This window comes from Pseudomonas sp. MF6396 (assembly GCF_002018915.1).
Taxonomy (GTDB): Bacteria; Pseudomonadota; Gammaproteobacteria; order Pseudomonadales; family Pseudomonadaceae; genus Aquipseudomonas; species Aquipseudomonas palmensis.
Genome location: NZ_MVOK01000014.1, coordinates 114059 through 160256 on the forward strand (window position 1 = coordinate 114059; position 46198 = coordinate 160256).

Annotated in this window: 47 protein-coding genes (1 of these 47 only partly in view); 23 read left to right on the forward strand and 24 right to left on the reverse strand. The window is 63.1% G+C overall.

What is annotated here, in order from left to right; genetic code table 11:
• Positions 1-106: the 3' portion of a tRNA (adenosine(37)-N6)-threonylcarbamoyltransferase complex transferase subunit TsaD gene (gene tsaD / locus MF6396_RS16045; protein WP_054915962.1), read on the forward strand. Its footprint begins 920 nt before the window's first position; the window shows 106 of its 1026 coding nt (coding positions 921-1026); the start codon falls outside the window, past its left edge; it ends in the stop codon at positions 104-106.
• Positions 107-132: 26 nt separating this feature from the next.
• Here tsaD and plsY read toward each other — a convergent pair whose 3' ends face one another.
• Positions 133-702 (reverse strand): glycerol-3-phosphate 1-O-acyltransferase PlsY, encoded by a 570-nt coding sequence (plsY, locus tag MF6396_RS16050; protein ID WP_043863745.1) that lies wholly within the window; start codon positions 700-702, stop codon positions 133-135.
• A 74-nt stretch (positions 703-776) separates the two neighbouring features.
• On the opposite strand from plsY, the gene folB reads away from it, so the two are divergent.
• Together folB and folK are read left to right on the forward strand one after the other, a co-directional pair.
• Complete coding sequence (folB, locus tag MF6396_RS16055) at positions 777-1130, forward strand: dihydroneopterin aldolase (protein ID WP_043863746.1); 354 nt, start codon at positions 777-779, stop codon at positions 1128-1130.
• Positions 1121-1630 carry a 2-amino-4-hydroxy-6-hydroxymethyldihydropteridine diphosphokinase gene (gene folK / locus MF6396_RS16060; protein WP_043863747.1) on the forward strand — a complete coding sequence of 170 codons (510 nt, stop codon included), beginning with the start codon at positions 1121-1123 and terminating at the stop codon, positions 1628-1630. The genes folB and folK overlap by 10 nt, the downstream gene beginning before the upstream one ends.
• A 47-nt stretch (positions 1631-1677) precedes the next feature.
• Here the strand turns inward: folK and MF6396_RS16065 are convergent, their stop codons facing one another.
• The 11 genes from MF6396_RS16065 to MF6396_RS16115 form a co-directional block, all read right to left on the reverse strand.
• The gene (locus MF6396_RS16065) at positions 1678-2907 is read right to left on the reverse strand and encodes a multifunctional CCA addition/repair protein (protein ID WP_078480888.1); all 1230 of its coding nucleotides are present in this window, start codon (positions 2905-2907) and stop codon (positions 1678-1680) included.
• 64 nt (positions 2908-2971) lie between these two features.
• Positions 2972-4534 (reverse strand): SpoVR family protein, encoded by a 1563-nt coding sequence (locus MF6396_RS16070; protein WP_043863749.1) that lies wholly within the window; start codon positions 4532-4534, stop codon positions 2972-2974.
• Positions 4531-5802: a YeaH/YhbH family protein gene (locus MF6396_RS16075; RefSeq protein ID WP_043863750.1), complete on the reverse strand. Its 1272-nt coding sequence runs from the start codon at positions 5800-5802 to the stop codon at positions 4531-4533. The genes MF6396_RS16070 and MF6396_RS16075 overlap by 4 nt, the downstream gene beginning before the upstream one ends.
• Before the next feature lie 123 nt (positions 5803-5925).
• Positions 5926-7848: a PrkA family serine protein kinase gene (locus MF6396_RS16080; protein WP_043863751.1), complete on the reverse strand. Its 1923-nt coding sequence runs from the start codon at positions 7846-7848 to the stop codon at positions 5926-5928.
• 281 nt (positions 7849-8129) lie between these two features.
• Positions 8130-8459 (reverse strand): thiosulfate sulfurtransferase GlpE, encoded by a 330-nt coding sequence (gene glpE / locus MF6396_RS16085; RefSeq protein ID WP_078480890.1) that lies wholly within the window; start codon positions 8457-8459, stop codon positions 8130-8132.
• An 11-nt stretch (positions 8460-8470) separates the two neighbouring features.
• On the reverse strand, positions 8471-9346 hold the full coding sequence (locus tag MF6396_RS16090) for a symmetrical bis(5'-nucleosyl)-tetraphosphatase (protein WP_054915960.1): 876 nt from the start codon (positions 9344-9346) through the stop codon (positions 8471-8473).
• Complete coding sequence (gene apaG, locus MF6396_RS16095) at positions 9346-9726, reverse strand: Co2+/Mg2+ efflux protein ApaG (RefSeq protein ID WP_043863754.1); 381 nt, start codon at positions 9724-9726, stop codon at positions 9346-9348. The genes MF6396_RS16090 and apaG overlap by 1 nt, the downstream gene beginning before the upstream one ends.
• Before the next feature lie 105 nt (positions 9727-9831).
• Positions 9832-10632, reverse strand: a complete 801-nt coding sequence (gene rsmA, locus MF6396_RS16100) for a 16S rRNA (adenine(1518)-N(6)/adenine(1519)-N(6))-dimethyltransferase RsmA (protein ID WP_043863755.1) — start codon at positions 10630-10632, stop codon at positions 9832-9834.
• Positions 10629-11618 carry a 4-hydroxythreonine-4-phosphate dehydrogenase PdxA gene (gene pdxA, locus MF6396_RS16105; protein WP_078480892.1) on the reverse strand — a complete coding sequence of 330 codons (990 nt, stop codon included), beginning with the start codon at positions 11616-11618 and terminating at the stop codon, positions 10629-10631. The genes rsmA and pdxA overlap by 4 nt, the downstream gene beginning before the upstream one ends.
• On the reverse strand, positions 11615-12931 hold the full coding sequence (locus MF6396_RS16110) for a peptidylprolyl isomerase (protein ID WP_043863757.1): 1317 nt from the start codon (positions 12929-12931) through the stop codon (positions 11615-11617). Before MF6396_RS16110 ends, pdxA begins: the two co-directional genes overlap by 4 nt.
• Positions 12912-15716 carry an LPS-assembly protein LptD gene (locus tag MF6396_RS16115; protein WP_078480893.1) on the reverse strand — a complete coding sequence of 935 codons (2805 nt, stop codon included), beginning with the start codon at positions 15714-15716 and terminating at the stop codon, positions 12912-12914. Before MF6396_RS16115 ends, MF6396_RS16110 begins: the two co-directional genes overlap by 20 nt.
• Before the next feature lie 130 nt (positions 15717-15846).
• On the opposite strand from MF6396_RS16115, the gene MF6396_RS16120 reads away from it, so the two are divergent.
• The 3 genes from MF6396_RS16120 to MF6396_RS16130 are packed head-to-tail and all read left to right on the forward strand — an operon-like array spanning position 15847 to position 18306.
• A complete protein-coding gene (locus tag MF6396_RS16120) occupies positions 15847-16872 on the forward strand; it encodes an aminoglycoside phosphotransferase family protein (protein WP_078480895.1) in 1026 nt (341 codons plus the stop codon).
• On the forward strand, positions 16869-17540 hold the full coding sequence (gene murU, locus MF6396_RS16125) for an N-acetylmuramate alpha-1-phosphate uridylyltransferase MurU (RefSeq protein ID WP_078480896.1): 672 nt from the start codon (positions 16869-16871) through the stop codon (positions 17538-17540). The genes MF6396_RS16120 and murU overlap by 4 nt, the downstream gene beginning before the upstream one ends.
• Position 17541: 1 nt before the next feature.
• Positions 17542-18306, forward strand: coding sequence for a TerB family tellurite resistance protein (locus MF6396_RS16130; protein WP_078480898.1), 765 nt, complete (start codon positions 17542-17544; stop codon positions 18304-18306).
• Here the strand turns inward: MF6396_RS16130 and MF6396_RS16135 are convergent.
• Positions 18303-19307, reverse strand: coding sequence for an alpha/beta hydrolase family protein (locus MF6396_RS16135; protein WP_058541837.1), 1005 nt, complete (start codon positions 19305-19307; stop codon positions 18303-18305). The genes MF6396_RS16130 and MF6396_RS16135 overlap by 4 nt on opposite strands.
• Before the next feature lie 94 nt (positions 19308-19401).
• Between MF6396_RS16135 and MF6396_RS16140 the strand changes: the two genes are divergently transcribed.
• The 13 genes from MF6396_RS16140 to MF6396_RS16200 all read left to right on the forward strand — a co-directional run bounded on the left by MF6396_RS16140 (position 19402) and on the right by MF6396_RS16200 (position 33561).
• The gene (locus MF6396_RS16140; protein WP_078480899.1) at positions 19402-21804 is read left to right on the forward strand and encodes a PAS domain-containing sensor histidine kinase; all 2403 of its coding nucleotides are present in this window, start codon (positions 19402-19404) and stop codon (positions 21802-21804) included.
• Between the two features lie 2 nt (positions 21805-21806).
• Positions 21807-22436 (forward strand): response regulator, encoded by a 630-nt coding sequence (locus MF6396_RS16145; protein ID WP_078480901.1) that lies wholly within the window; start codon positions 21807-21809, stop codon positions 22434-22436.
• A 269-nt stretch (positions 22437-22705) separates the two neighbouring features.
• Positions 22706-23830, forward strand: coding sequence for an ABC transporter ATP-binding protein (locus tag MF6396_RS16150; protein ID WP_043863765.1), 1125 nt, complete (start codon positions 22706-22708; stop codon positions 23828-23830).
• A 40-nt stretch (positions 23831-23870) separates the two neighbouring features.
• Positions 23871-24902 (forward strand): ABC transporter substrate-binding protein, encoded by a 1032-nt coding sequence (locus MF6396_RS16155; protein ID WP_054915954.1) that lies wholly within the window; start codon positions 23871-23873, stop codon positions 24900-24902.
• Between the two features lie 65 nt (positions 24903-24967).
• Positions 24968-26215: an ABC transporter permease gene (locus MF6396_RS16160; protein ID WP_043863767.1), complete on the forward strand. Its 1248-nt coding sequence runs from the start codon at positions 24968-24970 to the stop codon at positions 26213-26215.
• 11 nt (positions 26216-26226) lie between these two features.
• Complete coding sequence (locus MF6396_RS16165; protein ID WP_043863768.1) at positions 26227-27054, forward strand: ABC transporter permease; 828 nt, start codon at positions 26227-26229, stop codon at positions 27052-27054.
• A 160-nt stretch (positions 27055-27214) separates the two neighbouring features.
• A complete protein-coding gene (rpe, locus tag MF6396_RS16170) occupies positions 27215-27889 on the forward strand; it encodes a ribulose-phosphate 3-epimerase (protein WP_043863783.1) in 675 nt (224 codons plus the stop codon).
• The gene (locus tag MF6396_RS16175) at positions 27886-28701 is read left to right on the forward strand and encodes a phosphoglycolate phosphatase (RefSeq protein ID WP_043863769.1); all 816 of its coding nucleotides are present in this window, start codon (positions 27886-27888) and stop codon (positions 28699-28701) included. Before rpe ends, MF6396_RS16175 begins: the two co-directional genes overlap by 4 nt.
• 70 nt (positions 28702-28771) lie before the next feature.
• Positions 28772-30253 (forward strand): anthranilate synthase component I, encoded by a 1482-nt coding sequence (gene trpE / locus MF6396_RS16180; protein ID WP_078480903.1) that lies wholly within the window; start codon positions 28772-28774, stop codon positions 30251-30253.
• Positions 30254-30315: 62 nt separating this feature from the next.
• The gene (locus MF6396_RS16185) at positions 30316-30909 is read left to right on the forward strand and encodes an aminodeoxychorismate/anthranilate synthase component II (RefSeq protein ID WP_078480904.1); all 594 of its coding nucleotides are present in this window, start codon (positions 30316-30318) and stop codon (positions 30907-30909) included.
• A 12-nt stretch (positions 30910-30921) separates the two neighbouring features.
• Positions 30922-31971, forward strand: coding sequence for an anthranilate phosphoribosyltransferase (gene trpD, locus MF6396_RS16190; RefSeq protein WP_078480906.1), 1050 nt, complete (start codon positions 30922-30924; stop codon positions 31969-31971).
• A complete protein-coding gene (gene trpC, locus MF6396_RS16195) occupies positions 31968-32804 on the forward strand; it encodes an indole-3-glycerol phosphate synthase TrpC (RefSeq protein ID WP_078480907.1) in 837 nt (278 codons plus the stop codon). The genes trpD and trpC overlap by 4 nt, the downstream gene beginning before the upstream one ends.
• Positions 32805-32856: 52 nt before the next feature.
• The gene (locus MF6396_RS16200) at positions 32857-33561 is read left to right on the forward strand and encodes a lipoate--protein ligase family protein (RefSeq protein ID WP_054915952.1); all 705 of its coding nucleotides are present in this window, start codon (positions 32857-32859) and stop codon (positions 33559-33561) included.
• Here the strand turns inward: MF6396_RS16200 and crp are convergent.
• Positions 33558-34202, reverse strand: coding sequence for a cAMP-activated global transcriptional regulator CRP (crp, locus tag MF6396_RS16205; protein ID WP_043859825.1), 645 nt, complete (start codon positions 34200-34202; stop codon positions 33558-33560). The genes MF6396_RS16200 and crp overlap by 4 nt on opposite strands.
• A gap of 190 nt (positions 34203-34392) precedes the next feature.
• Here crp and MF6396_RS16210 point away from each other — a divergent pair, with 190 nt between their 5' ends.
• Positions 34393-34815, forward strand: coding sequence for an OsmC family protein (locus tag MF6396_RS16210; protein WP_043859826.1), 423 nt, complete (start codon positions 34393-34395; stop codon positions 34813-34815).
• On the opposite strand, the gene MF6396_RS16215 is transcribed toward MF6396_RS16210, so the two are convergent.
• The 8 genes from MF6396_RS16215 to hemJ all read right to left on the reverse strand — a co-directional run bounded on the left by MF6396_RS16215 (position 34781) and on the right by hemJ (position 40203).
• The gene (locus MF6396_RS16215; protein ID WP_177346329.1) at positions 34781-35305 is read right to left on the reverse strand and encodes a hypothetical protein; all 525 of its coding nucleotides are present in this window, start codon (positions 35303-35305) and stop codon (positions 34781-34783) included. The genes MF6396_RS16210 and MF6396_RS16215 overlap by 35 nt on opposite strands.
• Positions 35302-36342 carry a DUF2157 domain-containing protein gene (locus tag MF6396_RS16220; protein WP_078480909.1) on the reverse strand — a complete coding sequence of 347 codons (1041 nt, stop codon included), beginning with the start codon at positions 36340-36342 and terminating at the stop codon, positions 35302-35304. Before MF6396_RS16220 ends, MF6396_RS16215 begins: the two co-directional genes overlap by 4 nt.
• The gene (gene coq7 / locus MF6396_RS16225; protein ID WP_054915949.1) at positions 36339-36986 is read right to left on the reverse strand and encodes a 2-polyprenyl-3-methyl-6-methoxy-1,4-benzoquinone monooxygenase; all 648 of its coding nucleotides are present in this window, start codon (positions 36984-36986) and stop codon (positions 36339-36341) included. Before coq7 ends, MF6396_RS16220 begins: the two co-directional genes overlap by 4 nt.
• 65 nt (positions 36987-37051) lie before the next feature.
• Positions 37052-37390, reverse strand: coding sequence for a histidine triad nucleotide-binding protein (locus tag MF6396_RS16230; RefSeq protein WP_043859829.1), 339 nt, complete (start codon positions 37388-37390; stop codon positions 37052-37054).
• Between the two features lie 73 nt (positions 37391-37463).
• On the reverse strand, positions 37464-38237 hold the full coding sequence (locus tag MF6396_RS16235) for an SDR family NAD(P)-dependent oxidoreductase (RefSeq protein ID WP_043859830.1): 774 nt from the start codon (positions 38235-38237) through the stop codon (positions 37464-37466).
• 72 nt (positions 38238-38309) lie between these two features.
• The gene (locus MF6396_RS16240) at positions 38310-38771 is read right to left on the reverse strand and encodes a DUF805 domain-containing protein (protein WP_052504188.1); all 462 of its coding nucleotides are present in this window, start codon (positions 38769-38771) and stop codon (positions 38310-38312) included.
• A 27-nt stretch (positions 38772-38798) separates the two neighbouring features.
• Positions 38799-39755 carry an NAD(P)H-dependent flavin oxidoreductase gene (locus MF6396_RS16245; RefSeq protein WP_078480910.1) on the reverse strand — a complete coding sequence of 319 codons (957 nt, stop codon included), beginning with the start codon at positions 39753-39755 and terminating at the stop codon, positions 38799-38801.
• A 22-nt stretch (positions 39756-39777) separates the two neighbouring features.
• Positions 39778-40203, reverse strand: a complete 426-nt coding sequence (gene hemJ / locus MF6396_RS16250) for a protoporphyrinogen oxidase HemJ (protein WP_043859832.1) — start codon at positions 40201-40203, stop codon at positions 39778-39780.
• A gap of 139 nt (positions 40204-40342) precedes the next feature.
• On the opposite strand from hemJ, the gene argC reads away from it, so the two are divergent.
• Together argC and erpA are read left to right on the forward strand one after the other, a co-directional pair.
• A complete protein-coding gene (gene argC / locus MF6396_RS16255; RefSeq protein WP_043859833.1) occupies positions 40343-41377 on the forward strand; it encodes an N-acetyl-gamma-glutamyl-phosphate reductase in 1035 nt (344 codons plus the stop codon).
• A gap of 156 nt (positions 41378-41533) precedes the next feature.
• Complete coding sequence (gene erpA, locus MF6396_RS16260; RefSeq protein WP_043859834.1) at positions 41534-41884, forward strand: iron-sulfur cluster insertion protein ErpA; 351 nt, start codon at positions 41534-41536, stop codon at positions 41882-41884.
• 55 nt (positions 41885-41939) lie between these two features.
• Here the strand turns inward: erpA and MF6396_RS16265 are convergent, their stop codons facing one another.
• Positions 41940-43031 (reverse strand): anhydro-N-acetylmuramic acid kinase, encoded by a 1092-nt coding sequence (locus MF6396_RS16265; protein ID WP_078480911.1) that lies wholly within the window; start codon positions 43029-43031, stop codon positions 41940-41942.
• A gap of 3 nt (positions 43032-43034) precedes the next feature.
• Positions 43035-44447 (reverse strand): peptidoglycan DD-metalloendopeptidase family protein, encoded by a 1413-nt coding sequence (locus MF6396_RS16270; protein ID WP_078480912.1) that lies wholly within the window; start codon positions 44445-44447, stop codon positions 43035-43037.
• A 210-nt stretch (positions 44448-44657) separates the two neighbouring features.
• Here MF6396_RS16270 and tyrS point away from each other — a divergent pair, with 210 nt between their 5' ends.
• Positions 44658-45857: a tyrosine--tRNA ligase gene (tyrS, locus tag MF6396_RS16275; protein ID WP_078480913.1), complete on the forward strand. Its 1200-nt coding sequence runs from the start codon at positions 44658-44660 to the stop codon at positions 45855-45857.
• Positions 45858-46198: the final 341 nt, after the last annotated feature.

The following is a 46198-nucleotide window of genomic DNA, read 5'->3' on the forward strand; positions in this document are numbered from 1 at the left end:
GATGATCGCCTATGCCGGGTGCCAGCGTCTGGCGGCCGGGCAGCGGGAAACCCTGGCGATCAGCGTGCAGGCACGCTGGCCGATGGAGCAGTTGCAGGGGCTGTGAGCATGAGCGCCGCTCATGTGAACGCCTCAGAAATGCCGTTCGCGCCCGGCAAAAAGGTCGCGTAGATTGCCGCGATGGCGCCATACGATGAGCACGGTCAGCACGCTCATCGGCAGCAGCGCCTCGGGCTCGCGCCAGGCCAGCAGGGGCAGGGCCAGGGGCGTTGCGATCAAGGCGGCCAGCGAGCTGGTGCGGGTCAGGTAGAAGGTCAGCAGCCATGCGCTGATGGCCAGCAGGGCGGCCGGGGGGTAGAGCCCCAGCAGCACGCCGGCGGCAGTGGCCACGCCCTTGCCGCCGCGAAAGCGGAAGTACAGCGGAAACAGGTGGCCGACCACCGCGCACAGGCCTATCCAGGCCTGCTGCTGCTCGTTGAGGCCGACCAGGCTGGCGATGAGCACGGGCAACAGGCCCTTGCACAGGTCGCCAAGCAGGGTCAGGATCGCCAGCTTGCGGCCTGCCAGACGCAGCATGTTGGTGGCGCCGGCATTGCCTGAGCCGCAGGCACGCGGGTCGGGGCTGCCGCTCAGGCGGCTGAGAACGATGGCGAAGGACAGCGAGCCGAGCAGGTAGGCGAGCGACGCCAGTAACCAAAACATGCTAACTATTCCGGGCGAGGACGCCCTGATTCTAGCGGCGCAAGGCGCCCTTGTCGTGCTGTGGAGAGAAGTGCTTGGACAGAGTGTTCATCGAAGGGCTGGAAGTCGACACCGTGATCGGCGCCTATGACTGGGAACGCGGTATTCGCCAGTGCCTGCGCCTGGACCTGCGGTTCGCCTGGGACAATCGCCCGGCAGCGGCCGGCGACGACCTGAGCCTGGCCCTGGACTATGCCAGCGTCACGGCACGTATCCAGGCATTTGCCGAACAGGCCAGCTATGAGCTGGTCGAGACGTTCGCCGAACGCCTGGCCAAGGTGCTGATGGACGAGTTCCAGATTCCCTGGCTGCAACTGAAGCTGACCAAGCCTGGCGCCATCGCGGCGGCAAGCGGGGTGGGCGTGGAGATCGAGCGCGGATGTCTCTGACCCCGGTATACCTAGGCCTTGGCAGCAACATCGAGCGCGAGCGGCACCTCGGCGCCGGGCTCGATGCGCTGGCTGCGATGCTCAGGGACATGCGCTGCTCGACGGTGTTCGAAAGCCAGGCGGTGGGCATCAAGAGCGGGCCGTTTTTCAATCTGGTGGTCACCGGCCTGACCGACCTGCCATTGCTTGAACTGGACCGTCGCCTGAAGTTCATCGAGGCCGACAACGGCCGTTATGCTCCGGATCGCAAGGGGCTGCCGCTGGATATCGACGTGCTGATGTATGGTGACCTGCACGGCAGTTTCGACGGCCTGGTGTTGCCAAGGGCCGAAATTCTCAAGAATGCGTTCGTCTTGTGGCCATTGTCGCTGATCGCGCCGGAACTGGTGCACCCTGGAGCAGGCAAGAGCATGGCCCAGCTGTGGCAGCAGGCGCAGATCGACCAGGTACTCGAACCGGTGCCATTCACCTGGAATGGCAAGGCGCTGCCGCTGGACTGACGGTCAGGGGCGGCATCAGGAATCGCTGCCCTTGCCGGCCTATCGATTCAGGGTTTGGCGCTTTCCTTGTAGGCCTTGAGCGCATTCAGCCGCTCGCGCTTGATCGCCTCGCCCAGGCCCTGGCCGGTGAAGCCCTTCTCTACCAGTGGCTGCACCGCCACTGCCCGCGCGGCGTCTGCTGCGCCACGCAGGTAGGCGGCCTGTGGATAATCACGCTCCTCCAACCCCAGTCGCCCGCGCGCGTCCATTTCGCACGCGGCGATGAACTCTTCAAAGCGTTGCGGGCGCCGGTACACGTCGAAGCGCTGCAGCAACTCCAGCAAGGTCGATGCCTTCAGCTCCAGGGCCCGGTGGCCATGGGTATGGTACTCGCCCACCAGCAAGGCCAATTCCTGGCAGTCGCGCGGTGCCTTGAAGCGCTGGTTGACCGCCTTGATCGCCTTCAGCCCGCGGTGCTCATGGGCGATATGCCGCGGCCACTCCTCTTCGGGGGTCAGGCCTTTGCCCAGGTCATGCAGCAGGCAGGCCCAGCGTACCGTCAGCGGCTGGTTGTGACGGGCCGCCTGCTCCAGCACCGACAGGGTATGCACGCCGGTGTCGATTTCAGGATGATGCGCCGCAGGTTGCGGAACGCCGAACAGCACGTCGAGTTCGGGCATCAACTGCTTCAGCGCCCCGCAATCACGCAGCACCTGAATGAACACCTGGGGTTGCTCTTCCATCAGGGCGCGGGCGATTTCCTTCCAGCTGCGCTCGGCGGTAAGGGCTTGCAGTTCACCCGACTCGCTCAGCTCGCGCATCAGTGCGAGGGTTTCGGGGGCTACCTGGAAACCCAGCCCGGCATAGCGCGCAGCGAAACGCGCTACGCGCAGCACACGCAAGGGATCTTCGGCGAACGCGGGGGAAACGTGGCGTAAAATCCGGTCTTGGAGATCCTGCTGGCCCTTGTACGGGTCGGTGATCCGGCCCTGTTCGTCCTCGGCCATTGCATTGATGGTCAGGTCGCGCCGCACCAGGTCTTCTTCCAGTGTGACCTCGGGGCTGGCATGGAAGGTGAAGCCGCCATAGCCGCGCCCGCTTTTGCGCTCCGTACGCGCCAGTGCATATTCTTCACCGCTGTGAGGGTGAAGGAAGACGGGGAAGTCGGCCCCCACCGGACGATAGCCCTGGGCCTGCATCTGCTCGACCGTCGCACCCACCACCACCCAGTCGATATCGGTGACCGGCCTGCCCAGCAGGCGGTCGCGCACGGCACCACCGACTTTATAGATCTGCATGAAAAAACCTCCGTTGAGGCCACAGGATACCCTGTCTGGCCACAACGGAGGTTGGCGCGGGCGGCTACAGGTGGACGACAGCCAGGTCCAGCCGTCCGTAGTCACCTTCGCCGTGTTCGCCCTTTGGGGGGACGTGGTGGGTCTTCATCACCTGGTCGCCTTGCAGGGTCTCCAGATGGATGTCGAAGCCCCACAGGCGGTGCAGGTGCTTGAGCACCTCGTCGGTGGAGTCGCCCAGCGGTTTGCGGTCATGTTGCTGGTGACGCAGCGTCAGCGAGCGGTCGCCACGCCGGTCTATGCTCCAGATCTGCACGTTGGGTTCGCGGTTGCCCAGGTTGTATTGCGCGGCCAGGATCTCGCGGATGGTGCGGTAGCCTGCTTCGTCGTGGATGGCCGGTACCAGCAGGTCGTCCTTCTGGTCGTCGTCCAGGATGCTGAACAGCTTGAGGTCGCGAATCACCGTGGGCGACAGGTACTGCAGGATGAAGCTCTCGTCCTTGAAGCTGCTCATGGCGAACTTGATGGTCGACAGCCAGTCGCTGCCGGCAATCTCGGGGAACCACCGGCGGTCTTCCTCAGTGGGGTGCTCGCACATGCGCCGGATGTCGCGGTACATGGCAAAACCCAGGGCATAGGGGTTGATGCCGCTGTAATAGGGGCTGTCGAAGCCTGGCTGGAACACCACGCTGGTGTGCGACTGCAGAAACTCCATCATGAAGCCCTCGGTCACGAGGCCCTCGTCGTACAGGTCGTTCATCAGGGTGTAGTGCCAGAAGGTCGCCCAGCCTTCGTTCATCACCTGGGTCTGGCGTTGCGGGTAGAAGTACTGTGCGATCTTGCGCACGATGCGCACGATCTCGCGTTGCCAGGGTTCGAGCAGCGGGGCGTGCTTCTCGATGAAGTACAGGATGTTTTCCTGCGGTTCGGCCGGGAAGCGCGCGTTGTCTTTCTCGTTGTACTTGTCGGTGCCCTTGGGAATGGTGCGCCACAGGTCGTTGATCTGCTTTTGCAGGTGTTCTTCGCGGTCCTTCTGGCGGCGACGCTCTTCTTCGGCGGAGATCGGGTAGGGCCGCTTGTAGCGGTCGACGCCGTAGTTCATCAGGGCATGGCAGGAGTCCAGCAGGTCTTCCACCGCGTCGATGCCGTGGCGCTCCTCGCACTGGGTGATGTACTGCTTGGCGAACACCAGGTAGTCGATGATCGAGCTGGCGTCGGTCCAGGTGCGGAACAGGTAGTTGCCCTTGAAGAAGCTGTTGTGCCCGTAGCACGCGTGCGCTACCACCAGCGCCTGCATGCAGATGGTGTTCTCCTCCATCAGGTAGGCGATGCAGGGGTCGGAATTGATCACGATTTCGTAGGCCAGGCCCATCTGGCCGCGACTGTACGATTTTTCTGTGCTCAGGAAATGCTTGCCGTAGGACCAGTGGTGATAGCCCAGCGGCATGCCGACCGACGCATAGGCGTCCATCATCTGCTCGGCGGTAATCACCTCGATCTGGTTGGGGTAGGTGTCCAGGGCGTAGCGCTCGGCCAGGCGACTGATTTCGCGGTCGTATGCCTGGATCAGCTCGAACGTCCACTCGGACCCGGTGGAAAGGGGTTGGCGCTTCTGCTCTCTGGCGGTCATGTGGCTAACCTGCGCTGGAAGAGTTCACGGAAGACCGGGTAGATATCGCCGGCCGACACCAGCTGCTGCTGGGCGAAGGTATCGGCGAAGGCTTCGCCGATGCGTTCGTATTCGAACCACAAGGCCTGGTGCTCGCGAGGGGTGATCTCGACGTAAGTGTAGTACTGCACGAACGGCATGATCTGCTTGGTGAGGATCTCGCGGCAGATGGGCGAGTCGTCGTTCCAGTTGTCACCGTCCGAAGCCTGGGCCGCGTAGATGTTCCATTCGCTGGCCTGATAGCGCTCGGCCATGATTTCCTGCATCAGTTTCAGGGCGCTGGAGACGATGGTGCCGCCCGTCTCGCGGGAATAGAAGAACTCTTCCTCATCCACTTCGCGCGCGCTGGTGTGATGGCGGATGAACACCACCTCGATCTTGTCGTAGTTTCGCTTCAGGAACAGGTACAGCAGGATGAAGAAGCGCTTGGCGATGTCCTTCGTGGCCTGGGTCATGGAGCCGGACACGTCCATCAGACAGAACATCACGGCCTTGGAACTGGGGTTGGGCTGCTTGACCAGCAGGTTGTACTTGAGGTCGAAGGTGTCGAGAAAGGGTACGCGGTGGATACGTGCACTCAGACGTTCTATTTCCCCTTCGATTTCCTGGATATCGCCGAAGTTGTCCGGCTCTTCGCGCTTCAGACGTGCAAGTTCTTCCTGGGCGGCGCGCAGTTTGGCGCGGCTGCTGCCCGACAGCGCAATGCGCCGCGCATGGGCTGAGCGCAGGGTGCGGATGATATTGATGCGCGAGGGGTTGCCTTCATTGCTGATGCCCGCGCGCACGGTCTTGAAGGTGTCGGTGCCGGTCAGGTGACGCTTGACCAGGTTGGGCAGCTCGAGGTCTTCGAACATGAACTCGAGGAATTCTTCCTGGGTGATCTGGAAGACGAACTCGTCCATGCCTTCGCCGGAATTGCCGGCCTTGCCCTTGCCGCCGCCTCCACCGCCGCCCTGCGGACGCGCGATATGCTCGCCGGCGGTGAACTCCTTGTTGCCCGGGTGTACGACGGTCTGCTTGCCGCCGCGTCCATGGTGCAGTACCGGTTCGTCGATATCCCGGCCAGGAATGCTGATCTGCTCGCCATGCTCCATGTCGGTGATGGAGCGACGGCTCACGGCCTCTTCGACGGCCTTCTTGATGTGGTCACGGTAACGCCGCAGAAAGCGCTGGCGGTTGACCGTGCTCTTGTTCTTGCCGTTCAGGCGTCGGTCGATCACATAGCTCATAGGCCCCTCCGGGAGTAGGCAGTAGCTGCAAGCTTCAAGCTTCTAGCTTCAAGATGGGCAGCGCTGTCGCTGCAGGCCCGGCGCGTACTCCGGGCTTGCCGCTGACAGCCTGACGCTTGCCGCTTATTGCGATTTCCTGACCCGCAGGTACCATTCCGAGAGCAGCCGGACCTGTTTGTCCGTGTAGCCGCGTTCGACCATTCGCGTAACGAAGTCGTTGTGCTTCTGCTGGTCCTCCTTGCTCGCCTTGGCGTTGAAGCTGATGACCGGCAGCAGGTCTTCGGTATTGGAGAACATTTTCTTCTCGATCACCACCCGCAGTTTTTCGTAGCTCAGCCAGGTCGGGTTCTTGCCGTTGTTGTTGGCCCGCGCGCGCAGCACGAAGTTGACGATCTCGTTGCGGAAATCCTTCGGATTGCTGATGCCAGCCGGTTTCTCGATCTTCTCCAGCTCCTCGTTGAGGGCGATGCGGTTGAGGATCTCGCCGGTTTCGGGGTCGCGGTACTCCTGGTCCTGAATCCAGAAGTCGGCGTACAGCACATAACGGTCGAAGATGTTCTGCCCGTATTCGCTGTAGGACTCCAGGTAGGCGGTCTGGATTTCCTTGCCGATGAACTCGATGTAGCGCGGTGCCAGGTATTCCTTGAGGTAGCGCAGGTAGCGCTCGCGCACCTCGGCCGGGAACTGTTCCTGTTCGATCTGCTGCTCCAGCACGTACAGCAGGTGCACCGGGTTGGCCGCGATTTCATGGGGGTCGAAGTTGAACACCTTGGACAGGATCTTGAAGGCGAAGCGGGTCGACAGGCCGTTCATGCCTTCGTCGACACCGGCCGAGTCGCGGTACTCCTGGATCGACTTGGCCTTCGGATCGGTGTCTTTGAGGTTCTCGCCGTCATACACGCGCATCTTGGAGTAGATGTTCGAGTTCTCCGGCTCCTTGAGGCGCGACAGCACCGTGAACTGGGCCAGCATCTTCAGGGTGTCGGGTGCGCAGTGGGCCTTGGCCAGGGAGCTGTTGAACAGCAGCTTGTCGTAGATCTTGATCTCGTCGCTCACGCGCAGGCAGTACGGCACCTTGACGATGTAGATCCGGTCGATGAACGCCTCGTTGTTCTTGTTGTTGCGAAAGCTGTGCCATTCCGATTCGTTGGAGTGGGCCAGCAGAATCCCGGAGTAGGGGATGGCGCCGAGGCCCTCGGTGCTGTTGTAGTTGCCCTCCTGGGTGGCGGTGAGCAGCGGGTGCAGGACCTTGATCGGTGCCTTGAACATCTCGACGAATTCCATCAGGCCCTGGTTGGCCCGGCACAGTGCGCCCGAATAGCTGTAGGCGTCGGCGTCGTTCTGCGGGAATTCCTCGAGCTTGCGGATATCGACCTTGCCCACCAGCGCCGAGATGTCCTGGTTGTTCTCGTCGCCCGGCTCGGTCTTGGCCACGGCGATCTGGTTGAGGATCGAGGGGTAGAGCTTGACCACCTTGAACTGGCTGATGTCGCCGCCGAACTCGGCCAGGCGCTTGGTCGCCCAGGGCGACATGATGGTGTTCAGGTAGCGGCGCGGGATGCCGAAGTCCTCTTCGAGGATGGCGCCGTCCTCGGTGGCGTTGAACAGCCCCAGCGGGGACTCGAACACCGGCGAGCCCTTGATGGCGTAGAAGGGCACCTTTTCCATCAGTTGCTTGAGTTTTTCAGCCAGGGACGACTTGCCGCCACCCACCGGGCCGAGCAGGTAGAGGATCTGTTTCTTTTCCTCCAGGCCCTGTGCGGCATGGCGGAAGTAGGAAACGATCTGGTCGATGCATTCTTCCATGCCATGGAAGTCTTCGAAGGCGGGGTAGCGCCGGATCACCTTGTTGGAGAAGATCCGCGACAGCCGCGAATTGTTCGACGTGTCGACCAGTTCCGGCTCACCAATAGCCATCAACAGGCGTTCGGCCGCCGACGCATAGGCACTACGGTCCTGCTTGCAGAGCTCAAGATACTCCTGCAGCGAGAGCTCTTCCTGACGGGTGGACTCGAAACGTTGTTGGAAGTGGCTAAAAATACTCATGACGTCACCTCGCTCGATACGTGGAGCCGACGTCGGATCGATCAGTTGATGCTGGCATGCAGACGGCACTGCCGCCTGCTGTATACCCCCCAGAACACCCTTGGAACCTTACCGATGACCCGCACGCCGGTGTACCGGCTCTCCCCTTTTTGGATGGCCTGGGCTTAAGGATAGTTGGTAATCGGCGAGGTCAAGGGCGGTTGGGCGATTAGTTCGCCACGACCGTTCGTCTGGTCTGGCGCGAGCCCGCGCAGGGCGCGGGCTGCAGGCCAACAAAAAAATTATTCGGCAGAGCCCTGGGCGGTTTCTGCCGGGAAGGTGGCGCGCCACAGCTCGAAGCCGCCGTCGAGGCTGTAGACGTCGGAAAAACCCTGGCTGACCAGATACGCGGCCGCGCTCTGGCTGGAGTTGCCGTGGTAGCAGACCACCACGGTGGGGGCGTCGAGGTCGGCGCCGCGGATGAAATCGGCGACCGACTGGTTGTCCAGGTGGCGGGCGCCGGTGATGTGGCAGTTGGCAAAGGTGGGCTGGTCGCGGATATCGACCACCACGGCGCCTTGCGCACGCAGCGCCTGAGCCTGCTCTGGAGGGATACGTTTGAATTCGCTCATGGGCGGGTCCTTCAGGATTGATCGGCTATTCTAGCCGGTTGCACGGGGCTGGCCAGCGGGCGAACGGTGCCTTCTTCGGTGCACTCGCAGCGGTGGTACTGGCCGGTATCGACATTGAACAGGGTCATCGCACCGCCCCACACGCAGCCGGTATCCAGTGCGTACACGCCTGGCTCGGTGCAGCGGCCCTCGAGGGCTGCCCAGTGTCCAAAGATGATCTTCACGTGACGCGAGCGACGGCCCTTGTGGGCGAACCACGGTTTGTAGCCGGGTGGGGCGGTGTCGGCGCCTTCCTTGCCCTTGAGGTCCAGTTTGCCCTCGGCGGTGCAGAAGCGCATGCGGGTGAAATAATTGGTGATGACCCGCAGGCGTTCGACCCCGCCCAGGTTCTTGCTCCACTTGTTCGGCTCGTTGCCGTACATGCCGTCCAGATAGAGCTTGAGCCGATTGTCATCGCGTAGCACTTCTTCGACCTCGCCAGCCAGCTCCAGCGCCTTGCCCAGGGTCCACTGCGGTGGAATGCCGGCATGCACCATCGCCACGCCGCGCTGCTCGTCGTAATGCAGCAGCTTTTGCCGGCGCAGCCAGTCGAGCAGTTCGTCGGCATCCGGGGCGTCGAGAATCTCGCGCAGGGTGTCGCTTTTCTTCAGGCGCTCGATGTTATGCCAGGCGGCCAGCAGGTGCAGGTCGTGGTTGCCCAGCACGCACACCAGCGAGTCGCGCATGGCGTACAGATAGCGCAGGGTTTCCAGCGACTCGGGGCCGCGGTTGACCAGGTCGCCGACCAGCCACAGGCGGTCGACCGACGGGTTGAAGTTCACCCGCTCGAGCAGGCATTTGAGCGGTTGCAGGCAGCCCTGGAGATCGCCGACGGCATACACCGCCATCAGTGCAGCGACCCGGGTACGGCCAGGCGGAACGCCTTGATCGGGGCCTCGAAACGGATGCCATCCTCGGCGAACATCTGATAGCTGCCTTCCATGGTGCCCACCTGGGTGCTGAGCACGGCACCACTGCTGTAGGTGTGGCTCTGGCCAGGCTCGATCAGCGGCTGCTGACCGATCACCCCGGCGCCCTTGACCTCTTCCACCTGGCCATCGCCATTGGTGATGAGCCAGTGACGCGACATCAGCTTGGCCGCCACCGAACCGTTGTTGTGCACGGTAATGGTGTAGGCAAAGGCAAAGCGGTCGTTTTCGGGATCGGAATGTTCTTTGAGGAAGCGGGTGACGACGTCGACGTCGACCTGATAGCGGGGATCGGACATTCAAGAGGGCCTTGGCAACAGACGCGAATACGGCAATGGCATCAGTCTAGGCTATCGGCGGGGTTGCCGGCCAGTCATGCGGGCATGACCGGCCGTTATCAGGTGTTACTGCGGCTGTTCGGCCAGCTTGTCGGCCAGGCGCACGAAGGCGGCCAGGTCCAGTTGCTCGGGGCGCAGGCTGCCATCGACACCGGCGGCGGCGATCTCGTCGCTGCTGAGCAGGGCCTTCAAGGTGTTGCGCAGTGTCTTGCGGCGCTGGTTGAACGCTTCGCGCACGATGCGCTCGAGCAGGCGATGGTCCTTTGCCGGGTGCGGCAGGGTGGTGTGGGGCACCAGGCGCACGATGGCCGAATCGACCTTGGGCGGTGGGTTGAACGCCCCCGGGCCGACGTTGAACAGGTGTTCCACGCGGCAGTGGTACTGCACCATGATCGACAGGCGGCCCCAGTCGCCACCGCCCGGGCCGGCGGCCAGGCGCTCGACCACTTCCTTCTGCAGCATGAAGTGCATGTCGCGGATCAGCTCGGCGTTGGCCAGCAGGTGAAAGATCAGTGGGGTGGAGATGTTGTACGGCAGGTTGCCGACCACCCGCAGGCTGCGCGGCGCGGCGCCCAGGCTGGTGAAGTCGAACTTGAGCGCATCGCCCTGATGCAGGCGGAAGTTGTCACGGCCGGCGAACTGCTGGTTGAGGATCGGTACCAGGTCCTTGTCCAGTTCCACCACATCCAGCTGGCCGCCGCTGTTGAGCAGGCCCTGGGTCAGGGCGCCCTGGCCCGGACCGATTTCCAGCAGGCGCTCACCTGCCTTGGCGCTGATCGAGCGCAGGATGCGGTCGATGACGCCGGCGTCGTGCAGAAAGTTCTGGCCGAAGCGCTTGCGCGCCTTGTGTTGGTATTGCTCGGTCATAAATGGGTCTCGGCCATCTGGTAGGCGGTTTCCAGTGCTACCTGCAGGCTGCCGGTGTCGATCCTGCCGGTGCCGGCAAGGTCCAGGGCGGTGCCGTGGTCCACCGATGTGCGAATGATCGGCAGGCCCAGGGTAACGTTCAAGGCGGCGCCGAAGCCCTTGTACTTGAGCACCGGCAGGCCCTGGTCGTGGTACATCGCCAGCACTGCGTCGCAGTGCTCCAGATATTTGGGGGTAAACAGGGTGTCGGCAGGCAACGGGCCGCGCAGGTCCATGCCTTCGCTGCGCAGGCGCGCCAATGTCGGTTCGATGATGTCTATTTCTTCGCTGCCCAGGTGGCCGCCTTCACCCGCATGCGGGTTGAGCCCGCACACCAGGATGCGTGGCTGGGCGATGCCGAACTTGCTCTGCAGGTCGGCATGCAGGATCCGCGTGACCCGCTCCAGGCGTTCGGCGGTGATGGCGTCGGCCACTGCGCGCAGCGGCAGGTGCGTGGTCACCAGGGCCACGCGCAGCCCGCGGGTGGCAAGCATCATCACCACTTGCGCAGTGTGGGTCAGCTCGGCGAGGAATTCGGTATGCCCGGAAAACGCAATGCCGCTTTCGTTGATCACGCCCTTGTGCACGGGCGCGGTGATCATCCCGGCAAAGTGCCCGTGAAGGCAGCCCTGGCCCGCACGGGTCAGGGTTTGCAGTACGAAGGCGGCGTTGCGTTTGTCCAGCTGCCCGGCGACTACCCGGCTTGCCAGCGGCGTGTCCCACACGTACAGGCTGCCCGCAGGGGCAGGCGCATCCGGGAAGGCGTCGGGGCTGACAGGCAGCAGCGTGACGGCCAAGCCCAGTTGCGCGGCCCGCTCGACGAGCAGGTCACGACTGGTAATGGCGATCAGGGGGTGGGGCTGGGCGTGCTCGGCGAGCAGCAGGCACAGGTCAGGTCCTATGCCGGCCGGCTCGCCGGGTGTCAGGGCGAAGCGCTGGTGTTTCACTGGGCTGCCTGGTCGGCGCCAGGAAGCTTGATTTCAACATAGGCTTCGTCGCGGATCTGACGCAGCCAGCTTTGCAGCTCTTCGTCGTACTTGCGGTTGCGCAGCACGTTCATGGCTTGCTGTTCGCGTGCCTGTTCGGTGCTGTCGGTGGAGCGACGACCCAGGACTTCCAGTACGTGCCATCCGTATTGGGTCTGGAACGGCTTGGACAGCTGACCCTGAGGGGTGCTGGCCATGACTTCGCGGAACTCGGGTACCAGTGCGTTCGGATCGACCCAGTTGAGGTCGCCGCCATTGAGCGCTGAACCCGGATCTTCGGAGAAGCTCTTCGCCAGCTCGGCGAAATCTTCGCCGGCGCTGATGCGTTCATAGAGCTTTTCCGCCAGTTGCTGGGTGGCGGCTTCGCTGCGCACTTCGCTTGGCTTGATCAGGATGTGGCGAACATGCACTTCGTCGCGCAGTTGTGTCTGGCCACCGCGCTTTTCCTGCAGCTTCAGGATGATGAAGCCACCTGGTGTGCGTACAGGCTCGGTCACGTCACCCACAGCCATGGTGCTGAGCAGGCGATCGAAAGGAGGTGGCAGCTGGGCGGCCTTGCGCCAGCCCATCTCGCCACCTTCCAGTGCGTTCTCGCTGGCCGAACGGGCAGTCGCCAGCTGGGCGAAGTCGGCGCCTTGCTTGAGCTGCTGGTAGATCGCGGCGGCTTGCTGGCCAGCCGCCTGGATAGCCGCCGAGTTGGCGCTTTCCGGGGTCGGGATCAGGATGTTGGCCAGGCGGAACTCTTCGGACAACTGCATCTTGCCCAGGTCCGAGGCGAGGAAGTTCTTCACTTCCTGTTCCGAAACCTGGATGCGTTCGGCTACCCGGCGCTGGCGCACGCGGCTGATGATCATCTCGCGACGGACCTGCTCGCGGGCGTCATCGAACGACAGGCCGTCATGGGCCAGGGCCGCACGGAACTGGCTCATGTTCATGCCGTTGCGCTGGGCAATGGTGTCCATGGCCTGGTTGAGTTCTTCGTCGGTGATGCGGATGCCGGAACGATCGCCAATCTGCAGTTGCAGGTTTTCCACGATCAGGCGCTCCAGCACCTGCTGGTCGAGCACGCCGGGCGGAGGTGTGGCGCCGCCGCGCTTGGCGATGGTCTGTTCGACCTCGCGCACGCGCTGGTCCAGTTGGCTTTGCATGACCACGTCGTTGTCGACGATGGCCACCACCTTGTCCAGGGTCTGCACCGCGGCGTGCGCGGTGCTGCTCAGTAATACAGCGCCCAGCATCAGCGGGCGCAGACAGTCAATAAGCTTGGTCTTCACGTGCACGGTAACCTTGAATGCCTTCGTCGAGGAAAGTTTCGACCTTTTTACCCACTACACCACCGAGGCCTTTCAGCACGATCTGCAGGAAGATCCCATGGTCGCCTTTTTCGTTGGAGGGTGCGTCCTGACTGAACTCGTCGTAGTCGACCCAGTAACGGTTGATCAGGCGCAGCTTCCAGCAGCAGTTGTCATATTCGAAACCGCCCATGGCTTCCAGGGTGCGGTTGCGGTTGTAGTCGTGCTGCCAGCGGGCGATTGCGGTCCACTGCGGAACGATCGGCCACATGACGGAGAAGTCATGCTGCTGGATCTTGTAGTAGTCCTTGACGTAGCCCGGTTGGCCTGGGGTGCCGTAGTCGCCACCACCCACCTGCCATTGGCCGGTGCTCTGGTTGTAACGCACTATGTCGTTACGATAGCGATAACCCAGGTTGACGATCTTGTTGACATTGTCTTCCGGCTGGTAGTGGAACATGGTGCTGCCGGAGCGTGTGCTGTGGCTGTCCGGGTCCCAGTTGAAGTCGGATCTCAAGCTCCAGTCCCGGTTAAAGCGATACTCGTGTTCCAGCGCGTAGGGCGAAACATTGGCTTGCGCGTCATCACGGTTTTTATAGTAGATGCCAGGCAACTGAACCTTGCGGTCCTTGAAGTACATAGCTTGACCAATGCTGACGCGCATACGTTCAAAGCCGTTTTCTTCAATCCAGCGGTTTGTTACGCCCAGCGACAACTTGTTCTCGTCGCCGATGCGGTCTGAACCACTGAAGCGATTGTCACGGAACAGGGATGAGTAGCTGAACGTGCTTTCGCTGGTATCAAATACCGGGATGTCGTTCTGATCCCTGTATGGCACGTTCAGGTAGAACAGACGTGGTTCCAGAGACTGACGGTAGTTGTTGCCGAACCACTGGGTATCACGGTCGAAATACAGGCCGCTGTCGACACTGAAGATCGGTACGTTACGACTTTGTGAGCTGCTGAACGACTCTCGAGTGTTCGAGTTCAGGTTCTGGTTACTAGCCAGAAAGTCTTTGCCTTGCTGGTCTAGATCAAGGTCGTACCGGGTGTAGGCATACTTAACGGACGGCTTGATAAAGCCATAACTCCATTCCATCGGAAGGCTGACCTCAGGTACGGCGTTGATTCGATTGCCGTTGGAGCGAGCCAAGCCCCTGACTCGTTCGTCATAACGAAGTTCTGGGTTACCATTTTTATCAATGAAATTGCCGTTACGTAGATCACGCTCGAAGCGTACGAACTCGGTCTTGTAGGCGAAGTCCAGGCCACCAGGGTTGTACGGCAGCTTGCCGTTGAACGTAACCTGCGGCAGGCGCCCGTAAGGAGTGATCTTGCTGATGGTCGCCAGCTTGTAGTCCTGCACATTCAACCGCGCAGTGTAATCGTCGCCTCGATAGGTCAACGCACCTTGCTGGTTGATGTAGTCCTGGCTCTGTACGCCGATCTGATCCGATTCCAGATCCTGGAAATAGTACGGATCGCTGATGTCGGTGTAATCGACCTCGGTCATCAGGCGCTCGTCCAGGCCACCCTTGTGCTGCCAGTTGATCAGCCAGCGTTTTTCCTTGTAGTCGGACTGGCGCTTGCGCTCGTCCTCCTCGTCATTCAGCCACGCACCACCGAACTGCCCTTCGCTGGACTTGGTCAGGTAGCGGAACTCGCCTTCCATCAACAGGCCGCGCTTGGCCATGTAGCGTGGATACAAGGTGGCGTCGTAGTTCGGTGCCAGGTTGAAGTAGTACGGAGTGACCAGCATGAAGCCGGTGTCGCTGCTGGTACTGAACGATGGCGGCAGGAAGCCGGACTGGCGACGGTCATCGATCGGGAAGTAGATGTACGGGGTGTAGAACACCGGTACATCCTTGACCCGCAAGGTGACGTTGGTCGCGGTACCGAAACCGGTGGCCGGGTTCAGCGTGATGTTGTTGCCCTTGAGCTGCCAGGCGTTGCTGTTCGGCTCGCAGGTGGTGTAGGTACCGTCCTTGAGGCGAATGATCGCGTTTTCGGCACGCTTGGCGTACAGCGCGTTACCGCGGATACGCGATTTGTGCATCACGTACTCGGCGTTGTCGACCTTGGCTTCACCGGTGGCGAGTTGGATGTCGGCGTGATCGCCAACCACCAGCGAACCGTTGTCGCGGATCTTCACGTTGCCGCTCAGTTCGCCACGGTTCTCGGCCTGATACAGATTGGCCTCGTCGGCCTCGACCTGCATGCTGCCCTGGCGCATCACCACGTCACCGGCGAGGGTGGCGATCTGCTGCTCCTGCTGGTAACGCGATACCTTGGCACCGATGAAGGTCGGCGCCTCGTCCTTGGGCGTGGTGTCATCCATGCCCGGACGGGTTGGCTCGATGTAGGCCCCGGAGCAATACGGGCCGGCTTCGGCGAGCTGGGCAGGGGTCAGCTGATCGCGTGGTACCCAGTCCAGATGGCTGTAGTCGGCGCTGCGTGCCTTCAGGCCGCGCCCCTTGGTTTCGGTGACGAGTGCTGGGCCCTTGCCCGCCGCTTCGGCACTGCCGTCGGCGCTCTGGGCAGGCGTTTCGCCGGCCGAGCTGACCGCCGCACCGTCATGCACAGGGCGTGGTGGCAGGTTCGCGGTGCTGGTCTTGGGCTTGCAGTCCCAACCTCCGGCAGCGGAAACTTGGCAGTCGAACTGCTCGGCAGCCACCACGTACGACGTGGCCAGGGGTTGCATCGCCAGCAGACCGCCGGTGACGAGCAACGGGAATTTTTTACGAAACGCGGGGGATTTCAATGCCATCTTATTAGTCCGGGCTTCCTGCGTGCCATCTGCCCGCGTGTGGGGCCGCACGCCTCTCGATGGTCTGAAAAAGATGCTGGATAATAAAGCATGACCCGCTTGACGGCTAGGGCCGTCGGAGACCCATGTAATGCCCGAACATGATGTACGCCTGCAACACCTGAATGTATGGCTGGCCGAACAGCTGGCAAATCTTTTCCATAAACAGGGCTGGGGTCCGGTTCCAGCGGGCTGCCTGACCGCTGCCAGCAGCGACGCGAGCTTTCGCCGCTACTTCCGCTGGGCCGCCGAAGGACGCAGTTTTATTGTGATGGATGCCCCGCCGCCGCAGGAAAACTGCCGGCCTTTTGTGGAAATTGCTCATTTATTGGCCAGCGCCGAGGTCAATGTGCCGCAAATTCACGCTCAGGATCTCGAGCGCGGCTTCCTGCTGCTGAGTGATCTGGGCAACCACACCTACCTCGATGTGATCACCAGCGACAACGCCGATGGCCTGTTCGACGATGCCATCCAGGCGCTGCTGGCCTTCCAGCAACTGCCGATGCAGGCGCCGTTGCCCAGTTATGACGTGGCCCTGCTGCGCCGCGAGCTGGAGCTGTTCCCAGAGTGGTACGTGGGCCGTGAACTGGGCCTGCAGATGAATAATGAGCAGCAGGCGGCCTGGCAACGCATCAGCAGCCTGCTGATCGACAGCGCCCTGGCCCAGCCCAAGGTGCTGGTGCACCGTGACTATATGCCGCGCAACCTGATGCAGAGTGTGCCCAACCCGGGCGTGCTGGATTTCCAGGATGCGGTGTACGGCCCGGTGACCTACGACATCACCTGTCTGTTCAAGGACGCCTTTCTCAGTTGGCCGCAGGCACGGGTAGAGGGCTGGCTCAAGGACTACTGGCAGCGGGCGCAGGCTCTGGGCGTACCGGTGCAGGCCGATTTCGAGGACTTCCAGCGTGCCAGCGACCTGATGGGCGTGCAGCGCCACCTCAAGGTGATCGGCATCTTCGCGCGCATCTGCCACCGTGACGGCAAGCCGCGCTACCTGGTCGATGTGCCGCGGTTCTTTGCTTATATAGATGAAGTGATCGCCCGCCGCCCTGAGCTGGCCGAGCTGGATGAACTGATCGACAGCCTGCAGGCCGCAGGCGGGGCGCGCGCATGAAGGCGATGATTCTGGCCGCAGGCAAGGGCGAGCGCATGCGCCCGCTGACCCTGCATACACCCAAGCCGCTGGTGCCGGTGGCCGGCGTGCCGTTGATCGAGTATCACCTGCGCGCCCTGGCGAGGGCGGGCTTCACCGAGGTGGTGATCAATCATGCCTGGCTGGGACAGCAGATCGAAGAGCACCTGGGCGATGGCGCGCAACTTAGCCTGAGCATCCGCTATTCCGCCGAAGGCGAACCACTGGAAACCGGTGGCGGGATCTACAAGGCGCTGCCGCTGCTTGGCGACGCGCCTTTTGCGCTGATCAACGGCGACATCTGGACCGAGTACGACTTCAGCCGCCTGCCTGCGTCGCTGTCCGGGCTGGCGCACCTGGTGCTGGTGGACAACCCGGGCCATCACGGCAAAGGTGACTTCCGCCTGCAGGCCGGGCAGATCAAGGATGCCGACGCGGTTTCGCCGACCTTGACCTACAGCGGGATCGCCGTGCTGCACCCGGAACTGTTCGACGGTTGCCAGGCCGGCGCCTTCAAGCTGGCACCGCTGTTTCGCCAGGCGATGGCCAAGGGCCTGGTCAGTGGGGAGCATTTCACTGGCCAGTGGGTGGATGTCGGTACCCTCGAACGCCTTGCCGAAGTCGAGCGCCTGCTCGCCGAGCGCCGCTGACATGTTGTGGCCGAGCACAGTGATTGGTGCCGGAGCGGGTTTTGCCATCGCCAGCATTCCAGGGGCGTTGCTGGGGGCATTGCTCGGTCAGGCGATGGACCGCCGTCTGCAACTGCACAGTTGGGCGCACCTGCGCGAGCGTCTGGGCGGGCGCGCGGTGCTGCGCGACGACGAAGTGCTGTTCGTGCTGCTTGGGCGCCTGGCCAAGAGTGAAGGGCGGGTGGTCGACGGACATATCCAGCAGGCGCGTCAGGAAATGCAGCGCCTGGAGATGAGCGAACCGGCACGTCTGCGCGCGATTGCCGCATTCAACCGGGGCAAGAGCGGCAGCGAGCGCCTGCACCCGCACCTGCGTCGCCTCAAGCAGCAACCCCATGCTGCCGAAGGCTTGCTGCGTGCCTGCTGGCGCATGGTCTGGGCCGATGGCCGGGTAGGGCGTCACGAGCGCGAACTGCTGATGCAGTGGGGGCAGCAGATGGGCTGGTCGACGACCCGGGTGCAGGCACTGGCCAGCGACTACGAGCCGCACCGGGCGGCCCTGGGCAATCAGGGCATCAGCTATCCCGAGGCCCTGCGCTTGCTGGGGGTGTTACCCGAGACCGAGCCTGTACAGGTCAAGCAGGCCTACCGGCGCCTGCTCAGCCGGCATCATCCGGACAAACTGGTGGGTAGCGGCGCGAGCCCGGCGCAGGTGCGCGACGCCACCGAGCGTACCCGTGACCTGCATCAGGCCTACGCGGTGGTACGCAAGCGGCGCGGCTTCTAGTCGACCGCTTGCGGGCTCAGCCAGCCGCGAATGCGGCGGAACAGTTGCTCCTGCTCGGCAGCCTGGTTGCCGGGCATGGCCGTCAGGGCGACCTGGTGGTAGCTGCTGTCCTTGAGTCGCTTGCTGGCCTGCAGGCGGTTCACGGCCGCCTGCCTGGCGCCGGCCTGGTTGGCATAGTAGAAGTCGGCGGTCGGCAGCTTGAGCGTGGCGGCCAGGCTGTCGAGGCTGTGTTCGACGCGGGCCGGGTTCTGCGCAGCGACCATCACCAGCTTTTGCACCTGCGGCGGTTGCCGTTCGCTGATGTAACGGGCTGACCAGTAGGCACCGCTGCCGCTGCCCAGCAGCACCACGCTGCGTGCGTTTTGCTGCTGTGCGTAGGCGACGGCGGCATCCAGGCGGGCGAAGATGCGCTCGGCGTCGGCCTTTTCACTGGCCGCCGGATCGGTACTGGCGGGCGCTTCGGCGCTTTCGCTATTTTCGGTTTCTGCTGCGGTGGCCTGGGCGATGTTGGCATTGGCATCGGCCGGCGTGGCCTTGGCCGGTGCGCCCTTCACGTCCTTGTCCGGTTGCGGGGGCGGTGCCGGGGTTTCCTTGCGGGCCACCGGGCTCTCGGCCAGCAGATCCGGCAGGCTCAGGCTCAGACTGGCCCACTTTGCATCGGGGAACTTGCGCCGCAGGGGGCCGACGGTGCGTGGCCAGTCGGCGCTCTCGCCGGCACCCGGGACGATGATCACCACGCCTTCGGGTGCCGGGGTGTTGGCAGGTTTCCACAGGGCCAGGAAACTGTCGCTGCCGGCCTGCAGGGTTTGCTGCTCGTCCTTGGGCACTTGCCGCTCCAGGGCCTGGGCGTCTTCCTGGCTGCGCTCGGGCAGCGCCTGGCGCGTGGCCGGCGCGGCATCGGCGTCGGCGGCCGGCGTTTCCTGCGCCAGAACTTGTGCGGTACAAGGTAGTATCAAGGACAGGCATAGCGCCGAAAGCGCCGTGCGTTTGAGTACGAACATTGATCGATCCAGGCCAGAGTGATACCGGCAGCCTAATGGTATTTGTCGACGACGGCCATGTTCGATGGCGGTCCCTTCATTGACGAGATTCAAGATGATGCGTTTGCGCTGCCTGTTGTTTATCGGCTGCTTGTGCTGGCCCTTTATGGCGAACGCGGAGCAGGCATCCGTACCGGCTGCGGTACGCCTGGCCCCGGCGCAACAGCAATGGCTCGACCAGCACCGCAGCTTGCGGGTGGGCCTGGTGTTGCAGGCTCCGTTCGCGCAGTTCGACCGGCGCCTGCAGCAGCTGTCAGGTGTCAACGTCGAGCTGATGAACTGGCTGGGCAGGGCATTGGACCTGGACCTGACGTGGCGCAACTTCCCCGACCAGGCCGCGCTCGAGCATGCCCTGGCCGGCGGCGAGATCGACCTGGCGCCAGGGCTGACCCAGACCCCGGCCAGCCTGCGTCGCTGGTTGTTCAGCGACCCCTACATGCGCGTACCGCAGTTGATCGTGGGCCCGCGCAACGGCTCGATGGCAGTGGACCTGGAGCGGCTCGCCGAAAACGAGCGGGTGGCAGTGCGCATGCCCAGTTCACTGGCCGACTATCTGCGCGCGACCTATTCCAACCTGAATCTTCAAGGCGTGCCGGCCGAGCGCCAGGCCTTGCAGCTGTTGCTCAGCGAGCAGGTGCGCTACGCGGTGCTGGATGAAGCGCAGTTGAGCCGGTTGTCGCGCGAGAACGAATTCAGCGATCTGGTGGTGGTGGGCGACATCGGTTTGCCGCAGTTGCTGCGGGTGGGCTCGCGGCGTGACTGGCCGATACTGGCCGACATCATCGAGGTCGGCCTGCAGGCCATCCCGGCCAAGGACCTGGAGCAATTGCACAACCGCTGGCTGCAACCCCGCTACCCGCGCCTGAGCGAGTCACCGGGGTTCTGGCAGAACCTGGCGTTGCTGTTCGCGGCGCTGTTCTTCAGCTGCGTCTTCATCGTGATCTGGCAGCGGCGCCAGCAACAGCAGTTGGAACTCAATCTGCTGGCTGCGCGGGAAAACATCGCCAAGCGCCTGGCCCGCGAAGAGGCGCTGCGCCTGAGCCAGTTCTCCCTCGACCAGAGCACCGTGGGCATCCTGTGGGTGCATTGGGACAGCCATGTGCGCTACGCCAACCGCGCGGTCGAAAACATGCTCGGCTATACCTCGGGGGCGCTGAACGATCGCCCGCTGATCGATATCGAGCCCAACCTGCACATGGACCGCTGGCTGGACCTGTGGAAGCGTGCACGGGCCAGCGACGAGGCGGCGCAGCGCTTCGAGACCCAGTGCCTGCGCGCCGATGGCAGCCTGGTACCGGTGGATGTGTCGTTGAGCTTCTTGCGCTTTCGCGATGCCGAATACCTGGTGGTGTTCATCAATGACGTCACCGAGCGCCGCCGTGCCCTGGCGGCGCTGCGCGAGAGCGAGGCGCGGCTCAAGGGCATTGCCGGCAACGTGCCGGGGCTGGTGTTCCGGCTGGAACGCAACCCGGCGATCGGCGACCTGGAGTTCCCCTATATCAGCGAAGGCAGCGAGGCCCTGGTCGGCTACTCGCCCATCGAACTGCAGCACCCGGACATGGGCTTGCGCAACCTGGTGCACAGCGAAGACCGCGCCGACTATCACCGCGTGCAGGACCAGGCGCTGGCCACCGACCAGGACTGGTCGTGGCAGGGCCGCATCGTCACGCGCCAGGGTGAGCAGCGCTGGGCCGACATCAAGGCCAGTACCCGCAATCTGCGCGACGGCCGCGTGGTGTGGGACGGGGTGGTATGGGACATCAGCCAGAGCAAGCGCGCCGAGCTGGAACTGGCGCGCTCCCAGGAGCAGCTGCGCGAACTGTCGGCGCACCTGGAGAGCGTGCGCGAGGAAGAGAAAGCGCGGATCGCCCGCGAGGTGCATGATGAGCTCGGGCAGATGCTGACCGTGCTCAAGCTGGAAACCTCGATGTGCGAGCTGGCCTATGCCGGGCTGGACCCGGGCCTGAACGAACGCCTGGGCAGCATGAAGCGTCTGATCGCGCAGCTGTTCCAGCTGGTGCGCGACGTCGCCACGGCCTTGCGCCCGCCGATTCTGGATGCCGGCATTGCCTCGGCCATCGAGTGGCAGGCCCGGCCTTTCGAGGCCCGCACGCAGATCCCGTGCCTGGTCGAGGTACCGGACAACCTGCCGCCGCTCAGCGACGCCAAGGCCACCAGCCTGTTCCGCATTCTGCAGGAGGCCCTGACCAACGTCATGCGCCACGCCCACGCGCATACTGTGCAGATCAACCTGGGCCTGGACGGTGCGATGCTGTGCCTGACCATCAGCGACGACGGCGTGGGTTTCGTGCAGAGTGACCAGCGCCCGACCTCGTTCGGCCTGGTGGGCATGCGCGAGCGCGTGCTGATGCTGGGCGGCAGCATGCGCCTGGACAGCGAACCGGGCGAGGGCACCACGTTGAGCGTACGCATCCCCCTGAACAACGACAGGAGCTGACAGTGATTCGAGTATTGGTTGCCGAAGACCACACCATCGTGCGCGAGGGCATCAAGCAGTTGATCGGCCTGGCCAAGGACATGCAGGTGGTGGGCGAGGTCGGCAATGGCGAGCAGTTGCTCGAAGCCTTGCGCCACACCGAATGCGAGGTGGTGTTGCTGGATATCTCGATGCCGGGGGTGAACGGGCTGGAGGCGATACCGCGAATTCGCGCGTTGAGCGCGCCGCCGGCGATCCTGGTGCTGTCGATGCATGACGAGGCGCAGATGGCGGCGCGGGCGCTGAAGATCGGCGCGGCGGGGTACGCGACCAAGGACAGTGATCCGGCGCTGCTGCTGACCGCAATTCGCCGGGTGGCGGGGGGCGGGCGCTACATCGATCCGGACCTGGCCGACCGCATGGTGTTCGAGGTGGGGCTGACGGATTCGCGCCCCCTGCACTCGATGCTGTCGGAGCGCGAGTTCTCGGTGTTCGAACGGTTGGCCCAGGGGGCGAACGTCAACGACATTGCCCAGCAGCTGGCGCTGAGCAACAAGACCATCAGCACCCACAAGGCGCGCCTGATGCAGAAGCTGAATGTGACTTCGCTGGCCGAGCTGGTGAAGTATGCGATGGAGCACAAGCTGGTGTGAGTGTTCCAAAAACGACATCGGGTTGATCCCTTCGCTGGCAAGCCCGCCGCCACAGGTTCGGCGTGTACCGACAAACCTTGTGGGGCTGGCTTGCCATCGAAGGGGGCAGCACGGCTATCAACGTGTCTGAAAACGCCACCCTTGTAGGGCAATCCCTACCCGCAAGTTTCCATCCGGCTGATGGCATTCTCTCAGCACCCCCGATTTGCGCCACCTTCTGCCTTCTCTAGTCTTGGGTCACAGCAGTCATCCAACAAGAAGGTGCAGGTATGAGTGAGGTGAATTCGAACGCTGCAACCGGCGAAGTGCTGGTCAGCTTCCGTGGTGTGCAGAAGAGCTACGACGGCGAGTCGCTGATCGTCAAAGACCTGAATCTGGATATTCGCAAAGGCGAGTTCCTGACCCTGCTCGGCCCCTCGGGCTCGGGCAAGACCACCAGCCTGATGATGCTGGCAGGGTTCGAAACCCCTACCGCCGGCGAGATCCTGCTGGACGGGCGTTCGATCAACAACGTGCCGCCGCACAAGCGCGACATCGGCATGGTGTTCCAGAACTATGCGTTGTTCCCGCACATGACCGTGGCCGAGAACCTGGCCTTCCCGCTGAGCGTGCGCAACCTGAGCAAGACCGACATCAGCGAGCGGGTCAAGCGCGTGCTGAACATGGTGCAGCTCGAAACCTTCGCCCAGCGCTACCCCGGCCAGCTTTCCGGCGGCCAGCAGCAGCGTGTAGCGCTGGCTCGCGCCCTGGTGTTCGAACCGCAACTGGTACTGATGGACGAACCCCTCGGCGCCCTCGACAAGCAGCTGCGCGAACACATGCAGATGGAAATCAAGCACCTGCACCAGCGTCTGGGCGTGACCGTGGTCTACGTGACCCACGACCAGGGCGAAGCGCTGACCATGTCCGACCGCGTGGCCGTGTTCCACCAGGGCGAGATCCAGCAGATCGCCGACCCGCGCACCCTGTATGAAGAGCCGAAGAATACCTTCGTGGCCAACTTCATCGGCGAGAACAACCGTATCAACGGGCGTCTGCTCAGCCAGACCGGCGATCGCTGCCTGGTGGCGCTGCCCCGTGGCGAGAAGGTCGAGGCACTGGCCGTCAACGTCGGCCAGCCGGGCGAGCCGGTCACCCTGTCGATCCGTCCGGAGCGCGTGCGTCTGAACGGTCACAGCGAAAGCTGCGTCAACCGCTTCTCTGGGCGGGTGGCCGAATTCATCTACCTGGGCGACCACGTGCGGGTGCGTCTGGAAGTGTGCGGCAAGGCGGACTTCTTCGTGAAGCAACCCATCGCCGAGCTCGACCCGGCCCTGGCCGTGGGCGATGTGGTGCCACTGGGCTGGGAGGTCGAGCACGGTCGCGCACTCGATCCTATTCTGGAAGCCCAGTGAGGATCGCCTCACCCATCCCAGCAACGCGGAGAGAACAATAATGAACAAACACTTGAAGCTGACCGCTCTGACCCTGGGCCTGTTTGCAGCAAGCCAGGCCATCGCCGCCGACCTGACCGTGGTCGCATTCGGGGGGGCCAACAAGGCCGCCCAGGTCAAGGCGTTCTACGAGCCGTGGGAAAAGGCCGGCAACGGCAAGATCATCCCCGCCGACTACAACGGTGAAATGGCCAAGGTCAAGGCCATGGTCGACACCAAGAGCGTGAGCTGGAACCTGGTGGAAGTGGAGTCGCCGGAACTGGCCCGCGGTTGTGACGAAGGCATGTTCGAGCAGCTCGACCCGGCCCTGTTCGGCGATGAGTCCGACTATGTGGCCGGCGCCATCCAGCCGTGTGGCGTGGGCTTCTTCGTGTGGTCGACCGTCATGGCCTACAACGCCGACAAACTCAAGACTGCGCCCACCAGCTGGGCGGATTTCTGGGATACCCAGAAATTCCCGGGCAAGCGCGGCCTGCGCAAGGGTGCCAAGTACACCCTGGAATTCGCGCTGATGGCCGACGGTGTGGCACCTAAAGACGTCTACAAGGTGCTGGGCACCAAGGAAGGCCAGGACCGCGCCTTCAAGAAGCTCGACGCCCTCAAGCCAAACATCCAGTGGTGGGAAGCAGGTGCACAGCCGCCGCAGTACCTGGCCTCGGGCGACGTGGTGATGAGCTCGGCCTACAACGGTCGCATCGCTGCGGTGCAGAAGGAAAGCAACCTGAAGGTGGTATGGAACGGCGGTATCTACGACTTCGATGCCTGGGCCATTCCGAAGGGCGCGAAAAACCTCGAGGACGCCAAGAAGTTCATCGCCTTCTCGATCCAGCCCGAGCAGCAGAAGGTGTTCTCCTCGAACATCGCCTACGGTCCGGCCAACAGCAAGGCCGTGGCGTTGCTGACGGATGAGGTCAAGAAGGACATGCCGACCACGCCGGAGAACATCGCCAATCAGGTGCAGATCGACGTGGTGTTCTGGGCTGACAACAGCGAGCAGCTGGAACAACGCTTCAACGCCTGGGCGGCCAAGTAAGCCGTGCCAATGGGGCGTCGGCATCGTGCTGACGCCTCTTGTTTCCAAGATTTTCGGAGTTCGCTATGGCCATCGCAGTGCCCCTGAACGAAGGCGCAGGTTCCAACCTCAAGAAGCGCCTGGCGCGTGCTGAACGCGTCAACCGCTGGAAGGCAAAAGCATTGATCGCACCGCTGGCAGTGTTTCTGCTGCTGGTTTTCATCGTGCCGATCGCCGCGCTGCTGTACAAGAGCGTCGGCAACCCCGAGGTGGTTGGCGGCTTGCCGCGCACCGTCGCCGCGGTGGCTGAATGGGACGGCAAGAGCCTGCCTGGCGAGGACGTGTACAAGGCCCTCAGCGAAGACCTCGCCGAATCGCGCAAGAACCAGACCCTGGGCGATGTTTCCAAGCGTCTGAACATGGAGCTGGCCGGCTACCGCAGCCTGCTGGCCAAGACTGCCCGGGCCCTGCCGTTCAAGACCGAGCCGCAATCCTACAAGGATGCGTTGCAGGAGCTGGACGAGCGTTGGGGCGACCCGGCCTACTGGCAGGCGATCCGCCGCAACACCAGCAGCGTGACGCCGTTCTACCTGCTGGCCTCGGTGGACCACCGTATCGATGACCTGGGCGAGCTGGCGCCGACCACCCCGGACCAGGCCATCTACCTCGACATCTTTGCCCGCACCCTGTGGATGGGCCTGGTGATCACCGTCATCTGCCTGGCGTTGGCGTACCCGCTGGCCTACCTGCTGGCCAACCTGCCGACCCGGCAGAGCAACCTGCTGATGATCCTGGTGTTGCTGCCGTTCTGGACCTCGATCCTGGTGCGGGTGGCGGCGTGGATCGTGCTGCTCCAGTCCGGGGGGCTGATCAACAGCGGCCTGATGGCGCTGGGGCTGATCGACAAGCCGATGGAACTGGTGTTCAACCGTACCGGCGTGTACATCTCGATGGTCCACATTCTGCTGCCGTTCATGATTTTGCCGATCTACAGCGTGATGAAGGGCATTTCCCCGACCTACATGCGTGCGGCGATCTCCCTGGGTTGCCATCCGTTCGCCAGCTTCTGGCGGGTGTACCTGCCGCAGACCTATGCCGGCGTCGGCGCAGGTTGCCTGCTGGTGTTCATCCTGGCGATCGGCTACTACATCACCCCGGCACTGCTGGGTAGCCCGAACGACCAGATGGTCAGCTACTTTGTCGCCTTCTACACCAACACCAGCATCAACTGGGGCATGGCCACCGCGCTGGGCGGGTTGCTGTTGCTGGCCACCGTGCTGTTGTACCTGATCTATAGCTGGCTGGTTGGCGCAAGCCGCCTGCGTCTGAGCTGAGGAGCGTTGTCATGCTGAGCCCTTACATGTCGCCCGTCGAACGGGTCTGGTACTACAGTTTGCGCATCCTTTGCGGGCTGGTGCTGCTGTTCCTGGTGTTGCCGGTACTGGTGATCATCCCGTTGTCGTTCAACTCGGGGAGCTTCCTGGTGTATCCGCTGCAAGGCTTCTCGCTGCAGTGGTACCAAGACTTCTTCGGTTCGGCCGAGTGGATGCGCGCCCTCAAGAACAGCATCATCGTGGCCCCGGCCGCGACGCTGCTGGCGATGGTGTTCGGCACCCTGGCCTCGATCGGCTTGACCCGTGGCGACTTCCCCGGCAAATCGCTGGTGATGGCGCTGGTGATCTCGCCGATGGTAGTACCGGTGGTGATCATCGGTGTGGCCAGCTACCTGTTCTTCGCCCCGCTGGGCCTGGGCAACAGCTTCACCTCGCTGATTCTGGTGCATGCGGTGCTGGGTGTACCGTTCGTGATCATCACGGTGTCGGCCACCCTGCAAGGCTTCAACCACAACCTGGTACGGGCTGCGGCCAGCCTGGGCGCCTCGCCGGTCACCACGTTCCGCCGGGTGACCCTGCCGCTGATCGCCCCGGGTGTGATCTCGGGGGCCCTGTTCGCCTTCGCGACATCGTTCGACGAGGTGGTGGTGACGCTGTTCCTCGCCGGGCCGGAGCAGGCCACGCTGCCACGCCAGATGTTCAGCGGTATCCGCGAGAACCTGAGCCCGACCATTGCTGCAGCGGCGACCTTGCTGATCGCGTTCTCGGTGGTGCTGTTGCTGACCCTGGAATGGCTGCGCGGGCGTGGCGAGAAGCTGCGTACCCAACAGCCGGGCTGAAACAGATGACCCTTCGCCGGCAAGGCTGGCTCCTGTAGGAGCCAGCCTTGCCGGCGAAGTGGGCACCACCGATCCTGATCCAGGCTTGATGCCAGTCAGCCCCTGACGGTTTGCCTGAGGTACAATGCGCGCCACCGTGATTCTGCCCAACAGGTGCGCCATGCAGCCCTACGCTATTGCCCCCTCCATCCTCTCAGCCGACTTTGCCCGCCTGGGCGAAGAAGTCGACAAGGTGCTCGAAGCCGGCGCCGACATCGTCCACTTCGACGTGATGGACAACCACTACGTTCCCAACCTGACCATCGGTCCGATGGTGTGCAGCGCCCTGCGCAAGTACGGCGTGACCGCGCCGATCGACGCACACCTGATGGTCACCCCGGTGGACCGCATCATCGGCGACTTCATCGAAGCCGGCGCCACCTACATCACCTTCCACCCCGACGCCACCCTGCACGTCGATCGCTCGCTGCAGCTGATCCGTGACGGCGGCTGCAAGGCGGGCCTTGTGTTCAACCCGGCTGCCTCGCTGGATGCGCTCAAGTACGTGATGGACAAGGTCGACATGATCCTGCTCATGAGCGTCAACCCGGGCTTTGGCGGCCAGAAGTTCATTCCGGCCACCCTCGACAAGCTGCGCGAAGCCCGCGCACTGATCGATGCCAGCGGGCGTGATATCCGCCTGGAGATCGACGGTGGGGTCAACGTCAACAATATCCGTGAAATCGCCGCTGCTGGCGCCGACACCTTCGTGGCCGGCTCGGCGATCTTCAATGCCCCGGACTACAAAGAGGTGATCGCCAGGATGCACGCCGAACTGGCCCTGGCCCGCCCATGAGCGGCTTCGAGCAGCTGTTCCCCGGGGGCCTGCCCAAGCTGGTGATGTTCGACCTGGATGGCACCCTGATCGATTCGGTGCCGGACCTGGCGGCCGCCGTGGATCACATGCTGCTCGAAATGGGGCGCCAGCCCGCCGGTGTCGCCGCCGTGCGCGAATGGGTCGGTAATGGCGTGCAGGTGCTGGTGCGCCGCGCCCTGGCCGGCAGCATCGAGCATGCCGGGGTGGACGACGATGAGGCCGCGCGCGGGCTCGAGCTGTTCATGCAGGCCTATGCCGACAACCATGAATTGACGGTGGTCTACCCCGGCGTGCGTGACACCCTCAAGTGGCTGCACAAGCAGGGCGTGGAAATGGCCCTGATCACCAACAAGCCGGAGCGCTTCGTCGCTCCCTTGCTGGACCAGATGAAGATCGGGCGATACTTTCGCTGGATCATCGGCGGCGACACCCTGCCGCAGAAGAAACCCGACCCCGCCGCATTGCTGTTCGTGATGCAGATGGCCAACGTGGCGCCGGCCCAGGCGCTGTTCGTGGGCGACTCGCGCAGTGATGTGCTGGCGTCCCGGGCGGCAGGGGTGCAATGCGTGGCGCTCAGCTACGGCTACAACCATGGCCGCCCGATCAGCGAGGAGTCGCCCGCGCTGGTGATCGATGACCTGCGCGCGCTGCTGCCTGGTTGCTTAGATTCGGCCACTGAGCTAATGTCGGACGATCAATCCCCCCCTGATAGAGATTCCATCGTGGTGGCACCCGGCAAACTCTGGATGAAAGTCATCAAGGCCCTGGCCCGTTGGCGTTGGCGCGCCTGACTTTTTTCTGGCCGGCCTGATCCGGCGCGTTTGCCTGTACGACCTATTGCCCCATTGCCACGAGGCTATCATGACCCGCGAAGAATTCCTGCGCCTGGCCGCTGCCGGCTACAACCGCATTCCCCTGGCCTGCGAAACCCTGGCCGACTTCGACACGCCGCTGTCGATCTACCTGAAACTGGCCGACCAGCCCAACTCCTACCTGCTCGAATCGGTGCAGGGCGGCGAGAAGTGGGGGCGTTATTCGATAATCGGCCTGCCATGTCGCACCGTGTTGCGCGTACATGACCATCAGGTGCGCATCACCCATGACGGTGTCGAGATCGAGCAGCATGAAGTCGAAGACCCGCTGGCCTTCGTCGAGGCGTTCAAGGAACGCTACAACGTACCGACCATCGACGGCCTGCCGCGCTTCAACGGTGGCCTGGTGGGGTATTTCGGCTACGACTGCGTGCGCTATGTAGAGAAGCGCCTGGGCAAGTGCCCTAATCCCGATCCCCTGGGCGTGCCGGACATCCTGCTGATGGTGTCGGACGCCGTGGTGGTGTTCGACAACCTGGCCGGCAAGATGCACGCCATCGTGCTGGCCGATCCCGCCCAGGACAACGCCTACGAGAATGGCCTGGCGCGTCTTGAAGAACTGCTCGAACAACTGCGCCAGCCGATCGCCCCGCGTCGCGGCCTGGCCCTGGGCGGCCCTCTGGCTGCTGAGCCGGAGTTTCGTTCAAGCTTCACCCAGGCCGACTACGAACGCGCCGTCGATACCGTCAAGGAGTACATCCTGGCCGGCGACTGCATGCAGGTGGTGCCCTCGCAGCGCATGTCCATCGACTTCAAGGCCGCGCCCATCGACCTGTACCGCGCGTTGCGCTGCTTCAACCCCACGCCGTACATGTACTTCTTCAACTTCGGCGACTTCCATGTGGTGGGCAGCTCGCCGGAAGTGCTGGTGCGGGTCGAAGACAACCTGGTCACCGTGCGCCCGATCGCCGGCACCCGGCCACGTGGTGCCAACGAGGAGGCCGACCGAGCGCTGGAGCAGGACCTGCTGTCGGACGCCAAGGAGATCGCCGAGCACCTGATGCTGATCGACCTGGGCCGCAACGACACCGGTCGCGTTTCCGAAACCGGCTCGGTCAAGGTCACCGAGAAGATGGTGATCGAGCGTTACTCCAACGTGATGCACATCGTGTCCAACGTCACCGGCCAGCTCAAGCAGGGCCTGAGTGCGATGGACGCGCTGCGTGCCATTCTGCCCGCCGGCACCCTGTCGGGGGCGCCGAAGATCCGCGCCATGGAAATCATCGACGAGCTGGAGCCGGTCAAGCGTGGCGTGTACGGCGGCGCCGTCGGCTACCTGGCCTGGAACGGCAACATGGATACCGCCATTGCCATCCGCACCGCCGTGATCAAGGACGGTGAGCTGCATGTGCAGGCCGGTGGCGGCATCGTCGCCGACTCGGTGCCGGCGCTGGAGTGGGAAGAAACCATCAACAAGCGTCGGGCGATGTTCCGCGCGGTAGCCTTGGCTGAACAGACACCGCTCAGCTGAGAAGGGCGCCGCTGCGGCGCAACACAGAATTCAGAGTCGCCAGACTCAAGAGGTTGACCCAGATGTTACTGATGATCGACAACTACGACTCCTTCACCTACAACGTCGTGCAGTACTTCGGCGAGCTGGGTGCAGAGGTCAAGGTCATTCGCAATGACGAACTGACCATCGCCCAGATCGAGGCACTGCAGCCCGAGCGCATTGTGGTGTCCCCTGGCCCGTGCACCCCGACCGAGGCCGGTGTATCGCTCCAAGCCATCCTGCACTTTGCCGGCAAGCTGCCGATCCTGGGCGTGTGCCTGGGCCACCAGTCCATCGGCCAGGCCTTTGGCGGTGATGTGGTACGGGCGCGCCAGGTGATGCACGGCAAGACCAGCCCCGTGTCGCACATCGACCAGGGTGTGTTCGCAGGCTTGAACAACCCGTTGACGGTGACCCGCTACCATTCCCTGGTGGTCAAGCGCGAAACGCTGCCCGAGTGCCTGGAAGTGACTGCCTGGACCACCCTGGACGACGGCTCGGTCGACGAGATCATGGGCCTGCGTCACAAGACAATGAACATCGAAGGGGTGCAGTTCCACCCCGAGTCGATCCTCACCGAGCAGGGCCACGAGCTGTTCGCCAACTTCCTCAAGCAGACCGGCGGCCGCCGCTAAGGATTTGACACCATGGATATCAAGAGCGCGCTGGGCCGCATCGTCGGTCACCTGGACCTGAGCACCGAGGAAATGCGCGATGTGATGCGCGAGATCATGACCGGCCAGTGCAGCGAGGCGCAGATCGGCGCTTTCATGATGGGCATGCGCATGAAGAGCGAAAGCATCGACGAGATCGTCGGTGCGGTATCGGTGATGCGCGAGCTGGCTGACCAGGTACAACTGCAGACCCTGGACCAGGTGGTCGATGTGGTCGGTACCGGTGGCGACGGCGCCAATATCTTCAACGTTTCCACTGCCTCGGCATTTGTCGTGGCCGCTGCCGGCTGCACTGTGGCCAAGCACGGCAACCGTGCGGTATCGGGCAAGAGCGGCAGCGCCGACCTGCTCGAGGCCGCCGGTATCTACCTGAACCTGACGCCGGTGCAGGTCGCGCGTTGCATCGACAGTGTCGGTATCGGCTTCATGTTCGCCCAGACCCACCACAAGGCGATGAAATATGCCGCCGCCCCGCGTCGTGACCTGGGGCTGCGCACGCTGTTCAACATGCTCGGCCCGCTTACGAATCCGGCCGGGGTCAGGCACCAGGTGGTCGGCGTGTTCACCCAGGCATTGTGCCGGCCGCTGGCCGAGGTGCTGCAACGCCTGGGCAGCAAGCATGTGCTGGTGGTGCACTCCAAGGACGGCCTGGACGAATTCAGCCTGGCCGCGCCGACCTTCGTTGCGGAACTGAAGAACGGCGAAATCACCGAGTACTGGGTAGAGCCCGAAGACCTGGGCATGAAGAGCCAGAGCCTGCACGGCCTGGCGGTAGACAGCCCGGTCGCGTCGCTGGAGTTGATTCGCGATGCCCTGGGGCGCCGCAAGACCGAAAACGGTCAGAAGGCGGCAGAAATGATCGTGCTCAATGCCGGCGCTGCGCTGTATGCCGCCGACCATGCCATGAGCCTAAAGCAAGGCGTCGAGCTGGCCCATGATGCACTGCACACCGGGCTGGCGCGAGAAAAGCTCGAAGAGCTGGGCGCCTTTACCGCGGTATTCAAGCAGGAGAATGAAGAGTGAGCGTACCGACGGTTCTGGAAAACATCCTGGCGCGCAAGGTTCAGGAAGTGGCCGAGCGCAGTGCCCGCCTCAGCCTGGCTGAACTCGAGCGCCTGGCGGCCGTCGCCGATGCGCCGCGCGGGTTCGCCAATGCGCTGATCGAGCAGGCAAAGCGCAAGCAGCCGGCAGTGATCGCCGAGATCAAGAAGGCATCGCCGAGCAAGGGCGTGATTCGCGAAGACTTCGTGCCGGCCGACATTGCCGTCAGTTATGAAAAGGGCGGGGCCACCTGCCTGTCGGTGCTTACCGATATCGATTACTTCCAGGGCGCCGATGCATACCTGCAGCAGGCGCGCGCCGCGTGCACGTTGCCGGTGATCCGCAAGGACTTCATGATCGATCCTTATCAGATCGTCGAGGCCCGTGCGCTGGGTGCCGATTGCGTGCTGCTGATCGTCTCGGCACTGGATGACGTGAAGATGGCCGAGCTGGCGGCCACGGCGAAGAGCGTAGGGCTGGATGTATTGGTCGAAGTGCACGACGGCGACGAGCTGGAGCGTGCGCTGAAAACCCTGGATACACCGCTGGTGGGCGTGAACAACCGCAACCTGCACACCTTCGAGGTGAGCCTGGAAACCACCCTCGACCTGCTGCCGCGCATCCCGCGTGATCGCCTGGCAATCACCGAAAGTGGCATTTTCAATCGGGCAGACGTCGAGCTGATGGAGATCAACGAGGTCTACTCGTTCCTGGTGGGCGAAGCGTTCATGCGTGCCGAGCACCCGGGGCTGGAACTGCAGCGCCTGTTCTTCCCCGAGCGCGTGGTGCACAACCCGGCGCAAGGCCTGGACTGATCCACACTGAAGCCGGCGTTGCCGGCTTTTTTGTATCGACAAGGTGGGTGTGATGACTGATCAAGCTGTTGCGGTGACGGTGGAGGCGGGCCTGCAGGCCGAGCAGGATCTGCTGGCGGCTGTGTGCAAGGGCGAAAAGCAACATGGCCTGCTGTTCTGGCAGCCGACGGACCGCGCGCTGGTGATGCCGCGGCGCATGAGCCGGCTGGAAGGTTTCGAGGCCGCCTGCACCGAATTGGCCGTTGCCGGCTGGCCGGTGCTGCTGCGCGAGACCGGCGGTGAGCCAGTGCCGCAGTCGGCTGCGACAATCAATATCGCGTTGGTGTATGTGGCGCCGCGCAGCGAGGGTGATCACGGTCGTATCGAGAAGGCCTACGAGCGGCTGTGCCTGCCGCTTTGCGAGGTGCTGCGCGAATGGGGCGGGCTGGCGTCGGTGGGGGAGATCGAGGGGGCGTTCTGCGATGGGCGCTACAACGTCAACCTCAATGGTCGCAAGCTGGTCGGCACGGCGCAGCGCTGGCGTCAGGGCCTGGGCGGCAAGCGCCCGGTGGTGCTGGTGCATGGCGCCCTGCTGCTGGACAACGAGCGCGAGTCGATGGTGGCGGCAGTCAATCGCTTCAATGAATGTTGCGAGCTTGAGCAGCGCTGCCGCGCCGACAGTCATATCGCCCTGCATGAAGTGGTGCCCCAGGCACCGCTGCTGGCGCGCCTAGAGCAGGCCTACTCGCAGGTGATCGCGGCGATCGAGCGCGATTAACGGGTGCCGAAGACCACCATGGTCTTGCCTTTGACATGCACCAGGTTACGTTCTTCGAGGTCCTTGAGCACGCGGCCGACCATCTCTCGCGAGCAGCCGACGATGCGGCCGATTTCCTGGCGGGTGATCTTGATCTGCATGCCGTCGGGGTGGGTCATGGCATCGGGCTGCTTGCACAGCTCCAGCAGGCAGCGGGCCACCCGACCGGTCACGTCGAAAAACGCCAGGTCGCCGACCTTCTGCGTGGTGTTGCGCAGGCGCTGGGCCATCTGGCTGCCCAGGGCGTAAAGGATGTCCTGGTCCTGGCGGGCCAGTTCACGGAATTTCTCGTAGCTGATTTCAGCCACTTCGCATTCGGTCTTGGCGCGTACCCAGGCGCTGCGCTGGTGTTCCTTGCCGATAGGTTCGAACAGGCCCAGCTCACCGAAAAAATCGCCACTGTTGAGGTAGGCGATGATCATCTCGCGGCCTTCCTCGTCCTCGATCAGGATGGTCACCGAGCCCTTGACGATGAACGACAGGGTATCGGCCCGATCACCAGCGCAGATGATGTTGTTCTTGGCTGCAAAGCGGCGACGCTGGCAGTGGGCGAGCAACTTGTCGATGTTCTTGATCTTGGCTGGAAGGGTTGTTGCAACCATGGCTGAATCCTGGAAAGACGCGACGCGTGGGCATTCTTGTCGACCGCTGGGCGCGGGTGCCAGCAGTTTGGCGCCAGCTTATCAGACGCCTGTAGGTGTATCGGCATATTTACTCGAACGCTTAGCCTTTTCGCACGTGCGCGCAAGGTCTAAGCTGACAGCCTTTTTTCAAAGCAAGGGAATCCGGGTGATGAAGGCGCGTATCCAGTGGGCAGGCGAAGCCATGTTTCTTGGCGAATCGGGCAGTGGCCATGTAGTGGTCATGGATGGTCCACCCGAGAGTGGTGGGCGCAACCTGGGCGTGCGGCCGATGGAGATGCTCCTGCTGGGCCTGGGTGGCTGCAGCAATTTCGACGTGGTGAGCATTCTGAAGAAATCGCGCCAGGCGGTAGAGAGCTGCGAGGCGTTTCTCGAGGCCGAGCGGGCCGACGAGGACCCCAAGGTGTTCACAAAGATTCATCTGCGCTTTGTGGTCAAGGGCCGCGGCCTGAAGGAGGCCCAGGTCAAGCGCGCGGTGGAGTTGTCGGCCGAGAAGTACTGCTCGGCATCGATCATGCTGGGGCGCGCCGGGGTCGAGATCACCCACGCCTACGAGATTGTCGAGCTGGGTTGATCGTCGCGTGGCCATTCGCCGGTAACGCGGGCTGCTGCAGGCGGATGCCGCTTCCCTTGTAGGAGCCAGCCTTGCTGGCGAAGCGCTCCAGCGCAAACAGCAGCATCAGCCCCGGTACCAGCGCCAGCAACCACCAGTGCAGGTTCAGCACCAGCAGCCCGAGTACTTCGCTTGTGCTCCAGGTATTGCCGAACGCGGTGGAGAACAGCTCGCACAGCAGCCAGGCACTGACGGCCGCAACGGCAGCAAACACGCCGCCCAATACGCGGCGCCGGCGGATGATGCTGCCCAGCAACACGAACAGCAGCATTCCGGGTACACAGAACAGCGCCAGATCCAGCGCGCTGTTGTCGGAATCGCCCAGATAGGGCAGCGACATGCTGAAGGGCGTTTCGCGCAGGCTTGCGGTCATCGCCAAGATGAACAGGTAGCCCACCAGCACCAACCCCATGCTTTGCAGCGCTCGAATCAGCAGCAGGCGCACCCTCATCGACGAAGCCCCGGCAACAGGTCGAGCAGGCCGTTCGGCAGCAGTGCGCGAAGGTTTGTACTCAGGCGTTCGCGATGCTTCTGGTAGAGCAGGCCAAGGCCGATGACCCCCAGGCCGATCATGCTCAGCACTACCGGGAACAGCAGCGAGTCGGCGAATACGTCATACGACAGGTAGCCAAGGTAGGCCGAAACGCCCATGGCCCCGAACACCATGAACAATGGCCGGCGCAGCAGCACGGCGACCGCCATCAGCCCCAGGTTGATCAGGCAGTACAGCGCCTTGCCGAACTCGCTGTCACTGTCCATCGAGGTCAGCCCGCCCCAGAAGGCCAGCAGCCCGGCCAGATAACCCCAGAACGCATAGTCCTCGCGGGTTCGGCCATCGATGCCGAGGAACACCAGCAACAGGCCGAGGCCGAACCAAAGCGAAACCTTCTGGCGTTGCGCCCAGTTGAACGGCTCGCCGTAGATCCACTCGGTCAGGTCCATCGACATGAACCACAGCGCCACGGCGATGGGCATCACGATGAACGGGAAGGGGATCAGGCGCAGCATCAGCAGGCCGGCGATCACGGTGGCCGCTTCCATCAGCAGCCAGCCGCCCTGCACGTAGGTGTAGTAGCTGTGGTAGTGAGTCTGGGTATCGTCCAGGGGCCAGAAGCCGGTAAGGCGCTCGAGGGCGAACACCGCCAGCGGTACGATGCTGACCGCCACCGCTGCCAGCAGGCCGGCAGGAATACGCTGGCCGCGGCGCTGAAGTGCCAGGCCACCGCCAGTCAACACGGCCATGTAGGCCAACGCGATCAGCAACAGTGCGCTGTCGCCGATGCGCATCCAGGCCTCGCTCAGCAGCCAGCCCATGGCCCCCATGATCAGCAGGGCGCCGAAGTAGAACGCGACATGGGCCAGCTGGAAACTGGGCCGTTGTGCGGGCTGGCGCTTGAGGAATTCAAGCAGGGCCTTGTCCTGGCCCGGGTTCAGTACGCCGGCATCGACGGCGCGGGCCAGGTCCCTGGCATCGAAGTGTTCCATCAGATTCGATAGGTGCTCTTGGTCATGACCTTGGCCATCAGGCTCATGCCGAACTTGACCGGTGCGGGGAAGCGAAAGCCGCCGGCATCCAGTGCCGACTCGGCGTGCTGCTCTTCATCAACGCGCATCTGTTCGAGGATTGCGCGGGACTTTTCGTCCTCGGCCGGGATCTGTTCCAGGTGCTCGTCCAGGTGCTTGCACACCTGGTGCTCGGTGGCCGCGACGAAACCGAGGCTGACCTTGTCGCTGATCAGGCCGGCGACAGCGCCGATGCCGAACGACATGCCATAGAACAGCGGGTTGAGAACGCTCGGGTGGCTGCCCAGTTGGCGGATGCGTTGCTCGCACCAGGCCAGGTGGTCGATTTCTTCCTCGGCGGCATGTTCCATGGCCTTGCGTACCTGCGGCAGCTTGGCAGTCAGGGCCTGGCCCTGGTACAGCGCCTGGGCACAGACTTCACCGGTGTGGTTGATGCGCATCAGGCCGGCGACGTGGCGGGTCTGGTCGTCGCTCAGGTCGGCGTCTGGCTGGATGATCGCAGGCGACGGGCGGGACGGTTGGCCGCTGAAGGGGAGCAAGGTGCGCATGGCGGTATCGGCCTGCAGCAACAAGCGGTCGAGCGGCGAATAGTGACGTTCGGTAGCCATCGGGCACCTCCGCAAGAATGTGCCCGACAGTTTAACCCAATCCAGATGACAGGGCTTGCGTTGGATCAGCCCGGCGGCCAGGTCATCTGGCGTTGGCCGAGCACGTGCATGTGGATGTGGTAGACGGTCTGTCCACCCTGCTCGTTGCAGTTCATCACCACGCGGAAACCGTCCTCGCAACCCAGTTCCTTGGCCAGTCGCTGGGCGGTGAACAGGATATGACCGGCCAGACCCTTGTCTTCTTCGGTGAGGTCGTTGAGGGTGCGGATCGGCTTTTTCGGGATGACCAGAAAGTGCACCGGCGCCTGGGGGGCGATATCGTGGAAGGCCAGAACCTGGTCGTCCTCGTAGATGATCCTGGCCGGAATCTCCCGGTTGATGATCTTGGTGAACAGAGTTTCCACAACGCTTGCTCCATGGTGGGGTTCGGGCTTGAGTGTACTCAGGCGCCGCTTGCTCGCCCAGTGCCGATTCGCTTCAGCGTGGGCAGTAGGCCCGGTTGATTGCACCGGCCAGCTTGCGCGCAAGCCAGCGCGACAGCCAACGCGGGCTGGCGGCCAGCCAGCGGTTACGCCGACCGGGGATGATCAGTGCGCGGTTCTTTTCCAGTGCGCGCACGGTGTACAGGGCCACTTCCTCGGGGCTCATGCAACGGTTGCCGTTGTCCAGCCGGGGGATGCGCCGCAGCGGCGATCGAACCGGGCCGGGGCATAACACCGAAACCTTGATACCGGTCTGCTTGAGCTCCTCGCGCAGGCCTTCGGAAAAATGCAGCACATAAGCCTTGCTCGCCGCATAGGTGGTCATCCAGGGGCCGGGGGCGAAGGCGGCCAGCGACGCGACATTGAGGATCTGCCCGCCACCCTGCACCGCCATCGCGTTGCCCAGCGCATGGCACAGGCGGGTGAGGGCGAGGATGTTGACCTCGATGATGTCCTGCTCGTCGCCCCATTCCTGGGCCAGGAAGTGCCCGTAGGTGCGGATGCCGGCGCAGTTGACCAGCAGGTCGATCTGTCTGTCGCCTTCCTCGAGCTCCAGCAGAAAGCCGGACAGGCGCAATGGCTCGCCCAGGTCGCAGGCGCGCAGTAGCACTTCCACGCCGAAGCGCTGGGTCAGTTCCAGGGCGATGCTTTCCAGCAGGTCGCGCTGCCGGGCCACCAGTATCAGGTTGCGCCCCCGGCGCGCGAGGGCCTCGGCCAATGCCAGGCCCAGGCCACTGGAGGCGCCGGTGATCATGGCGTAACGGGTCATGCAGTTCTCCAATCGGCAGGGGGCGGTGCGGCTGGCGCCTAGTTTACAGACTGGAGCAGGTAAAGGCTGCGGTCAGCCGTTGAGGGCAGTCATGTAGATACCCCACGCCATGAACGGTATCCACAGCGAGGCCACCACGATAACCGCCTTGGTGTTGGGGGGCGGTGGCGGCCCGTAACGATTACTGGCGGGGTTGCCGGGAATCAACAGCAGGGCCAGGAAAACCAGGTTGCCGATGTAGTAGGGGATCAGGGTCAACAGGCTGTACCAGCCATTGAAGCCCAGGTCGTTCATGCGCCGGGCGATGAACACCAGGCTGAAGATCTTGGCGGCCAGCAACATCGGCACGATGGCGGCGGCCAGGTCTTTGGAGAGCGAGGACATCAGTGCGACCAGTAGCACCGTCCCGAACACTGCGCCAATCAGCACCAGGCTCCAGGCCAGTAGCCGCACCCTGCCAATGCGGCCGCGCACGCTCATGACCCTGAGCTTTTCGTTGTTCAGTTGAAGGGGGTTGATGTAGGTGTCGCGCATCGAGCTTCCTTTGCCGTTGAGAGTGGTTCAGCCAGGCCGGTGCTGGCCCAGCTGGATCGCCGCGGCCTGGGCCTGGCGGTATTCGTGGTCGAGTCGAGCGATCAGTTGATCAACCGTGCCCAGGCTGTCGATGGCGCCGACGCCCTGGCCGGCGGACCATACGGTCTTCCAGGCCTTGGCCTCGTCATCCAGTGGCTTGAGCCGGCTTTCGCCCGACTTGCCCAGAGCGTTGAGGTCGAACCCGGCATTTTCCAGGCTCTGACGCATGAAGCTGGCTGGCACCCCGGACACTGCGGCGGTGTGGATGATATCGGCTGCCTTGGCATCCAGCAGCATTTGTTTGTAGGCGTCAGGCGCCTGGCTTTCGGTACTGCCAATGAAGTGGGTGCCCATGTACGCGAGATCCGCGCCCAGCAGTTGCGCGGCCAGAACTTCGTGGCCGCGGTTCAGGCAGCCTGCCAGCAGCAGCGTCTTGTCGAAGAACTGGCGAATTTCGGCAATCAGGGCAAAAGGGCTCCACGTACCGGCGTGACCACCGGCACCCGCCGCCACGGCGATCAGGCCGTCCACGCCGGCCTCGGCGGCTTTCTCGGCATGGCGCCGGGTGGTCACGTCATGGAACACCAGGCCGCCATAGCCGTGGACGGCATCGACCACTTCCTTTGCCGCACCCAGGCTGGTGATGACGATGGGCACGCGGTGCTCGATGCAGATCGCAAGATCGGCCTGCAGGCGCGGGTTGCTGGGGTGCACGATGAGGTTCACCGCATAGGGCGCGGGGTTGTCGAGCCCGGCCAGGCCCGCCTCTACCTGCTCCAGCCAGGCCCTGAAGCCGGCACTGTCACGCTGGTTGAGCGCCGGGAAGCTGCCCACCACGCCATTGCTGCAGCAGGCCAGGACCAGCTGTGGATTGGAAATCAGGAACATCGGCGCTACCACCACGGGCAGGCGCAGGCGTTGTTCAAGCAGGGCGGGCAATGACATGGCGGGCTCTCGGAGTGGAGGATCAGAACGGTTTGACCACGACCAGGATGACGATGAGCAACAGGATGACCACAGGCACTTCATTGAACCAGCGGAAGTACACATGGCTGCGGGTGTTTTCGCCGCGCGCGAAGCGCTTCACGTTGGCGCCGCACATGTGATGGTAGCCGGTCAGCAGAATGATCAGGGTCAGCTTGGCGTGCATCCAGCCCTGCTTGAGGAAGTCGGGGTTGAGGCTGAGCAGCCAGATGCCGAACACGAAAGTCGCGATCATTGCCGGGCCCATGATGCCGCGGTACAGCTTGCGCTCCATGGTGACGAAGCGTTCCTGGCTGATGGTGTCCTGGCTCTGGGCGTGATAGACGAACAGGCGAGGGAGGTAGAACAGGCCGGCAAACCAGCAGACGACACTGACGATGTGCAGGGCTTTAATCCAGAGAAACAGCATTTTTAGGTAGTCCTTCAGGTTCACGGTCGTCAGATAGTAGTGGCTTGTGTGTGCAGGCGTCACCCGAACGGTTGTTACCAAGGCTGTGGGCCCATATTATCCGTGGTTTTCCAGTCGGTTCGTTGAAAGGGGCAGGTATATGGTCAAGGTCGGTATCGTCGGCGGCACGGGTTACACCGGTGTCGAGCTGCTGCGTCTGTTGGCACAGCATCCACAGGCTGAAGTGGCAGTCATCACCTCGCGTTCCGAAGCGGGCCTGCCGGTGGCCGAGATGTACCCGAACCTGCGTGGCCACTACGACAACCTGGCTTTCAGCGTGCCGGACACCAAGACCCTGGCGGCCTGTGACGTGGTGTTCTTCGCCACCCCGCACGGCGTGGCCCATGCACTGGCCGGCGAGTTGCTGGCAGCCGGCACCAAGGTCATCGACCTGTCGGCCGACTTCCGACTGCAGGACGCCGATGAGTGGGCGCAGTGGTACGGCCAGCCCCACGGCGCGCCAGAGCTGCTCAAGGATGCGGTGTATGGCCTGCCGGAAGTGAACCGCGAGCAGATCCGCAGCGCCCGCCTGATCGCCGTGCCGGGTTGCTACCCCACCGCGACCCAGCTGGGGTTCCTGCCGTTGCTGGAAGCGGGCATTGCTGATGCCTCGCGTCTGATTGCCGACTGCAAGTCTGGGGTCAGTGGTGCGGGCCGCGGTGCCAGCGTTGGCTCGCTGTTCTGTGAAGCCGGTGAAAGCATGAAGGCCTACGCGGTGAAAGGCCACCGCCATCTGCCCGAGATCCGCCAGGGCCTGCGCCGGGCAGCCGGTGGTGATGTCGGCCTGACGTTCGTGCCTCACCTGACGCCGATGATCCGCGGTATTCATTCGACCTTGTATGCCACCGTCGCCGACACCTCGGTCGACCTGCAGGCGCTGTTCGAAAAACGCTACGCCAATGAGCCGTTCGTCGACGTGATGCCAGCCGGCAGCCACCCGGAAACCCGCAGCGTGCGCGGGGCCAACGTATGCCGCATTGCCGTGCATCGCCCGCAAGGGGGTGATCTGGTGGTGGTGTTGTCGGTAATCGACAACCTCGTGAAGGGGGCCTCGGGCCAGGCGGTACAGAACCTGAACATTCTGTTCGGTCTGGACGAGCGTATGGGCCTGTCCCACGCCGGGCTGCTGCCTTAAGGCGCAACTGGCGGGCTGCAAGCGGGCATAGGGCGGCATTTGCCGCTTGTCGCTTGCGGCCTGCCGCTGCTTCTATTGTTGACCGATTTTCTCGGAGAAGCGGATAATGCGCGTCATCACGCATTAAGGCGGCAACAGCGCCGGGAGAAAGTCAGCATGAGCGTCGAATCCTTCACCCCCACGATTTTGCAATTCACGCAGGGTGCCGCGCACAAGGTGAAGACCCTGGTCGATGAAGAGGGCAATGATCGCCTCAAGTTGCGCGTGTTCGTGACCGGTGGCGGTTGCTCGGGCTTCCAGTACGGCTTCACCTTCGACGAAGATGTGGCTGAAGACGACACCATCGTCGAGCGCGAGGGTGTTGCCCTGGTGGTCGACCCGATGAGCTTCCAGTACCTGGCGGGCGCGGAAGTGGACTACCAGGAAGGTCTGGAAGGTTCGCGTTTCGTCATCAAGAACCCGAACGCCACCACCACCTGCGGTTGCGGCTCTTCGTTCTCGATCTGAGTTACAGGCAGTACTGCTGACGCCGCGCCTCTGCGCGGCGTTTTGCTGTGTGCGTTCAGGCGGGGTAGATCGCGCCCAGAACGCGCAGGCCCTTGGCGCCAGTGACACTGGGGCGGTTGGCGGCGATGCCCTCCAGGCAGCAGTGTGCCAGCCAGGCGAAGGCCATGGCTTCCACCCAGTCTGGATCGACGCCGTTGATGGCAGTGCTGCTGACCCGGGCGTTGGGCAGCAGGCAGGCCAGACGCTTCATCAGTGTGCCGTTGTGGGCGCCGCCGCCACAGACCAGCAGCGCCTGGGTGGCTGTCTGCGCCGCCTGCAGCGAGCTGACGATGCTGTGGGCGGTAAGTTCGAGCAGGGTGGCCTGCACGTCGGCATCGCTGCCGGGGGGCTGGCCGGCCAGGTGCTTGCGCAGCCATGTCAGGTTGAACACCTCGCGGCCGGTACTCTTGGGACCGGTGCCGGCAAAGAACGGATCGCTGAGCAGGCTGGCAAGCAGACTGGGGATGACGTGGCCTGTGGCCGCCCAGGCGCCGTTGGCATCATAGCCGTGACCTAGTTTTTCGTTGATCCAGGCATCCAGCAGTACGTTGCCCGGGCCACAGTCGAAGCCGCTGACCGGTTTGCCGGTTTCGATCAGGCTCAGGTTGCTGAAGCCGCCGACGTTGAGTACTGCCAGGCGCTCGCCCTGATTGTCGAACAGCGCTTCGTGAAAGGCCGGCACCAAGGGCGCCCCCTGGCCGCCGGCAGCCACGTCGCGGCGGCGAAAATCGCTGACCACTGTAATCCCGGTCAGCTCTGCCAGCAACGCCGGGTTGCCGATCTGCACGGTGAAGCCCTGGGCAGGCTCGTGGCGAATGGTCTGTCCGTGGCTGCCAATAGCGCGGATATCTGCAGGCTGCAGGTGCTGTTCGGCCAGCAATTGCTGAATGCCCTCGGCGGCCAGTCTCACCCAGGCAGCCTCGGCCAAGGCGGCGCGGGCAATTTCGTCGGGGCCGCTGGCGCACAGCGCGAGCAAGTCGTCGCGCAGCGCCTGGGGCATCGGAATGTAATGAGTAGCGAGCAGCGTGAGACGCTGCTCCTGTCTGATCAAGGCGATGTCCAGGCCATCGAGGCTGGTGCCGGACATCACTCCCAGATACAGGGCCATGGCTTAGCGCTTGGCCGAGGCCAGCATGGTGGCCTTCTCTTGTTCCATGCGCGCCATCAGCGGCTGGCTTTGCTGCAGGAAGCGCTGGCGTTCAGCCTTGGCGATCGGATCGGCCATTGGCAGCTTCTGTCCGAGCGGGTCGACGTGCACGCCATTGACCTGGAACTCGTAGTGCAGGTGCGGCCCGGTGGACAGCCCCGTGGTGCCGATGTAGCCGATCACCTGGCCCTGCTTGACCGTGCCGCCGGTCTTGATGCCCTTGGCGAAGCCCTGCATGTGCCCGTACAGGGTCTGGTAGGTATTGCCGTGCTTGATGATCACGGTGTTGCCGTAGCCTCCACGACGACCGGCCAGCAGTACCTTGCCGTCACCGGCGGCCTTGATCGGCGTGCCGCGCGGCGCTGCATAGTCGACGCCCTTGTGGGCGCGGATCTTGTTCAGGATAGGGTGCTTGCGACCTGCCGAGAAGCGCGAGCTGATGCGGGCGAAGTCCACCGGGGTACGAATGAACGCCTTGCGCATGCTATTGCCGTCGGCGGTGTAGTAGCTGGTGTTGCCCTGCTTGTTGGTATAGCGCACCGCAGTGAAGCTCTTGCCGCGGTTGGTGAAGCGTGCCGACAGGATGTTGCCGTTGCCGACCACCTTGCCATTGACCACTTTCTGTTCGTAGATCACGTCGAATTCGTCACCCTGGCGGATGTCCTGGGCGAAGTCGATGTCGTAGCCGAAGATGCGGGCCATGTCCATGGTCAGCGAATGGTTCAGGCCGGCACGCTGCGCGGAAGCCGACAGCGAACTCTTGATGACGCCGTGCACGTAGGCCGAGCGAACCACAGGCTTGGTGATTTCACGGTTGAAGGCATAGCCCTTGTCGCCCTTGGTCAGGCGGATGGTCTCGAGATCGCTGACCTTGCTGTGCAGGCTGGCCAGTTGGCCGTCCTTGTCCAGTTCGATTTCCAGTACCTGGCCATGCTTGAGCTGGCTGAATTGCTTGGCCTGCTTGTTGCTGGCAAGCACCTCGTGCACCACATTGGCCGGCAGGCCGACCTTGGCGAACAGTGTCGACAGGGTGTCGCCACGGGCCACGGTGACTTCGCGGTGGCTTGGATCCTTGGCGGGTTCGGCAGTTGGGGTGGCTTCGGTCTTGGCGGTTTCTTCGGTGGGCGCGGGGGCAGTGTCAATCTGGGCGAACGGCGAGGCGGTGGTTTCTTCGCGGACGTCGGCCTGGGTGGTTTCCTGTTGCTTCAGCTGCTCGGCAGGGGATTCCAGCTCGAGGTTAAGGGTGGTTTTCTTGGCTTCGACCTCGCTGGAGGGGAACACCAGCAAGGCCAGGCTGAGCAGGGCGGCGATACCGCTGGCGGCCAACAGGTGGCTCTTCGGATAAAGCGGAGGCGCTTTAGTCGGTTCGTTGGTCATAGGTAGATTGACTTTGAAAAAGATGGATTGGAAAAGATGAATGACATGATGAAGATGAAATAACTGTATAAAATATAACCAAATCCCCTTCAGCGCAAGCGCGCAGACGTCATCAGTCGGGTGTGCGGTCACATCCGGGGCAAAAACTTGTATTTGATGGCTGATCTTGTATGGTTGGGGCCCTTTGAATCTGAGCCTTGCGGGTCTGTTATGAAGTCGGTTGAAGAGCAGCTAGCGCTGATCAAGCGTGGTGCGGAAGAGGTACTGGTCGAGGCCGAACTGGTCGAGAAGCTCAAGCGCGGGCAACCGCTGCGGATCAAGGCGGGTTTCGACCCGACTGCGCCGGATCTGCACCTGGGGCACACCGTCCTTATTAACAAGCTGCGCCAGTTCCAGGAACTGGGGCATCAGGTGATCTTCCTGATCGGCGACTTCACCGGCATGATCGGTGACCCGAGCGGCAAGAGCGCCACACGCCCGCCGCTGACCCGCGAGCAGGTGCTGGAGAACGCCGAGACCTACAAGCAGCAGGTGTTCAAGATTCTTGATCCGGCCAAGACCGAGGTCGCGTTCAACTCTACCTGGATGGACGCGCTGACCCCGGCCGACTTCATTCGCCTGGCTTCACAGTACACCGTGGCGCGCATGCTCGAGCGCGACGACTTCGACAAGCGCTATACCAGCAACCAGCCGATCGCGATTCACGAGTTCCTCTATCCGCTTGTGCAGGGCTATGACTCGGTGGCGCTGAAGGCCGATGTCGAGCTGGGCGGTACCGACCAGAAGTTCAACCTCCTGATGGGGCGCGAGCTGCAGCGTGGCTATGGCCAGGAGGCGCAGAACATCGTCACCATGCCATTGCTCGAAGGGCTGGATGGCGTGAAGAAGATGTCCAAGTCGCTGGGTAACTATGTAGGTATCCAGGAAGCACCAGGGGTGATGTACAGCAAGCTGGTGTCGATCCCTGATACGTTGATGTGGCGTTACTTCGAGCTGCTGAGCTTTCGCTCCATGGAAGAGATTGATGGGTTCCGTGCTGAAGTGGCTGCTGGTGCCAACCCGCGGGATATCAAGATCAAGCTGGCTGAAGAGATCGTGGCACGCTTCCATGGTGAGGAGGCTGCGGCCAATGCCCACCGCGCAGCGGGTAATCGCATGAAGGATGGCGAGCTGCCGGAGGACCTGCCGCAGATCGACGTGCTGGCTGCCGAGGCCATGCCGATTTCTGCTGTGCTGAACAAGGCGGGCCTGGTCAAGAACTCGGCGGCAGCCCGTGATCTGCTGGCGGCAGGAAGCGTGAAGGTCGATGGTGAGGTCGTTGATCGTGGCTTCGTCTTCGAGCTGGGCTCCACCCATGTGTGTCAGGCGGGCAAGAAGGCGTTTGCATGTATCAGTCTGAAGGCTGAATAAAGAGAGGGCGGCGTAAGCCGCCCTTCCTATATAGAGAAGGGCTGGTTTGCTTTGTTTTGCGAAAGTTTCAAATTAGCCCTTGACGCACGATTTAATCTCTCTATAATTCGCCCCACTTCCGGCGCAGTCGGAACGAAAAACTCCTTGAATATCAATGAGTTGGACGTTTCAGGTCAGGCTGGAAGTGCTTCGAGCGAAAGATCGGCAGCGGTGAAAAAAGGTGGTTGACAGCAGGTTGTAACGCTGTAGAATTCGCCTCCCGCTACGAGAGATCGAAGCGAGTCAAGTGTTTGAAGTGAAACGAAAAACTTCAAAATAAACGCTTGACAGACTCTGAGGAA

Excerpts from the sequence above, each read along its gene's own strand:
- MF6396_RS16080 (WP_043863751.1), bottom strand. The coding sequence starts at position 7,848 with ATGAGTATTTTTAGCCACTTCCAACAACGTTTCGAGTCCACCCGTCAG.
- MF6396_RS16245 (WP_078480910.1), bottom strand. The coding sequence starts at position 39,755 with ATGTCATTGCCCGCCCTGCTTGAACAACGCCTGCGCCTGCCCGTGGTG.
- trpE (WP_078480903.1), top strand. The coding sequence starts at position 28,772 with ATGACCCGCGAAGAATTCCTGCGCCTGGCCGCTGCCGGCTACAACCGC.
- MF6396_RS16155 (WP_054915954.1), top strand. The coding sequence starts at position 23,871 with ATGAACAAACACTTGAAGCTGACCGCTCTGACCCTGGGCCTGTTTGCA.
- plsY (WP_043863745.1), bottom strand. The coding sequence starts at position 702 with ATGTTTTGGTTACTGGCGTCGCTCGCCTACCTGCTCGGCTCGCTGTCC.
- MF6396_RS16135 (WP_058541837.1), bottom strand. The coding sequence starts at position 19,307 with ATGTTCGTACTCAAACGCACGGCGCTTTCGGCGCTATGCCTGTCCTTG.
- glpE (WP_078480890.1), bottom strand. The coding sequence starts at position 8,459 with ATGAGCGAATTCAAACGTATCCCTCCAGAGCAGGCTCAGGCGCTGCGT.
- MF6396_RS16130 (WP_078480898.1), top strand. The coding sequence starts at position 17,542 with ATGTTGTGGCCGAGCACAGTGATTGGTGCCGGAGCGGGTTTTGCCATC.
- hemJ (WP_043859832.1), bottom strand. The coding sequence starts at position 40,203 with ATGCTGTTTCTCTGGATTAAAGCCCTGCACATCGTCAGTGTCGTCTGC.
- rpe (WP_043863783.1), top strand. The coding sequence starts at position 27,215 with ATGCAGCCCTACGCTATTGCCCCCTCCATCCTCTCAGCCGACTTTGCC.
- apaG (WP_043863754.1), bottom strand. The coding sequence starts at position 9,726 with ATGTCCGATCCCCGCTATCAGGTCGACGTCGACGTCGTCACCCGCTTC.
- MF6396_RS16065 (WP_078480888.1), bottom strand. The coding sequence starts at position 2,907 with ATGCAGATCTATAAAGTCGGTGGTGCCGTGCGCGACCGCCTGCTGGGC.
- trpD (WP_078480906.1), top strand. The coding sequence starts at position 30,922 with ATGGATATCAAGAGCGCGCTGGGCCGCATCGTCGGTCACCTGGACCTG.
- murU (WP_078480896.1), top strand. The coding sequence starts at position 16,869 with ATGAAGGCGATGATTCTGGCCGCAGGCAAGGGCGAGCGCATGCGCCCG.
- MF6396_RS16270 (WP_078480912.1), bottom strand. The coding sequence starts at position 44,447 with ATGACCAACGAACCGACTAAAGCGCCTCCGCTTTATCCGAAGAGCCAC.
- MF6396_RS16070 (WP_043863749.1), bottom strand. The coding sequence starts at position 4,534 with ATGACCGCCAGAGAGCAGAAGCGCCAACCCCTTTCCACCGGGTCCGAG.
- MF6396_RS16150 (WP_043863765.1), top strand. The coding sequence starts at position 22,706 with ATGAGTGAGGTGAATTCGAACGCTGCAACCGGCGAAGTGCTGGTCAGC.
- MF6396_RS16120 (WP_078480895.1), top strand. The coding sequence starts at position 15,847 with ATGCCCGAACATGATGTACGCCTGCAACACCTGAATGTATGGCTGGCC.
- MF6396_RS16265 (WP_078480911.1), bottom strand. The coding sequence starts at position 43,031 with ATGGCCCTGTATCTGGGAGTGATGTCCGGCACCAGCCTCGATGGCCTG.
- coq7 (WP_054915949.1), bottom strand. The coding sequence starts at position 36,986 with ATGGCTACCGAACGTCACTATTCGCCGCTCGACCGCTTGTTGCTGCAG.
- MF6396_RS16165 (WP_043863768.1), top strand. The coding sequence starts at position 26,227 with ATGCTGAGCCCTTACATGTCGCCCGTCGAACGGGTCTGGTACTACAGT.
- MF6396_RS16175 (WP_043863769.1), top strand. The coding sequence starts at position 27,886 with ATGAGCGGCTTCGAGCAGCTGTTCCCCGGGGGCCTGCCCAAGCTGGTG.
- MF6396_RS16185 (WP_078480904.1), top strand. The coding sequence starts at position 30,316 with ATGTTACTGATGATCGACAACTACGACTCCTTCACCTACAACGTCGTG.
- MF6396_RS16140 (WP_078480899.1), top strand. The coding sequence starts at position 19,402 with ATGATGCGTTTGCGCTGCCTGTTGTTTATCGGCTGCTTGTGCTGGCCC.
- crp (WP_043859825.1), bottom strand. The coding sequence starts at position 34,202 with ATGGTTGCAACAACCCTTCCAGCCAAGATCAAGAACATCGACAAGTTG.
- MF6396_RS16075 (WP_043863750.1), bottom strand. The coding sequence starts at position 5,802 with ATGAGCTATGTGATCGACCGACGCCTGAACGGCAAGAACAAGAGCACG.
- rsmA (WP_043863755.1), bottom strand. The coding sequence starts at position 10,632 with ATGACCGAGCAATACCAACACAAGGCGCGCAAGCGCTTCGGCCAGAAC.
- erpA (WP_043859834.1), top strand. The coding sequence starts at position 41,534 with ATGAGCGTCGAATCCTTCACCCCCACGATTTTGCAATTCACGCAGGGT.
- MF6396_RS16090 (WP_054915960.1), bottom strand. The coding sequence starts at position 9,346 with ATGGCGGTGTATGCCGTCGGCGATCTCCAGGGCTGCCTGCAACCGCTC.
- MF6396_RS16160 (WP_043863767.1), top strand. The coding sequence starts at position 24,968 with ATGGCCATCGCAGTGCCCCTGAACGAAGGCGCAGGTTCCAACCTCAAG.
- MF6396_RS16200 (WP_054915952.1), top strand. The coding sequence starts at position 32,857 with ATGACTGATCAAGCTGTTGCGGTGACGGTGGAGGCGGGCCTGCAGGCC.
- tyrS (WP_078480913.1), top strand. The coding sequence starts at position 44,658 with ATGAAGTCGGTTGAAGAGCAGCTAGCGCTGATCAAGCGTGGTGCGGAA.
- MF6396_RS16215 (WP_177346329.1), bottom strand. The coding sequence starts at position 35,305 with ATGAGGGTGCGCCTGCTGCTGATTCGAGCGCTGCAAAGCATGGGGTTG.
- MF6396_RS16240 (WP_052504188.1), bottom strand. The coding sequence starts at position 38,771 with ATGCGCGACACCTACATCAACCCCCTTCAACTGAACAACGAAAAGCTC.
- folK (WP_043863747.1), top strand. The coding sequence starts at position 1,121 with ATGTCTCTGACCCCGGTATACCTAGGCCTTGGCAGCAACATCGAGCGC.
- MF6396_RS16115 (WP_078480893.1), bottom strand. The coding sequence starts at position 15,716 with ATGGCATTGAAATCCCCCGCGTTTCGTAAAAAATTCCCGTTGCTCGTC.
- MF6396_RS16210 (WP_043859826.1), top strand. The coding sequence starts at position 34,393 with ATGAAGGCGCGTATCCAGTGGGCAGGCGAAGCCATGTTTCTTGGCGAA.
- argC (WP_043859833.1), top strand. The coding sequence starts at position 40,343 with ATGGTCAAGGTCGGTATCGTCGGCGGCACGGGTTACACCGGTGTCGAG.
- MF6396_RS16235 (WP_043859830.1), bottom strand. The coding sequence starts at position 38,237 with ATGACCCGTTACGCCATGATCACCGGCGCCTCCAGTGGCCTGGGCCTG.